Below are 56,748 nucleotides of genomic sequence, written 5' to 3'. Positions count from 1 at the left end.
GTGGGCGAGGATGACGATCGGAAAGTCCAGGTAAGGGCGCGTGAAGGATAAATAAGATTGGCGTTCCGGGGTCGACATGATGCCCGGCAGCAGATCCAGCTTGCCTTGCCTGACCTGCTCCAGGACCACCGTCCAGCTGACGGGCTCGACCGGTTTGAGGTCGACCGACAGGCGTTGCCGAATCACGTCGATATAGTCTGCGGCAAGACCCTGGTAGCGGCCCTGGTCGTCCCGAAACTCGAAAGGTGGCCAGGACGCATCGACACCCAGGCGCAGGTGCGGATGGGCGTCCAGCCAGCTACGTTCTTCGTCGGTTAGAGTCAGAGCGCCAGCCGTTGTGGTCCAGGTGATCAGCGACAGTAAAAAAAGCACGGTCGGCAGTCTGGGCATAACGCTCTCGTTATGGCTCGGGGGAATGTTTCGAGTGTAGACGGGCAATTCGGCGGGAGGGAAGTGCGGGGGATTTAATCTGCATAAAGCAAAACCCCCGGCCTGGGCCGGGGGTTTTGTGATCACTCGTCGAGGAAGGAGCGCAGATGCTCGCTTCTCGTCGGGTGGCGCAGCTTGCGCAGCGCCTTGGCTTCGATCTGACGAATCCGTTCACGGGTTACGTCGAACTGCTTACCAACCTCCTCGAGGGTGTGGTCGGTATTCATGTCGATACCGAAGCGCATGCGCAGTACCTTGGCTTCACGGGCAGTGAGGCCGGATAGTACTTCGCGAGTCGCTTCTTTAAGGCTCTCAACAGTAGCTACATCGATTGGCGACTGCATGGTCGAGTCTTCGATGAAGTCACCCAGGTGGGAGTCTTCGTCATCACCGATCGGGGTTTCCATGGAGATCGGCTCTTTAGCGATCTTCAATACCTTGCGGATCTTGTCCTCAGGCATTTCCATGCGTTCGCCCAGCTCTTCCGGGGTCGGTTCGCGACCCATTTCCTGCAACATCTGCCGGGAAATACGGTTGAGCTTGTTGATCGTCTCGATCATGTGCACCGGAATACGGATGGTGCGGGCCTGGTCGGCGATCGAGCGAGTGATCGCCTGACGGATCCACCAGGTGGCATAAGTCGAGAATTTGTAGCCGCGACGGTATTCGAACTTGTCCACCGCCTTCATCAAGCCGATGTTGCCTTCCTGGATCAGATCAAGGAATTGCAGGCCACGGTTGGTGTACTTCTTGGCGATGGAGATCACCAGACGCAAGTTCGCTTCAACCATCTCTTTCTTCGCGCGGCGGGCCTTGGCCTCACCGATCGACATGCGACGGTTGATGTCCTTGATTTCGGCAATCGTCAAACCGGTTTCGGTTTGCAGCGCGATCAGCTTCTGCTGGCAACGAATGATGTCCGGCTGCAGGCGACCAATGGCTTCAGCGTATTTGCTTTTGCCTTTGGCCAGTGCATCGGTCCAGCTTTCGTCAACTTCATTGCCTGGGAACTGGCGCAGGAAGTCGGCACGCGGCATGCGGGCATCACGAACGCACAGTTGCATGATCGCCCGCTCTTGCTGACGCAGACGATCCAGGGCACTGCGAACACGCTCGACCAGGCCTTCGAATTGCTTCGGCACCAGTTTGATCGGCATGAACAGCTCAGCCAGAAGCACCAGCTCGGCAATCGCCAGCTTGTTGCCACGACCGTGCTTTTTCAGGGCCTTGCGGGTGACTTCCATCTGGTCGGAGACAGCGCCAAAACGCTGTGCTGCGATGACCGGATCCGGACCGCTTTCGGCTTCTTCTTCGTCGTCAGTTGCTTCGGCGTCGTCGTCATCGGTGTCGTCATCCGCTTTCACGGCTTTCGGATCGACTGGCGGCGGCACTTCTGCAGCAGGCGGCGCAATACCGTCGTCCGGGTCGATATAACCGCTCAGGACGTCGGACAGGCGGCCACCTTCGGTGGTGACGCGAGTGTACTCGGAGAGAATATGGTCAACCGTGCCAGGGAAGTGCGCGATTGCGCCCATCACTTCGCGGATGCCCTCTTCAATACGCTTGGCGATTTCAATTTCGCCTTCACGAGTGAGGAGCTCTACCGTACCCATTTCACGCATGTACATGCGCACTGGGTCGGTGGTGCGACCAATGTCGGTCTCGACCGCTGCCAACGCTGCTGCTGCCTCTTCGGCCGCAGCTTCGTCGGTATCGGCGTCGGCCAGCATAAGGGAATCCTTATCTGGCGCAACCTCGAATACGTTGATCCCCATGTCGTTGATCATGCGGATGATGTCTTCCACCTGTTCCGGATCTGAAATATCCTCCGGCAGGTGGTCGTTGACCTCCGCGTAAGTCAGGTAGCCCTGCTCACGACCAAGTGTGATCAACTCTTTGATACGAGACTGCTGTTGCGCTTTTCCGGACATAACACCCTATCCACTGAAGGTCTTGGCGGGCAAAAAACAAGCCGAGGATTATACCTGAGCTATGACCTCACGCGCCAGTTGAGGTCGGGTTTGATACAGCCACATTACGTTTTAATAGGTCGCGCATCTGATTTGCGATCTGATTTGCTTCCTCGGCAGTCAATCCTGGCTGCCTTGCTTTCCTGATCAGAACTTCCAGGCTGTCTGTGTGTTGACCTGCTGATAACCTAGTAATGGTGTCTAAAAACTGTTGTTCAAGGTTGTCGCCGTCAATCAGCCACTCCTTTTCCGCCAAAGCCTTGAGCAGGCGACCCTGTTCGGTGCCGTGCCAGCGGGCCATCAACTGGATAGAGTTTAGCTTAGGATTTTTCTGCACCGCCTCGATAAGGGCGACCAGCAGTTGTGCGTAGGTATTGCTTTCATTGGCGAAATGGTCGGCGGTTTCCACCTTGCCGGCCAGCTGCGGATGATGAATCAGCGTGCGCAGTGCAATCAGTGTAGGGGCTTCGACAGCGATCGGCGTGCGTGGTGCGCTCTGCTGATCGCGATCACCGCCACGCTTGCCGTTCTTGTCCCAGGGCTTCTTGTCCCACTTCTTGCCGCCGGCGCCGGGTTTCTTCGGCGTCCACTCCTGCTGCGGCGTGTACATGTCGGGTGATTGCGGCTGATGGTAGTCGCTGTAGTCGGGCATGGCGTCATAGTCGATGCCTGGATCGTAGGCCGGCGGCGCATCTTGTGGAGCGCTTTGCACCAGCTGGCTGACGGCTTCGCCAGTCAGTCCGGTGATTTCACTCAGGCGCTGGCGCATCAGGATGCGCAGGTTGGCGCCGGGCACCTTGTCGATCAGCGGTGCGGCCAGCGTGGCCATGTGGGCCTTGCCTTCGAGCGAGCGCGGGTCCGATTCTTCAGTCAACTGCTGGAAAAAATAGTCGGCCAGCGGTTGTGCGTGCTGGTTGATCCTTGCGCGGAAGGCATCGGTGCCCTCCGAGCGGACCAAGGTATCCGGGTCCTCGCCTTCGGGCAGGAACAGGAACCGCGCACGCCGCCCGTCCTGCAGGCACGGCAGCGTCGCTTCGAGCGCGCGCCAGGCGGCATTGCGGCCGGCCTGATCGCCGTCAAAGCAGAACAGCACGTTGGGCACGACGCGAAACAGTCGCTTCAAGTGTTCTTCGCTGGTGGCTGTGCCCAGCGTTGCCACGGCGTTGCGCAGGCCTTGCTGCGCCAGGGCGATGACGTCCATGTAGCCTTCAACCACGATGATTTCATCGAGATTGCGGTTGTTCTTGCGTGCTTCGTAGAGGCCGTAGAGTTCCTGGCCTTTGTGAAACACCGGGGTTTCCGGCGAGTTCAGGTATTTGGGCTTGTCGTCGCCCAGCACCCTGCCGCCAAAGGCAATAATGCGGCCACGGCTGTCGCGGATCGGGAACATTACGCGATCGCGGAAGCGGTCATAGCGTTTGCCGGTTTCGGCGTTCTCGATCAGCAGGCCGGCATCGACCATGGCTTTCTGCTGCAAGGTGTCGCTGCTCAAATGCTTGAACAGGTTGTCCCAGCCAGGCGGAGCGAAACCAAGGCCAAAGTCCCGGGCTATTTCGCCGGTCAGGCCGCGCCCCTTCAGGTAATCCACGGCGGCCTTGCGCGACGGATGGCTCTTGAGCGCCTGACGATAAAATTCGGCGGCGGCAGTCAGCAGGGGATATAGCGGGGAGTCGGTGGGCTGTCGCGGTTTGTGCGGCCGGCCACTTTCTTCCCTGGGGATTTCCATGCCTGCGGCTTTGGCGAGCTCTTCGACGGCCTGGACGAAATCCAGGTTGTCGTGGTCCATCATGAAGCCGAGGGCGTTACCGCCAGCACCGCAGCCGAAGCAATAGTAGAATTGCTTGTCGGGGCTGACACTGAAAGACGGGGTTTTTTCTTTGTGGAACGGGCAGCAGGCAGTGTAGTTCTTGCCGGCTTTTTTCATTTGCAGGCGCGAGCTCACCACATCGACGATGTCGGTGCGGTTCAGAAGGTCGTCAATGAAGCTCTGGGGAATTAGCCCGGCCATGGCGTTCTCGTCGTCTGCGCTGAATGGATCCAAAACCTGCGGCGAGCGAGCGCGGACCGTTGCTTGAGGCGCGTGTTAAGGCGGCTCGAACCTGTCGTTTGCGTAATCGCCGTAGGGAAGTGTATCTGTCGAAAATCAACTGACGTTAGTACCCATCAGTATTCGATCATTTGAAAATATTGCGCTGAAATCCGCTACCGCCAGTCGGTGGCCTCGGATAGCTCATAAGCTGGCACGCAAGAGGGTGCCTTGGGCTGATCGTCGTGAGAGGAATCAGTGGGTGTGCTCGTCAGTAGCCTTGGAAGGCTCGTCAGAAAAGACGTGCACCGCTGGCAAAAGAGCCAGGTCTGACGCTGTGAAGCGGATTTTGTCTAGGTCGCGTCTGCGGCTTTGACGGTGAAGCATCAAGCGTTTTCCGCAAATGCCATAAGCCCGGCTGAGGGCCGGGCTTGGCAGAAGCTTGCTACGAACGTCTGTGTATTAGTACAGACGAACGGCGCGGCGCTGTTCGCGCTGTACTTTCTTGGCGTGACGCTTAACAGCGGCTGCTGCTTTACGTTTACGCTCAGAAGTAGGCTTCTCGTAGAATTCGCGGCTACGAACTTCAGCCAGTACACCGGCTTTTTCGCAGGAGCGCTTGAAACGACGCAGAGCTACGTCGAAGGGTTCGTTCTCTTTTACTTTGACGGCTGGCATCCAGAGCTACCTTCATTCATTACCGGGGTCAACATCCTCGTGGCAAAAGAGCACTTGAAGACGTCGGTTTTTAAGGGTTGCGGATGTTAACCCCTCATCGCTCGGAATGCAAAGCCTCTGATCGAAAACCGCTGGTCGGGGCATCGCGTGGCGACTATTATGCGCGCCTTCGAATTCAGCCTAAACAAGGCGCAAACCCATGCTAGTACTGGGATTAGAGACTTCTTGCGACGAAACAGGTGTCGCATTATACGACAGTGAGCGCGGTCTGCTCGCCGACGCGCTGTTCAGCCAGATAGACCTGCATCGCGCCTATGGCGGTGTGGTCCCGGAGCTGGCCTCGCGTGACCACGTCAAGCGCATGCTGCCCTTGATTCGCCAGGTGCTGGCCGAGGCCGACTGCGTGCCTACCGAGATCGATGCGATCGCCTACACCGCAGGTCCCGGGCTTGTCGGCGCGTTGCTGGTGGGGGCGTCTTGTGCCCAGGCGCTGGCCTTTGCCTGGGGTATTCCGGCGCTCGGCGTACATCACATGGAAGGTCACTTGCTGGCGCCCATGCTGGAGTCGCAACCGCCGCAATTCCCGTTCGTCGCTTTGTTGGTGTCGGGCGGTCATACGCAGCTGGTCCAGGTCGACGGGATCGGCCAATACACCCTCTTGGGCGAGACCCTCGACGATGCTGCCGGTGAAGCTTTCGACAAGACCGCGAAGATGATGGGGCTCAATTATCCGGGTGGCCCTGAAATTTCGCGTCTGGCCGAGCAGGGCGTCGCCGGACGTTTCACCTTTCCGCGGCCAATGTGCGACCGCCCGGGCCTGGCCTTCAGCTTCAGCGGCTTGAAAACCTTCGCGTTGAACACCTGGCAGCAGTGCGTGAGCGCCGGGGACGACGGTGATCAAGCCCGTTGCGACATCTCGCTGGCGTTCCAGCAAGCCGTGGTGGAGACTTTGACCATCAAGTGCAAGCGGGCCCTGAAACAGGCCGGCATGAAGCGCCTGGTGATCGCTGGGGGTGTCAGCGCCAACAAGGCACTGCGCACCTCGCTGGAAAAAATGCTCGGCGAAATGCAAGGCGATGTGTTTTATGCGCGTCCGGAATTCTGCACTGACAACGGTGCGATGATCGCGTTTGCCGGTTGTCAGCGTTTGCAGGCTGGCCAGCATGAAAGCCTGGCGATCAGTGTGCAGGCCCGCTGGCCGATGGAACAGTTGTCGGCGCTTTGAGCCGCCTGCGATGCACGGCGCTCAACGGCTGGATTAGAAATGCCGTTCGCGCCCGGCAAACAGGTCGCGTAGATTGCCACGGTGACGCCAGACGATCAGGCCGGTAAGCGCGCTCATCGGTAGCAGGGCAGCGGGCTCTTGCCACGCCAGCAGTGGCAGGGTCAGAGGGGTGGCAATCAACGCGGCCAGCGAGCTGGTGCGGGTCAGGTAGAACGTCAGCAGCCAGGCGCAAACGGCCAGTAATGCCGCTGGGGGGTAAAGCCCCAGCAGCATCCCGGCAGCGGTGGCGACACCCTTGCCGCCGCGAAACCGGAAGTACAACGGGAACAGATGGCCGATCACGGCGCAGACGCCGATCCAGGCTTGCTCCTGCAGTGAAAGGCCGGCGACGCCCGCGATGAGCACGGGCACCAGGCCTTTGCAGAGGTCTCCGATCAAGGTCAGGACCGCCAGTTTCTTGCCGGCCAGACGCAACATGTTGGTGGCGCCGGCATTGCCCGAGCCACTCATTCGCGGATCGGGGTTGCCGGTCAGGCGGCTGAGCAAGATGGCAAAGGACAGCGAGCCGAGCAGGTAGGCGAGAGTCGCCAGTAACCAAAACATGCTAACTATTCCGGGCGAGGACGCCCTGATTCTAACGGCGCATTGCGCCCTTGTCGTGCAGCGGAGAAAAGTGCTTGGACAGAGTGTTTATCGAGGGCCTGGAAGTCGACACCGTCATTGGTGCCTACGACTGGGAGCGAGGCATCCGGCAGTGCTTGCGCCTGGATCTGAGTTTTGCCTGGGATAACCGCCCGGCTGCTGCGGGAGACGACCTGACCCTGGCACTCGATTACGCCAGCGTTTCAGCGCGCATCCAGGCTTTTGCCGAGCAGGCGCAGTACCAACTGGTCGAGACTTTTGCCGAGCGTCTTGTGGAAGTCCTGATGAGCGAATTCGAGATCACCTGGGTGCGGCTCAAACTGACCAAGCCAGGTGCTGTCCCGGCGGCGACCGGGGGTGTGGGTGTGGAGATCGAGCGCGGATGTCGCTGACCCAGGTTTATCTCGGGCTCGGTAGCAATATCGAGCGCGAAGCCCATCTGCAGGCGGGCCTGGAAGCCCTTGCGGGTTTTCTGGTGGATATACGCTGCTCGGCGGTATTCGAAAGCCAGCCGGTGGGCATCAAGAGCGGGCCGTTTTTCAATTTCGTGGTATCGGCCTGGACTGATCTGCCGTTAATCGAGCTGGACCGTCGGCTCAAGTTCATCGAGGCGGATAATGGTCGTTATGCTCCAGATCGACGAGGTTTGCCCCTGGATATCGACGTGTTGCTGTTCGGTGAGCTGGTGGGCAACTTCGATGGCCTGGTGCTGCCGAGGGCAGAAATCCTTAAAAATGCCTTTGTATTGTGGCCGTTGTCGCTGATTGCCCCGGACCGGGTACATCCGGGTGTAGGCAAAAGCTTTGCGACCTTGTGGAGTGAAGCTCAGATTGATCAGGTATTGGCCCCGGTGGCGTTTGAGTGGCGCGGAGAGCAACTGACGCCTTCAGATTTGTTGTGACAGTTATGGCGCCATCGCGGGCAAGCCCGCTCCCACAGGTACGCTGCAATTCCTGTGGGAGCGGGCTTGCCCGCGATGACGTCAATCAGATCGACGCAGTCTCTTTGTAAGCCTTCAAAGCCTTGAGCCGCTCACGCTTGATCGCTTCTCCCAGCTCAGGCCCTTTGAATCCCTGCTCCAGCAGCGGCTGAACCGCCACACCGCGGGCTGCCGCTGCCGCCCCGCGCAGGTAGTCCGCCTGCGGATAACTTCGCTGCTCCAGCCCCTTGCGCCCGCGCGCATCCATCTCGCACGCCGCAATAAACTCCTCGAACCGCTGTGGCCGGCGGTACACATCGAAACTCTGCAACAGCTCCAGCAAGGTCGAGGGCTTCAGCTCCAGCGCGCGGTGGCCATGGGTATGGTATTGGCCCACCAGCAACGCCAGTTCCTGACAGTCCTTCGGTGCCTTGAAGCGTTCGTTGACCGCCTTGATCAGCTTCAGCCCCGTGTGCTCGTGGGCGATATGACGCGGCCATTCTTCCGTGGGGGTCAGCCCTTTGCCCAGATCGTGCAGCAGGCAGGCCCAGCGCACGGCCAGGGGGAGCTTGTGCAGGGCACACTGCTGCAACACGCTCAAGGTATGCACCCCGGTGTCGATTTCCGGGTGATGGGCTTCCGGTTGCGGTACCCCGAACAGGGCGTCGACTTCAGGCATCAACACCTTGAGCGCGCCACATTCGCGCAACACCTCGATAAATATTTGCGGCTGGTCTTCCATCAGTGCCCTGGAGATTTCCTTCCAGCTGCGCTCAGCCGTCAACGCCTGCAACTCACCGGAATCCGCGAGCTGGCGCATCAATTCCAGCGTTTGCGGAGCCACCGTAAACCCGAGCCCGGCGTAGCGAGCTGCAAAGCGGGCAACGCGCAGTACCCTGAGCGGATCTTCGGCGAACGCAGGTGAAACATGGCGCAGAAGGCGGTCTTCCAGGTCCTGCTGGCCGTGGTAGGGGTCGGTCAGATTCTGCTGATCGTCCTCGGCCATGGCGTTGATCGTCAGGTCGCGGCGGATCAGGTCTTCTTCGAGGGTGACTTCAGGGCTGGCATGGAAGGTGAAGCCACCGTAGCCGCGCCCGCTTTTGCGCTCGGTGCGGGCGAGGGCATATTCTTCGCCGCTTTTGGGATGCAGGAACACCGGAAAGTCTGCGCCCACGGGCCGGAAACCCTTGGCGAGCATTTCTTCGGTGGTGGCGCCTACCACTACCCAATCGATATCGGTGACCGGAATACCCAGCAGGCGATCGCGCACTGCACCGCCGACTTTATAAATCTGCATAAAAAACCTCCGTTAGCTCGACAGAATAACCTTTGCGTCGAACCACCGGAGGCACAAACGGATTCAAAGATGAATGACAGCCAGGTCCAGCCGGCCGTAATCACCTTCAGCGTGTTCGCCTTTGGGAGGCACATGTTGGGTTTTCATCACCTGGTCCCCTTGCAGGGTTTCCAGATGAATATCGAAGCCCCACAGCCTGTGAAGATGTTTGAGAACCTCGTCGGTCGACTCGCCCAGCGGTTTGCGATCGTGCTGCTGATGGCGCAGGGTCAGGGAGCGGTCACCGCGCCGATCGATGCTGTAGATCTGCACGTTGGGTTCACGATTGCCGAGGTTGTACTGCGCCGCCAGGGTCTCCCGGATGGTGCGGTAACCGCCTTCGTCGTGAATGGCCGGGACCAGCAGATCGTCCTTCTGATCATCGTCGAGAATGCTGAACAACTTCAGGTCACGTATCACTTTGGGTGACAGGTACTGCAGGATGAAACTCTCGTCCTTGAAGCTGCTCATGGCGAATTTGATGCTCGAAAGCCAGTCCGTACCGGCAATGTCTGGAAACCAGCGGTAGTCCTCCTCGGTGGGGCTTTCGCACATGCGGCGGATGTCGCGGTACATCGCAAAGCCCAGGGCGTAAGGATTGATGCCACTGTAGTACGGGCTGTCGAATCCCGGTTGCATGACCACGCTGGTGTGAGAAGTCAGGAACTCCATCATGAAACCATCAGTGACGAGGCCTTCATCGTAAAGATCGTTCATCAGCGTGTAATGCCAGAACGTAGCCCAGCCTTCGTTCATGACCTGGGTCTGGCGTTGCGGGTAAAAATACTGGGCGATCTTGCGCACGATGCGCACGATCTCGCGCTGCCAGGGCTCCAGCAACGGTGCATGTTTTTCGATGAAGTACAGGATGTTTTCCTGAGGTTCGGCGGGGAAGCGCGCATTATCCTTCTCGCTGTACTTGTCCGCGCCTTTGGGAATGGTGCGCCACAGGTCGTTGATCTGCTTCTGCAGATGCTCTTCGCGATCCTTCTGACGGCGGCGTTCTTCCTCGGCTGAAATAGGGTAGGGGCGCTTGTAGCGGTCGACCCCGTAGTTCATCAGCGCATGGCAGGAATCCAGCAGGTCCTCGACCGCGTCAATGCCATGCCGCTCTTCGCACTGCATGATGTACTGCTTGGCAAACACCAGGTAATCGATGATCGAACTGGCGTCGGTCCAGGTGCGGAACAGGTAGTTGCCCTTGAAGAAGCTGTTGTGGCCATAGCAGGCATGCGCTACCACGAGTGCCTGCATGCAGATGGTGTTTTCTTCCATCAGGTACGCGATGCACGGGTCGGAGTTGATCACGATCTCGTAGGCCAGCCCCATCTGGCCGCGGCTGTAGGATTTCTCGGTGCTGAGGAAGTGCTTGCCGTAGGACCAATGGTGATAGCCCAGCGGCATGCCCACTGATGCATACGCATCCATCATCTGTTCGGCGGTGATCACTTCTATCTGGTTGGGATAGGTATCGAGTGCGTAGCGAGCGGCGATACGACTGATTTCGCGGTCATAGGCCTGGATCAGCTCGAACGTCCACTCGGAGCCGGTGGAAATGGGTTGGCGCTTCTGCTCTTTGGCGGTCATGTCACTAACCTGCGCTGGAAGAGTTCACGGAAAACCGGATAGATATCTCCGGCCGAGACCAGTTGCTGCTGGGCAAAAGTGTCAGAGAAGGCCTCGGCAATGCGTTCGTATTCGAACCACAGGGCCTGGTGCTCCCGAGGGGTAATCTCGACATAAGTGTAGTACTGCACGAACGGCATGATCTGATTGATCAGGATGTCGCGGCAGATCGGTGAATCGTCGTTCCAGTTGTCCCCGTCGGAGGCCTGTGCCGCATAGATGTTCCACTCATTGCTCGGATACCGTTCCTGCATGATCTCCTGCATGAGCTTCAGGGCGCTGGAAACGATGGTGCCGCCGGTTTCGCGAGAATAGAAAAACTCTTCTTCGTCCACTTCCCGTGCGCTGGTGTGGTGGCGAATGAACACTACGTCGATCTTGTCGTAGTTACGTTTCAGGAACAGATACAACAAGATGAAAAAGCGTTTGGCGATGTCCTTGGTCGCCTGGGTCATGGAGCCTGAAACGTCCATCAGGCAGAACATGACCGCCTTCGAACTGGGGTTGGGCTGCTTGATCAGCAAGTTGTACTTGAGGTCGAAAGTGTCCAGGAAGGGCACGCGATGGATGCGCGCACTGAGTTTTTCGATTTCTGCCTCTATTTCCTGAATATCGCCGAAGTTGTCCGGTTCATCCCGCTTCAGCCGCAGTAACTCTTCCTTGGCTTCGCGCAATTTGGCCCGGCTGCTGCCAGACAGGGCAATACGCCGTGCATGGGCCGAGCGCAGGGTGCGGATGATGTTGATCCGCGACGGATTGCCTTCGTTGCTGATGCCCGCGCGGACGGTCTTGAAGGTGTCGGTACCGGTCAGGTTGCGCTTGACCAGGTTGGGCAGCTCCAGGTCCTCGAACATGAATTCGAGGAATTCTTCCTGAGTGATCTGGAAGACGAATTCGTCCATGCCCTCACCGGAGTTGCCGGCCTTGCCGGGCCCTCTACCGCCGCCACCACCCGGTGGACGGGCAATGTGCTCGCCGCTGGTGAACTCCTTGTTGCCCGGGTGCACGACGGTCTGCTTGCCACCACGGCCGTGGTGAAGCACTGGCTCATCGATATCGCGACCAGGGATGCTGATCTGCTCGCCGTGTTCCATATCGGTAATGGAACGCCGGCTCACCGCCTCTTCGACGGCTTTCTTGATGTGGTCACGGTAGCGCCGTAAAAACCGCTGGCGGTTCACCGTGCTCTTGTTCTTGCCATTGAGACGTCGGTCGATCACATAGCTCATAGGCCCTCCGGGGAGCTTCGAGTCATAAGCTTCAAGCTGCAAGACAGAAGCTTCAGAAACAAGCGGCGCGCGACATATGGCCACAAATACGCAAACACCGCGTATCTGTGGAGGGTTCGTCGTTTGCCGCCTGCAGCTCCCTTACTGGGACTTTCTCACCCGCAGATACCACTCGGATAGCAGCCGTACCTGTTTGTCGGTGTATCCACGCTCGACCATTCGTGTAACGAAGTCGTTGTGTTTCTGCTGGTCCTCTTTGCTGGCCTTGGCATTAAAACTGATGACTGGCAGCAGGTCTTCGGTGTTGGAGAACATTTTCTTCTCGATGACCACCCGCAGTTTTTCGTAGCTGAGCCAGGTCGGATTCTTGCCGTTGTTATTGGCACGGGCACGCAGGACAAAGTTGACGATTTCGTTGCGGAAATCCTTCGGATTGCTGATGCCTGCCGGTTTTTCGATTTTCTCCAACTCTTCGTTCAGCGCTACACGGTTGAGGATCTCGCCGGTTTCCGGGTCGCGATACTCCTGATCCTGGATCCAGAAATCCGCATACAGCACATAACGATCGAAGATGTTCTGCCCATACTCGCTGTAGGACTCGAGGTAGGCGGTCTGGATCTCCTTGCCGATGAATTCGATGTAACGCGGGGCCAGGTATTCCTTGAGGAACCGCAGATAACGTTCGCGTGTTTCGGCCTGGAACTGTTCCTGCTCGATCTGTTGTTCCAGCACATAGAGCAGATGCACCGGGTTGGCGGCGATCTCGTGCGGGTCGAAGTTGAAGACCTTGGACAGGATCTTGAACGCGAAGCGGGTCGAGAGGCCGTTCATCCCTTCATCGACGCCTGCATTGTCACGATATTCCTGGATCGACTTGGCCTTCGGATCGGTGTCCTTGAGGTTTTCGCCGTCGTACACCCGCATCTTCGAGTAGATGTTCGAGTTTTCCGGCTCTTTGAGGCGCGAGAGCACCGTGAACTGGGCGAGCATTTTCAGGGTGTCAGGTGCGCAGTGGGCTTTGGCCAGCGAGCTATTGAACAGCAGCTTGTCGTAGATTTTCACTTCGTCGCTGACGCGCAGGCAGTAAGGCACCTTGACGATGTAGATCCGGTCGATGAAGGCTTCGTTGTTCTTGTTGTTGCGGAAGGTGTGCCATTCCGATTCGTTGGAGTGGGCGAGCAGGATCCCGGTAAACGGAATCGCGCCCAGGCCTTCGGTACTGTTGTAGTTACCTTCCTGGGTGGCGGTCAGCAATGGGTGCAGCACCTTGATCGGCGCCTTGAACATTTCGACGAATTCCATCAGGCCCTGGTTGGCCCGGCACAGGGCCCCCGAGTAGCTGTAGGCGTCGGCGTCGTTCTGCGGGAATTCTTCCAGTTTACGGATATCGACCTTGCCCACCAGTGCCGAGATGTCCTGGTTGTTCTCGTCCCCAGGTTCGGTCTTGGCCACGGCGATCTGGTTGAGGATCGACGGGTAGAGTTTCACTACACGGAACTGGCTGATGTCGCCACCAAATTCAGCCAGGCGCTTGGTGGCCCATGGCGACATGATGGTATTGAGGTAGCGCCGTGGAATACCAAAGTCTTCCTCGAGGATCGCGCCATCTTCTGTAGCGTTGAACAGACCCAGGGGTGACTCGAAGACCGGCGAGCCCTTGATCGCGTAGAAGGGCACTTTTTCGATCAGCTGTTTGAGCTTCTCGGCCAGGGACGATTTACCGCCACCGACGGGGCCGAGCAAGTAAAGAATCTGTTTCTTCTCTTCCAGGCCCTGAGCGGCATGGCGGAAATACGACACGATCTGGTCGATGCATTCTTCCATCCCGTGGAAGTCTTCAAAGGCCGGGTAGCGACGGATCACCTTGTTGGAAAAGATTCGCGACAGCCTCGAGTTGGTCGAGGTGTCCAGCAGTTCCGGTTCTCCGATGGCCAGCAAAAGACGCTCGGCGGCGGAAACGTAGGCACTGCGGTCCTGTTTGCACAGCTCAAGATACTCTTGCAGCGAGAGTTCTTCCTGGCGTGTGGACTCGAAGCGTTGTTGGAAGTGGCTAAAGATACTCATGACGTCACCTCGCTCGATACGTGGAGCCGACGCCGGATCACTCAGTCGATGCTGGCAGCAACCGAACAGGCGGTCGCTGTTTACCCCCCAGAACTCTTTCAGAGCTGACGACTCCGAAAGCTACTCCCGATGACCCGCGCGCCGGTGTACCGGCTCTCCCCTGTTTTGGATGGCCTGGGCTTAAGGATAGTTGGGAATTCGGGAGGTAAAGGCGAGATACGTAATTAGTTGTGGCAGACCGTTCGTCTGCCACGGCGCTAGCCCACAGTGGCTGGGGCTTACACGTTACAAAAAAATTATTCCGAGGTGCCTTGCGCGGTTTCCGCAGGATAAGTCGTACGCCACAGCTCAAAACCGCCATCCATGCTGTAGACATCTGAGAAGCCCTGGCTGATCAGATAAGCGGCCGCGCCTTGGCTGGAATTGCCGTGGTAACACACAACGACCGTCGGTGCATCGAGGTCGGCGCCCTGGATGAAAGCGTGCAGGGAGTGATTATCCAGGTGCCTGGAACCTGCGATGTGCAGCGCGGCAAAAGTAGCGGGGTCGCGGACGTCGACCACTACAGCGCCTTGTTCGCGCAGGGCTTGTGCCTGCTCTGGGGGGATACGTTTGAATTCGCTCATGGCGGGCTCCTGTGGCTCGGCTGAAAGCGCAGCCTAGCGCTGAATGCTGACTGACGATGATGCGGTGAGTGTGGGAGTGATGGGCGCAGCGGCGACATGGCCGTGCGCGTCGCATTTGCAGGACAGGCGCTCGCCGGTGTCGACGTTCATCAGAGTCAGGGCGCCGCCCCAGACGCAGCCTGTGTCGAGGGCCGAGATGCCCGGCTCCAGAACTTTGCCCTCCAGCGCTGCCCAATGGCCGAAGATGATCTTCAAACCTTTGGTCTTGCGTTCTTTGTGCTGGAACCAGGGCTTGTAGCCCGGTGGTGCCGAGTCCAGGCCTTCCTTGCTCTTGAGGTCAAGCTTGCCTTCGGCCGTGCAGAAACGCATGCGGGTGAAATAGTTGGTGATCACTCGCAGGCGCGTGACGCCTTTGAGTTCGCTATCCCATTTCGCTGGTTCATTGCCGTACATGCCGTCGAGAAAGGGTGGCAACAGGTTGTCGTCGCGCAAGGCGGTCTCGACTTCGGCGGCACATTTCAAGGCTTTGCGCAGCGACCATTGTGGCGGGATACCCGCATGCACCAGCGCCATGTTGCGCTGTTCGTCGTAATGCATGAGCTTTTGCTGGCGTAACCAGTCCAGCAGGTCTGCGCAATCGGGCGCATCGATGATTTCACGCAGGGTGTCGCCTTTTTTCAGGCGCTCGATGTTCCTCCCGGCTGCCAGCAAATGCAGGTCGTGGTTGCCCAGTACGCACACCAGTGACTCGCGCATGCCGTAGAGGAAGCGCAGGGTTTGCAGCGACTGCGGGCCACGGTTGACCAGATCGCCGACCAGCCATAGACGGTCATGAATCGGGTCGAAGGCAACTTTTTTGAGCAGGCATTGCAGTGCGTCAAGGCAGCCTTGGAGGTCTCCGACGGCGTACGTTGCCATCAGTGCAGGGCTCCGGGCACCGCCAGGCGGAACGGCGCTATGACGGCGTCGAAGTGCTTGCCGTCGTCGGCAATCATTTCGTAGGTGCCCTGCATGGTACCGACCTTGGAGGTCATGACCGTACCGCTGCTGTAGGTGTGGCTCTTGCCAGGATCGATTAGCGGCTGCTGGCCGACGACGCCCGCACCGCGAACCTCCTCGACATGCCCGTCGCCATCGGTGATCACCCAGTGCCGCGACAACAGCTTGGCCGGTAGCTGGCCATTGTTCTGCACGGTGATGGTGTAGGCGAAGGCAAAGCGTTCGTGCTCGGGTTGCGATTGTTCTGCCAGATAGCGGGTGACGACGCTGACGTCGACCTGATAGCGAGGATCGGACATGCAAGAGGCCTTAAAAACGAAGCGGGACGCGGGGCGTAGCTGAGGGAGTCAGTCTAGGCCAAGTACCGGGTAGTAAACCAGACTGGCGTCCTACCCGATAGCGCTCATCGCTGGTCAGTCGGCAGCAGGCGCCTGGGGTACCTGCTCGCTGAGCTTGTCGGCCAGGCGCACGAAGGCGGCCAGGTCGAGTTGCTCCGGACGCAGGCTGCCATCCACGCCGGCGGCTTCGATTTCGTCATTGCTCAGCAGCAGCTTGAGGGTGTTGCGCAGGGTCTTGCGGCGCTGGTTGAAGGCTTCGCGAACCACGCGCTCCAGCAGCTTGTGGTCTTTTGCCGGATGCGGGAGCACCGCGTGAGGCACCAGACGCACGATCGCCGAATCAACCTTGGGCGGCGGATTGAACGCGCCAGGGCCGACATTGAACAGGTGCTCGACCCGGCAGTGATACTGAACCATGATCGACAAACGGCCCCAGTCTCCGCCCCCCGGGCCTGCCGCCATGCGCTCGACCACTTCTTTTTGCAGCATGAAGTGCATGTCGCGGATCAGGTGGGCGTTGTGCAGCAGGTGGAAGATCAGCGGGGTAGAGATGTTGTACGGCAGGTTGCCGACCACCCGAAGACTGGCCGGCGCTGCGTTCAGGCTGTTGAAGTCGAACTTCAGTGCATCGCCCTGGTGCAGGTTGAAATTGCTCTTGCCGGCAAACTGCTGGTTGAGGATCGGGATCAGGTCCTTGTCCAGTTCCACCACGTCGAGCTGGCCGCCGCTGCTGAGCAGGCCTTGGGTCAGCGCGCCCTGGCCGGGGCCGATTTCCAGCAGGCGATCTTCAGCCTTGGCATGGATGGAGCGCAGGATGCGGTCGATGACGCCGGCATCGTGCAGGAAGTTCTGGCCAAAGCGTTTGCGCGCCTTGTGTTGGTAATGCTCGGTCATAAACGGGTCTCTGCCATCTGGTAGGCGGTTTCCAGGGCGACTTGCAGGCTGCCGGTGTCGATTTTGCCGCTGCCGGCCAGGTCCAGGGCGGTGCCGTGGTCGACCGACGTGCGGATGATCGGCAAGCCGAGGGTCACATTGACTGCCGCGCCGAAGCCTTTGTACTTGAGCACCGGCAGGCCCTGGTCGTGGTACATCGCCAGCACTGCGTCGCAGTGCTCCAGATATTTGGGGGTAAACAGAGTGTCGGCGGGAAGGGGGCCGCGAAGGTCCATGCCCTCACCGCGCAAGCGCTCTAATGTAGGTTCGATGATGTCGATTTCTTCATGGCCCAGGTGACCGCCTTCACCGGCGTGCGGGTTGAGACCGCAAACCAGGATGCGTGGCTGGGCGATGCCGAATTTCTCTTTCAGGTCGGTGTGCAGGATACGTGTCACGCGCTCCAGGCGCTCAGGCGTGATGGCGTCGGCGATCTCGCGCAGCGGCAGGTGAGTGGTGACCAGCGCCACGCGCAGGCCACGGGTCGCGAGCATCATTACCACTTGTGCCGTGTGGGTCAGGTCAGCGAGAAATTCGGTGTGCCCGGAAAAGGCGATGCCCGACTCGTTGATGATGCCCTTGTGTACCGGGGCGGTGATCATGCCGGCGAAATCCCCGTCCAGGCAGCCTTGGCCAGCGCGGGTCAGGGTTTCCAGGACGAAGGCGGCATTGGCCTTGTCCAGTTGCCCGGCAGTGACCTTGGCATTGAGCGGGGTGTCCCACACATACAGGCTGTTGGCTGGCGCCGGGGCGTCTGGCCAACTGTCCGGTGTCACTGCCAGCAGATTAACGGCCACTCCCAGTTGCGCGGCCCGCTCAATGAGCAGGTCGCGGCTGGTGATGGCAATCAGGGGGTGTGGCTGGGCTTGCGAGGCGAGTAGCAGGCACAGGTCAGGACCTATGCCGGCCGGCTCGCCGGGTGTCAGCGCGAAACGTTTGGGGTTCACTGCGCTGCCTGGTCTGCACCAGGGAGTTTGATCTCGACGTACGCTTCGTCACGGATCTGACGCAGCCAGGTTTGCAGCTCTTCGTCGTATTTGCGGTTACGCAGTACGGTCATGGCTTGCTGTTCGCGGGCCTGGTTGGTGCTGTCGGTAGCGCGGCGACCCAGGACTTCCAGGACGTGCCAGCCATATTGGGTCTGGAACGGCTTGGACAGCTTGCCTTGCGGGGTATTGGCCATCACTTCGCGGAACTCTGGCACCAGGGCGTTCGGGTCGATCCAGTTGAGGTCGCCGCCGTTGAGGGCGGAACCCGGATCTTCCGAATAGCTTTTTGCCAGCTCGGCGAAATCTTCGCCCGACTCGATACGGGTGTAGAGCGACTCGACCAGTGCCTTGGTCTTCGCTTCGTCACGGATCGGACTTGGCTTGACCAGGATGTGGCGTACATGCACTTCGTCACGTACCTGGGCTTCACCGCCACGCTTGTCGAGGATCTTCAGGATGATGAAGCCCCCTGGGGTGCGCATTGGCTGGGTCACGTCGCCCACGGCCATGGTGCTGAGCATGCGGTCGAACGGTGGTGGCAATTGAGCAGCTTTACGCCAGCCCATGTCGCCGCCTTCCAGTGCTGTTTCGCTGGCGGATTTGGCGATGGCCAATTGACCAAAGTCAGCGCCTTGCTTGAGCTGCTGGTAGACCGAGTCTGCCTGCTTGGCAGCATTCTGAATCGCTTCAGAGTTGGCGCTTTCCGGTGTAGGAATCAGGATGTTGGCCAGGCGGAACTCTTCGGACAGCTGCATCTTGCCCAGGTCGGAAGCGAGGAAGTTCTTCACTTCCTGCTCGGACACCTGGATGCGCTCTGCCACACGGCGCTGACGCACGCGGCTGATGATCATTTCGCGACGAATCTGCTCACGTGCGTCATCGTAGGACAGGCCGTCACGTGTCAGGGCGGCGCGGAACTGATCCACCGACATGTTGTTGCGCTGTGCGATGGTGCCGACAGCCTGGTTCAGTTCTTCATCGGTAATGCGGATGCCGGAGCGTTCGCCGATCTGCAACTGCAGGTTTTCGACGATCAGGCGCTCAAGAACCTGCTGGTCCAGCACGCCAGGCGGCGGCGCGGCAGCGCCGCGCTTGGCGATGGTTTGCTGAACTTCATGAACCCGTTGATCCAGCTGGCTCTGCATGACCACGTCGTTATCGACGATGGCCACCACTCTATCGATGGACTGCACCGCGGCGTTGGCCGCGGTACCCAGGAACAGCGCGCCCAGCATGAGCGGGCGCAGACAATCAGAAAGCTTGGTCTTCACGTTCACGATAACCTTGGATGCCTTTGTCGAGGAAGCTCTCTACTTTGGCGCCGGTGAGGCCGCCGAGTCCCTTCAGAACAATTTGGAGGAAGACGCCATGGTCGCCTTTTTCGTTTTGCGGAGCGTCTTGACTGGTTTCGTCGTAGTCAACCCAGTAACGATTGATCACGCGCAGTTTCCAGCAGCAGTTGTCGTACTCAAAGCCACCAAAGGCTTCCAGGGTACGGTTGCGGTTGTAGTCATACTGCCAGCGACTGATAGCGTTCCATTGCGGCACGATCGGCCAGATAACCGAGAAGTCGTGCTGCTGGATCTTGTAGTAGTCCTTCACGTAGCCCGGCGTGCCTGGGGTGCCGTAGTCACCGCCACCAACCTGCCATTTACCGGAGGTTTGGTCGTAACGAACCTGGTCATTGCGATAACGATAACCGGCGTTGATGACCTTGTTCGGGTTGTCTTCAGGCTGGTAATGGAACATCGCGCTACCCGAGCGAGGGCTGCGGCTGTCCGGGTCCCAGTTGTAATCGGCGGTCGTGCGCCAATCGCGGTTCCACCTGTATTCGTATTCCAGCGCATACGGGGAGACGTCTGACTTGGCATCTTCGCGATCGTTGAAGTTGATCCCTGGGAGCTGGACCTTACGATCTTTGAAGTAGAGGGCCTGACCTACGCTTATGCGTTGGCGTTCGAAACCGTTTTCTTCGATCCAGCGGCTAGTCACGCCCAAGGACAGTTTGTTCTCGTCGCCAACACGGTCGGAGCCAGAGAACCGGTTGTCGCGGAACAGCGATGCGTAGTTGAATGTGTATTCACTTGTATCGAATACCGGAATGTCTTCCTGATCCTTCTCTGGTACGTAGAGGTAGAACAGGCGTGGCTCAAGGGTCTGGTTATAGTCTTTGCCAAACCAGTTGGTCTTGCGATCGAAATACAACCCGCTGTCGATGCTAGCGATTGGCACGCCACGATTCTGGTTGCTGTTGAAGTGGCCATTGAGATTCTCAGTACCGTCCCTAGCTGCGGCTTGATCTTGAGCCACAATTTGAGATTTACCGATGCTGTCCAGATCCAGTTGGTATTGCGTGTACTGATACTTGAGTTTTGGTGTCAAGAAGCCATAGCTCGCTTCCATTGGAAAGCTGACTGCTGGCGCAAGGTTAAGGCGATCGCCATTGGCGCGGGCCAGACCCTGAACGTTGTTGTCGAGGCGCGGCTCTACATTGCCATCTTGATCGGTATAGCTGCCGTTCTTCAAATCACGGTCGAAACGCACGAGTTCAGTGTCATAGGTGAAATTCAGGCCGCCTGGACTATACGGCAGCGCACCGTTGAAGGTGATCTGCGGCAAACGGTCGTACGGAGTGATGTCCGACACAGTAGCTAGTTGATAAGCCTGAGCATTCACGCGAGCGGTATAGCTATCACCGCGGTACGTAACCGACCCCTGCTGATTCACATAATCCGCGCTTTTCACGCCAATCTGGTCAGTCTGCAGATCCTGGAAGTAATAAGGATCGCTGATCTTGGTGTAATCAACCTGCGTGAATACCCGCGAATCGAGACCACCCTTGTGCTGCCAGTTGTACATGTAGCGGGTTTTTTCGTAGTCGGTCTGTTTGCTGCGCTCGGTGTCGTCGTCGTTCAGGTACGCGGCGCCGAACTGGCCTTCGCTGGACGGCGTCAGGTAGCGGAACTCGCCTTCCATCAACAGGCCGCGCTTGCTCATGTAGCGTGGGTACAACGTGGCGTCGTAGTTCGGTGCCAGGTTGAAGTAGTACGGCGTCACCAGCATGAAGCCGGTATCGGTGCCCGTGCCGATGGTCGGCGGCAGGAAGCCGGACTGGCGACGGTCGTCGATCGGGAAATAGATGTAAGGCGTGTACAGGACCGGAATGTCCTTGACCCGCAAGGTCACGTTGGTCGCGGTACCGAAGCCGGTGGCCGGGTTCAGGGTGATGTTATTACCCTTGAGCTGCCAGGCATTGCTGTTCGGTTCGCACGTGGTGTACGTACCGTCCTTGAGGCGGATGATCGCGTTTTCGGCACGCTTGGCGTACAGGGCGCTACCGCGGATACGGGATTTGTGCAGAACGTATTCGGCGTTGTCGACTTTGGCTTCACCGGTGTCCAGTTGTACATCGGCGTGATCGCCAACGATCAGGGCACCATTGTCGCGGATGCGCACGTTGCCGCTCAGCTCGCCGCGGCTCTCGGCCTGGTACAGGTTGGCTTCGTCGGCTTCGACCTGCATGCTGCCCTGGCGCATGACGACGTCACCGGCCAGCGCTGCAACCTGTTCTTCCTGCTTATAGCGAGAGGCCTTGGCACCGATAAAGGTCGGGGCGTCACTTTTATTCGTCTTGTCATTCATGCCAGGACGAGTGGGCTCGACATAGGAACCCGAGCAGTAAGGGCCGGTTTCAGCCAATTGCGCTGCGGTGAGGTTCTCGCGCGGAACCCAGTCGAGGTGACTGTAGTCTGCACTGCGAGACTTCAGGCCGCGGCCCTTGGCCTCGGTCACCAGTGCCGGTTTGGCGCCGGTGTCGTCGCTCGTACCGCTGTCGGCAGGCGTCTCGCCGCTTGCACTCACCGCGCTGCCGTCATGGACGGGGCGAGGTGGCAAAGCAGCGGCTGGGGATTTTGGCGCACAGTCCCAGGCACCCGAAGCAGAGACTGAGCAGTCATACTGTTCCGCGGCGACCACGAACGAAGTGGCTAGAGGTTGAAGGGCCAGCAGACTGCCGGTAACCAACAACGGAAATTTTTTACGAAACGCGGGGGATTTCAATGCCATCTTATTAGTCCGGGCTTCCTGCGTGCCATCTGCCCGCGGTGTGGGCCGCACGCCTCTCGATGGTCTGAAAAAGATGCTGGATAATAAAGCATGACCCGCTTGACGGCTAGCGCCGTCGGAGACCCTTGCAATGCCTGACCAAGATGTACGTTTGCAACACCTGAAAGTTTGGCTCGAAGAACAGTTGGCCACCCTCTTTGCAGAGCAGGGCTGGGGAGCCGTACCCCCAGCCACGTTGACTGCGGCCAGTAGCGATGCGAGTTTTCGGCGCTATTTCCGCTGGGAGGGTGCGGGCCGCAGCTTTATCGTGATGGATGCGCCGCCGCCCCAGGAAAACTGCAAACCCTTCGTCGACATCGCTTTTTTGCTGGCAAAATCCGGCATCAATGTGCCGAAAATTTACGCCGAAGACCTGGAACGCGGTTTTCTTTTGCTCAATGACCTGGGCAACAAGACCTACCTGGACGTGATCGACAGCGAAAATGCCGACGATTTGTTCAAGGATGCCTTGCAAGCCTTGCTGGCCTTTCAGCAACTGCCAATGGTGGCGCCGCTGCCAAGTTATGACGTGGCCTTGCTGCGCCGTGAGCTGGAATTGTTCCCGGACTGGTATGTGAAGCACGAACTGGGCGTCGAATTCGACTCCACCCAGCAGGCACTGTGGCAGCAGGCCAGCGACCTGTTGATCGACAGTGCGCTGGCGCAGCCAAAAGTCCTGGTGCATCGCGACTATATGCCGCGCAACCTGATGCTCAGCGAACCGAATCCCGGCGTGCTGGATTTCCAGGATGCGGTCTACGGCCCCGTTACTTATGACGTCACTTGCCTGTTCAAAGACGCTTTTCTCAGCTGGCCCGAAGAACGCGTACGCGGCTGGCTCGAAGATTACTGGCAGCAGGCCGGTGCCCTGGGCATTGCGGTGCAATCGGACTTCGAAAGCTTCCTGCGCGCCAGCGACCTGATGGGCGTGCAGCGTCATCTGAAGGTCATCGGCATCTTCGCCCGCATCTGTCACCGTGATGGCAAACCCCGCTACCTGGCCGACGTGCCGCGCTTCTTTGCTTATATAGATGCTGTGGTCGCTCGCCGGCCGGAACTGGCGGATCTGGGTGCATTGCTTGATAGCTTGCGTGCCGGAGTTCAAGCATGAAGGCGATGATTCTCGCGGCAGGCAAGGGCGAACGGATGCGCCCGCTGACGCTGACCACTCCCAAACCGCTGGTGCGTGCCGGCGGCATACCGTTGATCGAATATCATCTCAAGGCGCTGGCGATTGCCGGTTTTACCGAGATTGTGATCAACCATGCCTGGCTCGGCCAGCAGATCGAGAATTACCTGGGTGACGGATCGCAATACGGCGTGCGGATTCACTACTCGCCTGAAGGCGAACCGCTGGAGACCGGCGGCGGCATCTTCCGGGCGCTGCCATTGCTGGGTGACGATGCTTTCCTGGTGGTCAACGGCGATATCTGGACCGACTATGACTTCAGCGTGTTGAATCGCCCCATCGACGGCCTGGCGCACCTGGTACTGGCGGACAACCCCGCGCATCACCCGGCCGGGGATTTCAGCCTGCGTGACGGGCTGGTGCGCGATGGGCAAGCAGATGATGCGACTCTGACCTACAGCGGGATTGCGGTGCTGCACCCGCAGTTGTTCAAAAATTGCTCAGCGGGTGCGTTCAAGCTGGCGCCGTTGCTGCGCGCGGCCATGACGCAGGGGCAGGTGACTGGTGAACGCCTCAATGGACTCTGGGTGGATGTCGGCACCCACGAGCGCCTGGCAGAAGTGGAAACCCTGATAGAAGCGAGTCGCTGAGATGCTGTGGCCAGGGACTCTGATTGGAGCCGGGGCGGGCTTTGCCATCGCCAGCATTCCGGGGGCCATGCTCGGCGCGCTATTGGGGCAGGCGCTGGACCGGCGTCTACAGCTGCAGAGCTGGGGACACTTGCGGGAAAAGCTCGGCGGCCGGCCAGTCCTGCGCAACGATGAACTGCTGTTCATCCTGCTCGGGCGGTTGGCCAAATGCGATGGACAGGTGGTGGCAGGTCACATTCAGCAGGCCCGAGAGGAGATGCGATCGCTGGAAATGACCGAGTCCGCGCAACGCCGGGCGATTGTCGCATTCAATCGCGGCAAATCAGGACATGACCGGCTGCGCGGATACCTGCAACGCCTGAGCGCCCAACCTTTCGCTGCCGAAGGCGTGTTGCGCGCCTGTTGGCGCATGATCTGGGCGGATGGGCGTGCCGGTCGCAGTGAGCTGGAGCTGATTGCCCAGTGGGGTCGTTGGCTGGGCTGGACACCACAGCAGGTGCAGGCCCTGGCGAGCGAATATGAACCGCAGAAACGACCTGCGATCAGCAGCGCGCTGACCTATCAGGACGCGATGCGGCTGCTGGGGGTGTCGGCTACCAGTGAGCCGGCGCAGATCAAGCGCGCCTACCGTCGCCTGCTGAGTCGGCATCATCCGGACAAGATCGCCGGCAGTGGGGCCACCACCTCGCAGGTGCGCGAGGCGACGGACAAAACCCGCGAGTTGCATAACGCCTATACGGTGATCCGGCAGCGTCGGGATTTTCGCTAGCGATCTCAATCCGCCGGCTGAGGGCTCAACCAACCCCGCACCCGGCGGACCAGCTGCTCTTGTTGATCCTTGGCATTTCCTGGCAAGGCTTTCAACGAAACCTGGCTGAACGCTGCCGTCTTCAGCCGCTTGCTCGCGTGCAATCGCTTGAGCGCTTCATCGCGGTCGAGCGGCTTGTCCATGTAGAAAATGTCTGCGGTGGGCAGTTTGAGCGTCGAGGTCAGCTCGACCAGCTCGGGCTTGGTGGATGCCGGCGTCTTGACCGCGACCATGACCAGCTTCTCGACCTGCGGCGGCTGCTTCTCGCTCAGGTATCGGGCTGCCCAGTAGCCGCCGGTACCATGTCCCAGCACGACGATGCTGCGAGCGCTTTGCCCTTCGGCGTAGGCCACTGCCGCGTCTATTCGCGCAAAAATCCGTTCGGCATCGACCCTTCGCTGTTCGTCGACGCTTTCGACCACAGCCTTGTCTGCCACATCGGCCTCGCCGCCGGCGGCCTGTTCGATGGGCGTGGAAGTGGTCGAATCCTTGGTCCCTGTGTCAGGGGCCTTGATCGCCGGGGGCACTTCGAGGACGCGAGGGGCAATGGCGTCGCTTTGCAGGTCCGGCAAGGTGATACTCAGGCTGCTCCAGCCGGCATCCGGTAATTTACGACGCAATGGGCCGATCGCTTGCGGTGAGTCAGCTGTCTCGCCGACGCCCGGGACGATAATCACCGCACCTTTGGGCTCTGCAGTATTCGCCGGCTTCCACAGCGCCAGGAAGGTCTCGCTGCCCGCTTGCAGCTGTTGCTGTTCCTGAGCGGGCAAGGTGCGTTCGAGTGCGGCCGCGTCTTCCTGACTACGCTCAAGCAGCGGTTGGCGTTGTGTTGGCGCAGATGCAGCAGGGGAATCAGCAGCAGGGGCCGGGTCGGCCGCCTTGACGGAAAACGCGCAAGGCAGGATCAGCGACAGGCACAATGCTGGCAGTGCCAGGCGGTAGACAATGGGCATCGGATATTCCAGGCCAGAAGTGATTCCGGCAGCCTAATGGGTTAGTCAGTATTTGTCAGTGTGTGGGGCTTTAATGATGGTTGTGCGCTGCCTGTTAATGATTGCCTGTCTGTGCTTTTCCCTGGCGGTTTGGGCGGCCTCCGCGCCCCCCGAGCATCTTGCGCAACTGTCGCCGGCGCAGCGCCAGTGGTTGGCCAGTCATGGCGAATTGCGCGTCGGGGTGGTGCTGCAAACGCCTTATGCCCAATACGATCGGCGCTTGCAGCGGCTGTCCGGGGTCAATGTCGAGCTGATGAAGTGGGTGGCCAAATCCCTCAAGGTCGAATTGAGCTGGCGCAATTTCCCCGACCTGGCGCAACTGGAGGCAGCGGCCCGAGAAGACGAAATCGACATTGCCCCTGGGCTGACGCAAACGCCGGGAGGTCTGCGGCTATGGCAGTTTTCCGACCCTTATATGCGGGTGCCCCAGCTGGTGGTCAGTGATCAGAAGAGCGCTGGCGTGGTAGAGCTGGAAAAACTCGATAGCCAGACCCGGGTGGCGGTGCGCATGCCTGGTGCGACCGCTGACTACCTGCGCGGCAATTACCCGCATCTGAATTTGCAGGGCGTGCCGATCGAGCGCCAGGCCTTGCAACTGCTGCTCAGCCAGCAGGCCAGCTACGCAGTAGTCGATGAGGCGCAGCTCGGTCGATTGTCCGCCGAACCGGAGTTTGCCGGATTGGTGGTGGTGGGTGACATTGGCTTGCCGCAGTTGCTGCGGGTTGCGACTCGCCGTGACTGGCCTGAGCTGGCAGGCATCGTCGAGGCGGCGTTGCGGGCGATTCCGGCCAAGGACCTCGAACAGTTGCACAACCAGTGGCTGCAGCCCAAATACCCTCGGCTGGCCGAGTCGCCAGGCTTCTGGCAAAACCTGTGTCTGTTGTTTGCGGTGCTGATGTTCAGCAGCATGGCCATCGTCTTCTGGCAACGGCGCCAACAGCACAGCCTGGAGCAGCGGCTGGTCGCGGCACGTGAAGACATTGCCTTGCGTGCAGCCAGCGAAGAAGCGCTGCGGCTCACGCAGTTTTCCATCGATCAAAGTACGGTCGGCATCCTGTGGGTGAATTGGGACAGCCATGTGCGCTATGCCAACCGCGCAGCCGAGACCATGCTGGGTTATGCCGCCGGCGGAATCATTGACCGGCCATTGATCGATTTCGAACCCGGCCTGCACATGGATCGCTGGCTGAACCTGTGGAAGCGAGCCCGTGCCAGCGAGGAGGGGCCGCAAAGTTTCGAAACCAACTGCGTGCGGGCGGACGGCAGTATCTTGCCAACGGACGTGTCGTTGAGCTTCCTGCGATTTCGCGAAGGCGAGTACCTGGTGGTTTACCTCAACGACGTCACTGAACGTCGCCGTGCCCTGGCCGCACTGCAGGAAAGTGAAGCGCGGCTGCAGGGGATTGCCGCCAATGTCCCGGGATTGGTCTTTCGTCTGGAGCGGGCACCGGTGACAGGGCAGATCGACTTTGCCTACATCAGTGAAGGCAGCGAAACCCTGGTCGGTTATTCCCCGGCGACTCTCGCCCATCGCGACAAGGGTCTGCGCAGCCTGGTGCATCCGGATGACAAGGCCAGCTACCACCGGACCCAGGACCTGGCGCTGGACACCGACAGCGACTGGTCATGGCAAGGACGAATTCTTACCCGCCAGGGCGAACAGCGCTGGGCCGAGATCAAGGCGATTACCCGTCAACTGGAAGACGGCGCCTACGTCTGGGATGGCATCGTCTGGGACATCAGTGAGAGCAAGCGCATCGAACTGGAGCTGGCCAGCTCGCGCGAGCAGCTACGGGAGTTGTCCGCGCACCTGGAAAGCGTGCGGGAAGAGGAGAAGGCGCGGATCGCCCGGGAGGTCCACGATGAGCTGGGGCAAATGCTCACCGTGCTGAAGCTGGAGACCTCGATGTGCGAACTGTCCTACGCGCAGCTTGATCCTGGCCTGCAGGATCGCTTGAACAGTATGAAGCGCCTGATTGCACAGCTGTTCCAGCTGGTTCGGGACGTGGCGACAGCGTTGCGCCCGCCAATTCTCGACGCCGGGATCGCCTCGGCGATTGAATGGCAGGCCCGGCGCTTCGAGGCGCGCACCCATATTCCCTGCCTGGTGCAGGTGCCGGACAACCTGCCAGTGCTCAGTGACGCCATGGCCATTGGCCTGTTCCGGATCCTTCAGGAAGCGTTGACCAATGTCATGCGTCATGCTCAGGCGCATACTGTCGAACTGACGCTGGTGCGCGAGGGCAACGCGTTGCTCATGACAGTCAGCGATGATGGCGCAGGATTTGTCGCCTCAACCGGTCGGCCTACTTCCTTTGGCGTGGTGGGCATGCGCGAACGGGTGTTGATCATGGGCGGCGAGTTGTCGCTTGAGAGTGAGCCGGGTGAGGGTACGACGCTGATGGTGCGAGTGCCGCTGGATGGGGCCTGAAGGTTTGGGTTGTCAGCGATGAGGCCTTCGCGAGCAAGCCCGCTACCACGGTAGTCGCAGTGTAATGGGGGTCTGTGTCCCGACCGGTCTCCCTGTGGGAGCGGGCTTGCCCGCGAATGATCCTGGATCTGAAACAAGAAGAATGGAGAACACTGTGATCCGTGTACTGGTAGCCGAAGACCACACCATTGTCCGCGAAGGCATCAAGCAGTTGATCGGCCTGGCCAAAGACTTGCTGGTGGTAGGGGAGGCGAGCAATGGCGAGCAGTTGCTCGAGACCCTGCGTCATGTTCCCTGCGAAGTGGTGCTGCTTGATATCTCCATGCCCGGGGTCAATGGGCTGGAAGCCATTCCGCGGATTCGGGCGCTGAACAACCCCCCGGCCATCCTGGTGCTATCGATGCATGACGAGGCGCAAATGGCTGCCCGCGCTTTAAAAGTAGGCGCGGCAGGCTACGCGACCAAGGACAGTGACCCGGCGCTGCTGCTGACGGCCATCCGCAAGGTCGCAGCGGGCGGGCGCTACATTGACCCCGACCTGGCTGACCGAATGGTCTTCGAGGTGGGGCTGACCGATTCGCGGCCGCTGCATTCGCTGCTGTCGGAGCGTGAATTCTCGGTGTTCGAGCGCCTGGCCCAGGGCGCCAACGTCAACGACATTGCCCAGCAACTGGCGCTGAGCAGCAAAACCATCAGCACCCACAAGGCGCGGCTGATGCAGAAGCTCAACATCACCTCCCTGGCGGAGCTGGTGAAGTACGCGATGGAACACAAACTGCTCTAGTTGCGCTGAGACCCGTACGGGGATATGTGGCGACATATCTATCTGCGACATTCCTTCAAGCCGCTTTTACCTGTGCTTCAAGCCTGTAGCTGGCAAGGTGCCGGTGCATTTGCCCAAACGCGCCATCCTTGTAGGGCAATCCCTACCCCCAACCTTCCAGCCGGCTGAGGCGATTCTCTCCTGCCCCCCGATTTGCGTGGTCCCCAGCGTCCACTAGGCTTAGTCCACAGCAGTCATCAACAACAAAGGTGTGGGTATGAGCCAGGTCGATTCAAGCGCAGGGGCCAGCGACATTCTGGTCAGCTTTCGTGGAGTGCAAAAGAGCTACGACGGCGAGAACCTGATCGTCAAAGACCTCAACCTGGATATTCGCAAAGGCGAATTCCTCACGTTGCTCGGGCCGTCCGGCTCCGGCAAGACCACCAGCCTGATGATGCTCGCCGGTTTTGAGACCCCGACCGCTGGCGAAATCCTGCTGGCCGGGCGCTCCATCAACAACGTGCCGCCGCACAAGCGTGACATCGGCATGGTGTTCCAGAACTACGCGTTGTTTCCGCACATGACGGTCGCCGAGAACCTTGCGTTCCCGCTGAGCGTGCGCGGCCTGAACAAAAGTGATGTCAGCGACAAGGTGAAAAAAGTCCTGAGCATGGTTCAGCTCGACGCCTTCGCCCAACGCTATCCGGCGCAACTGTCTGGTGGCCAGCAGCAGCGCGTGGCCCTGGCCCGGGCGCTGGTGTTCGAGCCGCAACTGGTGCTGATGGACGAACCGCTGGGCGCACTGGACAAACAACTGCGCGAACACATGCAGATGGAGATCAAGCATCTGCACCAGCGCCTGGGCGTGACCGTGGTCTACGTGACCCACGACCAGGGAGAAGCGTTGACCATGTCGGACCGCGTGGCCGTGTTCCACCAAGGCGAAATCCAGCAGATCGCCCCGCCGCGCAGCCTCTACGAAGAGCCGAAGAACACCTTCGTCGCCAACTTTATCGGTGAGAACAATCGCCTCAATGGCCGCCTGCACAGCCACACCGGTGACCGCTGCGTGGTCGAGTTGGGCCGTGGCGAGAAGGTTGAAGCCCTGGCAGTGAACGTCGGCAAGACCGGCGAGCCAGTCACGCTGTCAATTCGCCCGGAGCGCATAAGCCTCAACGGTTCGAGCGAATCCTGCGTCAACCGCTTCTCAGGACGGGTGGCGGAATTCATCTACCTGGGCGACCACGTCCGGGTACGCCTGGAGGTCTGCGGCAAGACCGATTTCTTTGTTAAACAGCCGATTGCCGAGCTCGATCCCGCGCTGGCTGTTGGTGACGTAGTACCGCTTGGCTGGCAAGTCGAACACGTTCGCGCGCTCGACCCACTTCTAGAGGCGAATTAATCGCCCCCTGCAACACCAACCCTGCACGTGGAGAACAATATAAATGTTGAAATCCCTGAAATTCACCGCCCTGGTCATGGGCATGATCGGTGCGGCACACGCAATGGCGGCAGGTCCCGACCTGACTGTCGTGTCCTTTGGCGGGGCGAACAAGGCGGCGCAGGTCAAAGCCTTCTACGCACCTTGGGAAGCGGCGGGCAACGGCAAGATCGTGGCGGGCGAATACAATGGCGAGATGGCCAAGGTCAAGGCCATGGTCGACACCAAGAGCGTGTCCTGGGACCTGGTGGAAGTTGAATCGCCAGAACTGTCCCGCGGCTGCGACGAAGACATGTTCGAGCAACTCGACCCGGCACTGTTCGGCAAGACCGAAGACTACGTCAAGGGCGCCATCCAGCCGTGCGGCGTAGGCTTCTTTGTGTGGTCGACCGTGCTGGCCTACAACGCCGACAAGCTCAAAACCGCGCCGACCAGTTGGGTGGATTTCTGGGACACCAAGCAGTTCCCGGGCAAGCGTGGCCTGCGTAAAGGCGCCAAGTACACCCTGGAATTCGCCTTGATGGCCGACGGCGTAGCGCCCAAGGACGTCTACAAAGTGCTGGCGGGTAAAGACGGTCAGGACCGCGCGTTCAAGAAGCTCGACGAGCTCAAGCCAAGCATCCAGTGGTGGGAAGCGGGCGCACAACCGCCGCAGTACCTCGCCTCGGGTGATGTGGTCATGAGTTCGGCGTACAACGGCCGCATCGCTGCCGTGCAGAAGGAAAGCAACCTGAAGGTCGTGTGGAACGGTGGCATCTACGACTTCGATGCCTGGGCCATTCCTAAAGGTCTGGACAAGGCGCGTGCTGAAGCGGCGAAGAAATTCATCGCGTTCTCGGTGCAGCCACAGCAGCAGAAGACCTACTCGGAAAACATCGCCTACGGCCCGGCCAACACCCAGGCCGTACCGTTGCTGGCCAAGGATGTCCTGAAGGACATGCCGACCACCCCGGAAAACATCGCCAACCAGGTGCAGATCGACGTCAGCTTCTGGGCTGACAACGGTGAGCAACTGGAGCAGCGTTTCAATTCCTGGGCGGCCAAGTAGGAGCTGCCGAAGGCTGCGATCTTTGATCTTGATCTCCAGCGATCTCAAGGCCGCCAAAAGATCGCAGGCTGCGCCAGCTCCTACAGGGGGCGGCGTGTTTCATGAATGTTGATGTAATGCGGCATTACTTCGGTGATGCCGCCCATCCAAAGATTTCCGGAGTACGCCATGGCCACCGCCATTCCCCTGAACGCGGGCACTGACCCCACCTTGAAGCAGCGGCTCAAGCACGCCGAGCGGATCAACCGCTGGAAAGCGCAAGCCTTGATCGCGCCGCTGGTGCTGTTCCTGCTGCTGGTGTTCCTGGTGCCGATTGTGGCGCTGCTCTATAAAAGTGTTGGCAACCCGGAGGTGGTCGGCGGTATGCCGCGCACCGTGGCTGCCATCGCCAGTTGGGATGGTCGAGGCCTGCCCGCTGAACCGGTCTATAAAGCCGCCAGCGAAGACCTTGCAGAAGCGCGCAAGAATCAGACCCTGGGTGACCTGTCCAAGCGCCTGAACATGGAATTGGCCGGCTACCGCAGCCTGTTGACCAAGACTGCGCGTGCCTTGCCGTTCGCCACGGAACCAGCCTCTTATAAAGAAGCGCTGGAAAGCCTCGACGAGCGTTGGGGCGACCCAGCCTATTGGCAAGCCGTGCGCCGCAATACCAGCAACATCACGCCTTATTACCTGCTGGCGGCCGTCGATCACCGCATCGACGACCTCGGCGAAGTCGCCCCGGCCACTCCCGACCAGGCGATCTACCTCGACATCTTCGCCCGTACTTTCTGGATGGGTCTGGTCATCACGGCGATCTGCCTGGTGCTGGCGTATCCACTGGCTTACCTGCTGGCCAACCTGCCTTCACGGCAAAGCAACCTGTTGATGATTCTGGTGCTGTTGCCTTTCTGGACCTCGATTCTGGTGCGAGTCGCAGCATGGATCGTGTTGCTGCAATCGGGCGGCCTGATCAATAGCGGGCTGATGGCCATGGGCATCATCGACAAGCCGCTGGAACTGGTGTTCAACCGTACCGGGGTCTACATCTCGATGGTGCACATCCTGCTGCCGTTCATGATCCTGCCGATCTACAGCGTGATGAAAGGCATCTCGCCTACCTATATGCGTGCGGCGATTTCCCTGGGCTGCCATCCGTTCGCCAGTTTCTGGCGGGTGTACTTCCCGCAGACCTATGCCGGTGTAGGTGCCGGTTGCCTGTTGGTGTTCATCCTCGCCATCGGTTACTACATCACGCCCGCGTTGTTGGGTAGCCCGAACGACCAGATGGTCAGCTACTTCGTCGCCTTCTACACCAATACCAGTATCAACTGGGGCATGGCGACCGCACTGGGTGGGCTGCTGCTGTTGGCGACCGTCGTGCTTTATCTGATTTACAGCTGGCTGGTGGGCGCCAGTCGCCTGCGCCTGAGCTAAGGGGAGAACGAAATGCTGAGTCCTTACATGTCGCCCATCGAACGGGTGTGGTTCTACAGCTTGCGGATTCTCTGCGGTCTGATCCTGCTGTTCCTGATTCTGCCGGTGCTGGTGATCATCCCGCTGTCATTCAACTCGGGGAGTTTCCTGGTGTATCCGCTGCAAGGCTTCTCGCTGCAGTGGTACCACGACTTCTTCGCTTCGGCGGAGTGGATGAGGGCACTGAAGAACAGCATCATCGTGGCCCCGGCGGCCACGGTGCTGGCAATGATCTTCGGCACACTGGCAGCGATCGGCCTGACCCGGGGCGATTTCCCGGGCAAGGCGCTGGTGATGGCCCTGGTGATTTCACCGATGGTAGTGCCGGTGGTGATCATTGGCGTGGCGAGTTATCTGTTCTTCGCACCACTGGGGCTGGGCAACAGTTTCTTTTCGCTGATCGTGGTGCACGCGGTGTTGGGTGTGCCCTTTGTGATTATCACCGTGTCGGCGACGTTGCAGGGGTTCAACCAGAACCTGGTGCGCGCCGCAGCAAGTCTGGGGGCTTCGCCGCTGACTGCGTTCCGTCGTGTGACCTTGCCGTTGATTGCCCCGGGGGTAATTTCCGGGGCGCTGTTTGCTTTTGCGACTTCGTTCGATGAAGTGGTCGTGACGCTGTTCCTGGCCGGTCCTGAACAAGCGACCTTGCCACGGCAGATGTTCAGCGGGATTCGCGAAAACCTCAGCCCGACGATTGCCGCAGCTGCGACGCTGTTGATCGCCTTCTCGGTGATCCTGCTGCTGACCCTGGAATGGCTGCGCGGGCGCAGCGAAAAACTGCGGACCGCACAGGTCTGACACGATCCGTCCTGTAGGAGCTGCCGAAGGCTGCGATCTTTTGATCTTAGGAATCAAGGTCAAGAGATCGCAGCCTTCGGCAGCTCCTACAGAGGGTTTGTGCGGGATTGAGTGTCCCAGGTCATTCACACTCTGAATACCAGACAACCTCCAATCCCCAGCTACTATTGTTGCCCAGCTCCTACCTATAAGAGGCTGCGCACATGAGTCTTTCCTCTTTCAAAATCGCCCACAAACTGATCACCGGTGCAGGTGCCATCGAGCAGCTGGCCGCTGAGCTCACCCGGTTGGACATCGACCACCCCCTGATCGTCACCGACGCTGCGCTGGTTAAATCCGGCACAGTCGAGCTCGCGCTGGCGCAATTGGGCGGTCGCACTTATGAGATCTTTGACCGGGTGTTGCCGGATCCGGAAATCGCCATCGTTGAAGATTGCATGCAGGTCTATCGCGAAGGCGGGCACGACGGGCTCATCGGCCTGGGTGGTGGCAGTGCGATCGACATCGCCAAGAGTGTCGCAGCCTATGCCGGTTATCACGGTGCGCTTGAGGATTTGTTCGGTGTCGACCAGGTGCCCCGCAAAGGCCCGCCGTTGATCGCCATCCCCACGACTGCCGGTACCGGCTCGGAAGTGACCAATGTGGCGATCCTGTCCGACAAGGTCGCACAGCTCAAAAAAGGAATTGTCAGCGACTATCTGTTGCCGGACGTGGCGCTGGTCAGCCCGCAGATGACCCTGACCTGTCCGCGCGGCGTCACGGCAGCGAGCGGCGTCGATGCGCTGGTGCATGCCATCGAGTCCTACCTTTCGGTTAATGCTTCGCCCATTACCGATGCCTTGGCTATCGGCGCGATCAAGCTGATTTCCGGGGCGCTGCCCAAGGCCTACGCCAACCCGTCCAATCTGCAGGCCCGCGAAGACATGGCCACTGCCAGCCTGATGGCCGGCATGGCGTTCGGGAATGCCGGGGTCGGTGCAGTGCATGCACTGGCGTATCCGTTGGGCGGGCGCTTCAATATCGCCCATGGCGTCAGCAATGCGTTGTTGCTGCCCCATGTCATGACGTGGAACAAGATGGCCTGCGTTGAGCGAATGCAGGATATTGCCGAGGCCATGGGGGTCCGGACCGCTCATCTGAGTGCCAATGAGGCCGCGCACAAAGCCGTCGAGGCAATGGCGGCATTGTGCGCTGCGGTTGAAATTCCCCAGGGCCTGCGCAGTTTCGGCGTTCCCGAGGATGCGATCCCGGCCATGGCCGTGGAAGCCGCGGGGATCGAACGCCTGATGCGCAACAATCCTCGTCAATTGAGCGCCGTCGATATCGAGAAGATCTACCGGGCGGCTTACTGATCATCGCAGTCACGTCGCACGCGTCAAAGCATGAGGTATACAATGCGCGCCATCGTGATTCTGCTCAGAAAAGGTGCGTCATGCAGCCCTTCGTAATTGCTCCGTCGATTCTCTCCGCCGACTTCGCCCGCCTGGGCGAGGAAGTGGACAACGTCCTGGCCGCTGGCGCCGACTTCGTCCACTTCGACGTCATGGACAACCATTACGTGCCGAACCTGACCATTGGTCCGATGGTCTGCGCGGCGCTGCGTAAATACGGCGTGACCGCGCCGATCGACGCGCATCTGATGGTCAGCCCGGTAGACCGCATAGTCGGCGACTTCATCGAAGCCGGCGCGACCTACATCACCTTCCACCCGGAAGCGACGCAGCATGTCGACCGCTCCCTGCAACTGATCCGCGAAGGCGGCTGCAAGTCTGGCCTGGTGTTCAACCCGGCGACTCCGCTCGACGTACTCAAGTACGTGATGGACAAGGTCGACATGATTCTGCTGATGAGCGTCAACCCCGGCTTCGGCGGGCAGAAGTTCATTCCTGGCACCCTCGACAAGCTGCGCGAAGCGCGGGCACTGATCGATGCCAGCGGTCGCGACATCCGCCTGGAAATCGACGGCGGCGTGAACGTGAACAACATTCGTGAAATTGCGGCGGCGGGAGCTGACACCTTTGTCGCCGGCTCGGCCATCTTCAACGCGCCGAACTACCAGGAAGTGATCGAGAAGATGCGCTCCGAACTGGCGTTGACCCGTCCATGAGTGGCTTTGAGCAGCTGTTCCCAGGGGCGTTGCCGCGCCTGGTGATGTTCGATCTGGATGGCACGCTGATCGATTCGGTCCCCGACCTGGCTGTCGCCGTGGACAACATGCTGCTCAAGCTCGGCCGCCAGCCTGCGGGCCTCGAGTCGGTACGCAGGTGGGTCGGCAACGGCGCGCCGGTGCTGGTACGACGTGCGCTGGCCGGTGACATCGATCACTCAACGGTTGATGACGGTGAAGCCGAAGGCGCGCTGGATATCTTCATGCAAGCCTACAGCGAGAGTCATGAGCTCACGGAGGTCTACCCTGGAGTTCGCGACACGCTCAAATGGTTGCACAAGCAGGGCGTGGAAATGGCGCTGATCACCAACAAGCCGGAGCGTTTCGTCGCGCCGCTGCTGGACCAGATGAAGATCGGTCGCTATTTCAAATGGATCATCGGCGGCGATACCCTGCCGCAAAAAAAACCCGACCCGGCCGCGCTGTTCTTTGTGATGAAAATGGCCAACATTCCGGCTTCGCAGTCGTTGTTCGTCGGTGATTCGCGCAGCGACGTGCTGGCGGCGAAAGCGGCAGGGGTCAAGTGCGTCGCGCTGAGCTACGGCTATAACCACGGCCGGCCTATTGCCGAAGAATCGCCGGCACTGGTGATTGACGACCTGCGCAAGCTAATTCCCGGTTGCCTGGATACGGCCTCTGGGATAACGTTGCCCGACGCTGTTCAATCCCCAAATGGAAACGCCATCGTGGTGGTCACCCGCAAACTCTGGATGAAAGTCATCAAGGCCCTGGCCCGCTGGCGTTGGCGCGCCTGACTCGATTCTGGCCGGCTTTCCGGCGCGTTTGCATACTTGACTGTTAGCACCTCAAGCCACGAGGCTACCCCATGATCCGCGAAGAATTCCTGCGTTTGGCCGCTGCCGGCTATAACCGCATTCCCCTGGCCTGCGAAACCCTGGCCGACTTCGATACGCCGCTGTCGATCTATCTGAAACTGGCCGACCAGCCGAACTCCTACTTGCTCGAATCGGTGCAGGGCGGGGAAAAGTGGGGCCGTTATTCGATCATCGGCCTGCCGTGCCGCACTGTGTTGCGGGTGCATGATCACCACGTCAGCGTGACCCACGACGGAGTCGAAATCGAAACCCACGAGACGCAAGACCCGCTGGCCTTCGTCGAAGAATTCAAGGCGCGCTACAACGTGCCTACCATTGCTGGTTTGCCACGCTTCAATGGCGGCCTGGTGGGTTACTTCGGTTATGACTGCGTGCGTTATGTCGAGAAACGCCTGGGCAAGTGTCCGAACCCGGACCCGCTGGGCGTGCCGGATATCCTGCTGATGGTCTCGGATGCGGTGGTGGTTTTCGACAACCTGGCCGGCAAGATGCACGCCATTGTCCTGGCTGATCCAGCGCAGGAAGGTGCATTCGAGCAGGGACAGGCACGCCTGCAGGAGTTGCTGGAGCAACTGCGCCAGCCAATCACTCCGCGCCGTGGCCTGGACTTCAGCAAGCAGCAAGCGGCGGACCCGGTGTTCCGCTCCAGCTTCACCCAGGACGATTACGAAAAAGCCGTCGACACCATCAAGGAATACATCCTCGCTGGTGATTGCATGCAGGTCGTACCTTCCCAGCGCATGTCGATCGACTTCAAGGCGGCACCGATTGATCTGTACCGGGCGCTGCGCTGCTTCAACCCGACGCCCTACATGTACTTCTTCAACTTCGGTGATTTCCACGTCGTTGGCAGTTCACCGGAAGTGTTGGTGCGGGTCGAAGACAACCTGATCACCGTGCGCCCGATCGCCGGCACCCGTCCACGGGGCGCCAACGAAGAAGCGGACCTGGCGCTGGAGCAGGACCTGCTGTCCGACGACAAGGAAATCGCCGAGCACTTGATGCTCATCGACCTGGGACGTAATGACACCGGTCGCGTATCGGAAATCGGCTCGGTGAAACTCACCGAGAAGATGGTCATCGAGCGTTATTCGAACGTGATGCATATCGTTTCCAACGTCACCGGGCAATTGAAAGCCGGGCTGACCGCGATGGACGCGCTGCGGGCAATTCTGCCGGCTGGCACTTTATCGGGCGCACCGAAGATTCGTGCGATGGAGATCATCGACGAACTGGAGCCGGTCAAACGCGGAGTCTACGGTGGAGCGGTGGGTTATTTTGCCTGGAACGGTAATATGGACACCGCCATCGCGATCCGCACGGCGGTGATCAAGGATGGCGAGCTGCACGTGCAGGCCGGTGGCGGGATCGTTGCCGACTCGGTGCCGGCACTGGAATGGGAAGAAACGTTGAACAAGCGACGCGCCATGTTCCGCGCGGTGGCGCTGGCCGAGCAAACCCCGGACGCATGAGTTGACACAAAGGGGGGCACCCCCAAAAAAAGCGGCGCCTGAAAGGGCGCCGCTTTTTTTTGCCTGTCGACCGGCGGATCAGAAATCCAGCGCCACACCCAGGTTTACGCCTTGTTGGGTAAAGTCGTCATCCTTGCGAATGATGTAGCTCGCGCGCAGTGCGAGGTCTCTGGTGAGGTTGTGACTTACCCCCAGATTCACCCGGTTCAAATGACTCTGCGGGGTATAGCCTTGCAGGGTGAAATCATTGGCCGGCAAGCTGTTGAGGGCGATGTTGATTTTCTGCACATCGTCCTCGTACTCGCGCTCGTAGGCATACTCACCAAACACCCGAGTTTGCGAGGTGATCTGGTACTTGCCCTGCAGGCCAACGCCCAGGCGTTTCGAGTTACGGGTCTGGTCATCAAAACTCAACGCGGTTGCGCGATTGCTATTCTCCGAGTAACCGTCGACTTCCACCTTGGCGTAATCGGCACTGACAAACGGTGACAGGTGCCACTCGCTGCCTGGTTGGGCAATGTCGTAGCCAATGCGCGTGCTGAATGCCCACAAATGCCCGTCAGTATCGCCTTTCTCGGCACCTTCGCTGGCGCCCAGGTCGAACTTGCGCTTGAGGTTGTCGTAGTCCAGCTTTGCGCCTGTCAGCGCAGCATCCGCCCACCAGCGGTTCTGCTGGAACTGGGCAAATGCCGTAGCCAGGTAGCTATTGAGCTTGTAGTCCGAGTCGTTATTGCCGGCTTCCAGGTTCTGCCGGTAGAAACCTGCGGCCACACCTACGCGCCAGGCGTCATTGAGCCGGTAGCTGCCGCCCACATTCAGGTTGTAACCGCTGCCGTCGGCGCTGGCGCTGCTGCTCTGGCTGTCGAGGTCAAGATGCTGGCCGCCGCCGGCAACAATCGCTCGCCATTGCCCGACCGCTTGCCAGTCTTCCCAGTCCGATTGCCATTGGCTGCGCAGTTCGTCCTGATGCGCGCGCAAGGTGGCGTGGGCCATTTCCGGCAGCAGCGTCAGCTCCCATGGCGCGGCGAGCAGGGAATAGGCGTAATCGGAGATCAGCTTTTGCCCGGCTTCGGTCGGATGGACCCCATCGTTGTAGATCAGCTTGGTCGGGTCTGGCGTTGCACTGTTGATGCCATAGGTAGCGTTTTCCGTACAGCCATTGCCACTGAAGCAGGTTGCCGTCAGGTTCTGGTCAGTCGCCAGGCCGAAACGTCCCGGATCCGCAAAGCTCTCCTGCAGCAGCAGGGGGATGTTCAGCGGGATGATTTCGGCGTTGATGCCCTGCAGGCGCTGCACCAGCTGCAGGTTGAACTGATTGCTGAGCTGGGTGGCGGCCGTTTGCAGGCCGGTGCCATTGATGGCTGGCGTCAGGCCGATGTCCGGCAGCAACCAGACCATCACGTATTTCGCGCCGGCGGTCTGCAGCACTTGCACACTGTCGGCCAGGCGGTCTGCGGCGGCGTTCGCCTGGGCGGGGTTGAGGATGCGCCCCTGAAGGAAGTCGTTACCACCTCCCGAGAGGTAGTACAGCGCATTTGGGTCAGCCTGGAAATTGTTCGACGGCAGATAACCGACCCGGGTGCGCTCCCCTGTAGCGGACTGGGTGGTGATCGAGTCAAGGATCTGGTCGGTGCGGTAGCCGCCGACCGCCCAGTTATTACCATCCGCCAAACCCTGGTTGGCCCGCACGGCCGACGTCGACGCTGCGGTTTCGTCGGCAGAGAACCCGAGTCGGCCACCCAGCAATTGGGTAGAGTTGAGCGAGCGCGACTCGCCGCTGCCATCCTGATAAACCGGCCCCGTCCGGTTGGTGTAGCGCTGGGTCGCACCTGCCGGCCCGCCTGAATCGGTAAAGGTCCCGGCATCGTTGAGGCTGTCGCCGAACACGACAAAATTGGAGTATGGGTTGGGAGCGGCGATCGCTTGGGTGCAGGCCATTGCGAGCAAGCATCCGGCGAGCGGTACAAACAGCGTCTGTTTGATCATGAGCAAGTCCGTTTATTTATTGTTGTAGTGAACGAAACGACAGTACCAAAAAAAACCGGCCTTTCGCCATCCGTCGCGATCCCTTCTAATGATTCGCCTGCGGGCGTCACCGCGATATTGCACGCTCCGCCCAGCTAAGTTACTGTGCCAAGACGTATGAATGAGACCTTCCCCGTGTTGATCATCAGCAAACTCCTGGATCAAGTCATCAAGGCACACGCCCGCTGGCGTTGGCGCGCCTGAATTCTTTGCCGGCCTCGCCGGACCTGTACCGATTGACCTTCGTTGCCCGTTTTACCTGCCGCTTCGCTGGCGCCACTCCAGCACCCGACAAAGCGCAGCGCCCTGCGGGTAATCATCTGAAGGTCATGTTCAAAAATCAGTGAATTCAAGAGGTTCCCAGCGCCATGTTGCTGATGATCGATAACTACGACTCCTTTACCTACAACGTTGTGCAGTACCTTGGTGAGCTCGGCTCCCAGGTCAAAGTCGTGCGCAACGATGAGCTCACCATTGCCGAAATCGAAGCCCTCAACCCTGAGCGCATCGTGGTGTCCCCCGGTCCTTGCACACCCACCGAAGCCGGCATTTCCATCGAAGCCATCAAGCATTTCGCCGGCAAGCTGCCGATCCTGGGCGTGTGCCTCGGGCATCAATCCATCGGCCAGGCCTTTGGTGGTGACGTGGTTCGCGCGCGCCAGGTCATGCACGGTAAGACTAGCCCGGTATTCCACGAGGACAAGGGCGTATTCGCCGGCCTGAACCGACCGCTGACGGTCACTCGTTATCACTCGCTGATCGTCAAGCGCGAGACCCTGCCCGACTGTCTGGAGCTGACGGCCTGGACTCAGCTGGAAGACGGCTCGGTCGACGAAATCATGGGCTTGCGCCACAAGACGCTGAACATCGAGGGGGTGCAGTTTCACCCTGAGTCGATCCTCACCGAGCAGGGCCACGAACTGTTCGCCAACTTCCTCAAACAAACCGGCGGCACGCGCTAAGGACTTTCCATGGATATCAAGACAGCCCTGAGCCGTATCGTCGGCCAACTCGACCTCAGCACGGACGAGATGCGCGATGTGATGCGCGAAATCATGACCGGACAATGCACGGATTCGCAGATCGGCGCATTCATGATGGCCATGCGCATGAAAAGTGAGAGCATCGACGAGATCGTCGGCGCGGTGTCGGCCATGCGCGAGCTGGCAGACAAGGTCGAACTCAAGACCCTTGACGGTGTGGTCGACGTGGTGGGTACCGGCGGTGACGGTGCCAACATCTTTAACGTGTCGACCGCGTCTTCGTTTGTGGTCGCGGCCGCCGGCTGCACCGTGGCCAAGCACGGTAACCGCGCAGTGTCGGGTAAAAGCGGCAGCGCGGACCTGCTGGAAGCAGCCGGTATCTACCTGAACCTGACGCCGGTCCAGGTGGCGCGCTGCATCGACAACGTCGGCATCGGCTTCATGTTTGCCCAGACCCACCACAGTGCCATGAAGCATGCCGCCGGCCCGCGCCGCGAGCTGGGCTTGCGCACGATGTTCAACATGCTCGGCCCGCTTACGAATCCGGCCGGTGTCAAACATCAGGTAGTGGGTGTGTTCAGCCAGGCGTTGTGCCGTCCCTTGGCCGAAGTCTTGCAGCGGCTTGGCAGCAAGCACGTGCTGGTGGTGCATTCCAAGGATGGCCTTGATGAATTCAGTCTTGCCGCGCCGACTTTCGTTGCGGAATTGAAGAACGACCAGATCACGGAGTATTGGGTAGAGCCTGAAGACCTGGGCATGAAGAGCCAGAGCCTGCACGGCCTGGCTGTCGAGAGTCCGGCGGCATCGCTGGAGCTGATTCGCGATGCCCTGGGCAAGCGCAAGACCGAGAACGGTCAGAAAGCGGCCGAGATGATTGTGCTTAACGCCGGTGCGGCGTTGTACGCCGCCGACCATGCCACCAGTTTGAAAGAGGGCGTTGCCCTGGCGCACGATGCGCTGCACACAGGTCTTGCTCGGGAAAAGCTTGAGGAGCTGGGTGCATTTACCGCGGTATTCAGAGTGGAGAATGAAGGATGAGTGTACCGACGGTTCTGGAAAACATTCTGGCGCGTAAAGTCCAGGAAGTCGCCGAGCGCAGTGCTCGTGTGAGTCTGGCCGAGCTGGAAAGCCTGGCCAAGGCGGCCGATGCCCCCCGTGGTTTTGCCAACGCATTGATCGCCCAGGCCAAGTCGAAGCAGCCTGCCGTCATCGCTGAAATCAAGAAGGCCTCACCCAGCAAAGGTGTGATCCGCGAGAACTTCGTACCTGCCGATATCGCCAGAAGCTACGAAAAGGGCGGCGCCACCTGCCTGTCGGTACTCACTGATATCGATTACTTCCAGGGTGCCGATGCTTACCTGCAGCAGGCGCGAGCGGCGTGCAAACTGCCGGTAATCCGCAAGGACTTCATGATCGACCCTTACCAGATCGTCGAAGCCCGGGCATTGGGCGCCGACTGTGTGCTGTTGATCGTTTCCGCCCTGGACGACGTGAAAATGGCCGAGCTGGCGGCTGTCGCCAAAGGTGTCGGCCTGGACGTACTGGTGGAAGTTCACGATGGAGACGAGCTGGAGCGGGCCTTGAAAACCCTCGACACACCGCTGGTGGGCATCAACAACCGCAACCTGCATACCTTCGACGTGAGCCTGGAGATTACCCTGGATCTGTTGCCGCGAATTCCGCGAGATCGTTTGGTGATTACCGAAAGCGGCATTCTCAACCGTGCCGATGTGGAGCTGATGGAAATCAGCGACGTCTACGCGTTCCTCGTGGGTGAAGCGTTCATGCGCGCGGAAAGCCCAGGTACTGAACTGCAGCGTCTGTTTTTCCCCGAGCGTGGTACTGCAGTCAGCGGTTCTACCCTCGACTGAGTGCATTTTCGTAGGCAACCCAATCCCTGTGGGAGCGGGGTTGCCCGCGAAGAGGCCATCAAGAACCCCACAGACGTCATGTCTTGCTGAGTCATCCATGCCCCAGCCAATCTCTCATTCTGTAGAAGCCGGCTTGCTCGCCGAACAGGACCTGCTTGCGCAGATCTGCACCGGTGAATCGGAATTCGGCCTGCTGTTCTGGCAGCCCAATGATCAGGCGCTGGTCATGCCGCGTCGTCTCAATCGCCTGCCTCAGTTCGAATCCGCCTGCGAAGTTTCCGCTGCCGCCGGTTGGCCAGTCTTGTTGCGTGAAACCGGAGGCGAGCCCGTGCCGCAGTCCGCTGCCACGATCAACATTGCGTTGGTTTATGCTCCACCGCGCAGCGAGGGTGACCAGAATCGTATCGAAACAGCCTATCGCCGCCTCTGCGATCCTATCTGTCAGTTGCTGGATGAGTTGGGCGGGGCGTCGTCCATCGGTGAAGTGGAAGGTGCATTCTGTGATGGTCGCTTCAACGTCAACCTGGACGGTCGGAAAATGGTTGGCACCGCTCAACGCTGGCGGCAAAGCAAGGGCGGTACGCGGCCGGTCGGCCTGGTGCATGGGGCGTTGCTGCTCGATAACCAGCGCGAATCCATGGTGGCTGCGGTCAATCGTTTTAATCAAGCCTGTGGCCTGGAGCAGCGAGTACGCGCCGAAAGCCACATTGCATTGCATGAGAAATTCGCCGCACCGCAAGCATTGATGCGACTGGACCAACTCTATCGGCAAATGCTCAAGCAGATGTTCGGCGGTTAACGCGTGCCGAAGATCACCATGGTCTTGCCTTTGACGTTTACCAGGTTGCGCTCTTCCAGATCCTTGAGCACGCGACCGACCATCTCCCGGGAGCACCCGACAATCCGCCCGATTTCCTGACGGGTTACCTTGATCTGCATCCCGTCGGGATGAGTCATGGCGTCCGGTTGCTTGCACAGTTCCAGCAGGCAGCGCGCGACGCGGCCCGTCACGTCGAAGAAGGCCAGGTCACCGACTTTGCGGGTGGTATTGCGTAGGCGCTGGGCGATCTGTCCGCTGAGCACGTAAAGAATGTCTGGGTCCTGCAGGGATAATTCGCGAAATTTCGCATAGCTGATTTCCGCGACTTCGCATTCAATCTTCGCCCGCACCCAGGCGCTGCGTTGCTGCTCCTGGCCGGCCTGTTCGAACAGGCCCAGCTCACCGAAAAAGTCCCCGGAGTTCAGGTACGCGATGATCATCTCGCGGCCATCGTCGTCTTCGATCAGGATCGTGACCGAGCCCTTGATGATGAAGAACAGGGTATCGGAGCGGTCGCCGGCACAAATGATGTTGCTCTTGGCCTGATACCGACGGCGCTGGCAGTGCATGAGCAGCTTGTCGAGGTTCTTGATCTTGGGGGTGGGGGCAATAGCAACCATGGTTGTATCCCGAAAAGACTGCGCGGTAAGTTGGATTTATGTGCAGGAGCTGACGACAGTTCTGGCCGCGATCGGACGATCTTGTTGTTCGCTTCAGGTCTGGCAAGGCGCCAGCGATTTGGCGCCAGCATAACAGACACTTTCTGCAGTTTTCGAGATTTTGCCTGGGGCCTGTGGTTATGTCCTGCACAGGTGAACGCTGTCAACCGCGGGCCCTGTGCTAAGCTGGCGACCCTTTTTTATGTAGTGGAGTCTGGGCGATGAAGGCACGCATCCAATGGGCTGGCGAAGCCATGTTCCTCGGCGAATCCGGCAGCGGTCATGTCGTGGTCATGGACGGTCCTCCCGATGCCGGCGGCCGTAATCTGGGCGTGCGGCCGATGGAAATGCTCCTTCTGGGCGTCGGCGGTTGCAGCAATTTCGACGTAGTCAGCATTCTCAAGAAGTCGCGCCAGGCGGTCGAAAGCTGCGAAGCCTTCCTCGAGGCCGAGCGCGCCAATGAGGATCCAAAGGTATTCACCAAGATCCACATGCATTTCGTGGTCAAGGGCCGCGGGCTCAAAGAGGCTCAGGTCAAGCGTGCCATCGAGCTGTCAGCAGAGAAATATTGCTCGGCTTCGATCATGCTCGGGGCGGCGGGCGTGGCCATCACCCACGACTACGAAATCATCGAACTCGGTTGAATCGACATTCAACTATCATAAATGCAGTGCAGACTCTGGCGATCCCAAGCTGACGTCTGCATAATGCGCCACTTTTTTCAGGGTCGTGGACCGTCTGCCGACAGGCCACTCACCCGAACAGACAACCAAAATCGCCATCGCGAAGAGGTGTTAACCGTCCTACGCAGCTGCGTTGTTCGCATCTGACGGGCATGCTTGATCACGCGGCCCGGGCCGCAATACATAGAGAGTTTTTAACGGTGAAAAGCAAACTCAAGCTCCACGGGTTCAATAACCTGACAAAGACCTTGAGCTTCAACATCTATGACATCTGCTACGCGGAAACCCCGCAAGACCAACAGGCTTACGTCGAGTACATCAATAAAGAGTACAACGCCAAGCGCCTGACGCAGATCCTCACTGAAGTTGTCGATATCATTGGTGCCAACATCCTGAACATTGCCAGTCAGGACTATGAACCCCAGGGTGCCAGCGTCACGATTCTGATCTCGGAAGAGCCGGTCACCCCGACCGACAGCCAGATCGAAGAGTCTCCGGGGCCGTTGCCTGAAATTATCCTGGCCCACCTCGACAAGAGCCACATCACGGTGCACACCTACCCGGAAATCCATCCGGATGACGGTATTGCAACGTTCCGTGTAGACATTGACGTGTCGACCTGTGGCGTCATTTCACCGCTTAAAGCGCTCAATTTCCTGATTCACCAGTTCGATTCGGACATCGTGACCGTGGATTATCGTGTGCGCGGCTTCACCCGTGACGTTGAGGGCAAGAAGCACTTCATCGACCACGAGATCAACTCGATCCAGAACTACCTCTCCGAAGACACCCGCGCCAGTTACCAGATGACCGACGTGAACGTGTACCAGGAAAACCTGTTCCACACCAAAATGCTGTTGAAGAACTTCGAACTGGATAACTACCTGTTCGGCGATGCCACCAACAGCCTGTCCTCTGAGCAACGCGCCCAGGTGACCGACCGTGTGAAGCACGAAATGCTGGAAATCTTCTACGCGCGCAACATGCCGACCTAAGATTTACGGGTACAAAAAAGGCGACTTCCTCACGGTAGTCGCCTTTTTTATGGTTTCCGCACACCTCTGGCTGATGCAGCGCTCTTGTGGGAGCAGATCAGATCCGGTAGGTGCTCTTGGTCATCACCTTGGCCAACAAGCTCATCCCGAACTTCACCGGCGCCGGAAAACGAAACCCGCCCGCATCCAGCGCGCTTTCCGCGTGGTGTTCTTCATCAGTGCGCATCTGCTGCAATATCGCCCGGGACTTTTCGTCCTCGGCCGGCAACTGCTCAAGGTGTTCGTTCAGGTGTTTGCACACCTGGTGTTCGGTGGCGGCAACGAAGCCCAGGCTCACCTTGTCGCTGATCAAACCGGCCACTGCGCCAATACCGAACGACATGCCGTAGAACAGCGGGTTGAGGATGCTGGTGTGGCTCCCCAACTGGTGGATGCGTTGTTCGCACCAGACCAGGTGATCGATCTCTTCTTCTGCAGCATGTTCCATGGCAGCGCGCACGTGCGGCAGCTTGGCGGTCAGGGCCTGGCCTTGGTACAGCGCCTGGGCGCAGACTTCGCCGGTATGGTTGATGCGCATCAGGCCGGCGACATGCCGGGTGTCTTCGTCGCTCATCTGCACATCCGGTTGCACGATAGCGGGCGATGGGCGGTACGGCTGGCCACTGAAGGGCAGCAGGGTACGCATGGCAGCATCGGCTTGTAGCAGTAGACGGTCAATGGGCGAGTAGTGACGTTGGGTAGTCATGCTGACCTCCGGGAAGAATCTCGGCGGCCAGTTTAACCGAATCGGCCGGGGAAGGTTTGCGTTGGGTCATTTGAGGGAGGGGCAGAACCTATACCTTTGATGCCGGTGATTCTGTAGATCCAAGGCTTGCCCGCGATGGCAGTCTCGAGGATGCCGTCGCGGGCAAGCCTTGCTCCCACCGATCAGCCCGGCGGCCAGGTCATCTGCCGTTGACCCAGTACGTGCATATGGATGTGATAGACGGTCTGCCCGCCATCTTCATTGCAGTTCATCACGACGCGAAAACCCTTCTCGCAACCCAGTTCCAGTGCCAGGCGCTGGGCGGTGAAGAGGATGTGCCCGGCCAGCGTTTTGTCTTCCTCGGTGAGGTCGTTGAGGGTGCGCACCGGCTTCTTCGGGATCACCAGGAAATGCACCGGTGCCTGTGGCGCGATGTCGTGGAAGGCCAGAACCTGGTCGTCTTCGTAAATGATCCTGGCCGGGATCTCCCGGTTGATGATCTTGGTGAACAGAGTATCCACAGCTGTTTTCTCCGTTGTTTGGTCTGGCCTGAGTGTACCCACGGAGCTAGCCCGGGCCCAGGATTTTACCTTGCAGGGTATCAGCGCGGGCAATAGGCCTTGTTGACCATGCCCGCGATTGTCCGGTTGAGCCAGCGTGAACCCAGGCGCGGCAGGAAGGCCCGCCAGCGGTTGCGTCGCCCCGGGATGATGATCGCGCGATTTTTTTCCAGGGCGCGAACGGTATAGAGCGCGACTTCTTCGGGGCTCATTGTCAGGCGGGTGTTGTTCAGCTTGTCGGTGTTCAGTTGGGCCGTGCGGAAAAATCCGGTACGGGTAGGGCCAGGGCAAAGCACCGAAACCTTGATCGCACACTTCTTCAGTTCTACGCGCAACCCTTCGGAGAAATTCAGTACGTAGGCTTTGCTGGCGTAATAGGTGCTCATCCAGGGGCCTGGGTGGAAGGCTGCGACCGATGCCACATTGAGGATTTGCCCGCCACCGTGCAGCGCCATGCTATTGCCGATGGCATGACACAGGCGAGTCATCGCCAGGATGTTCACTTCGATCAGGTCCTGCTCGGTCATCCAGTCCTGTGCGAGGAACGGGCCGCAGGTGCCAATACCGGCGCAGTTCACCAGCAGGTCGATCTGCCGGTCGCCTTCTTCAAGCTCCAGCAGGAAACCGGACAGCCGCAATGGCTCGCCCAGGTCGCAGGCGCGAAAAAGCACCTCCACGCCAAAACGTTGAGTCAGTTCAATGGCAATGCTTTCCAGCTGATCACGCTGTCGGGCCACCAGGAGCAGGCTACGGCCGCGCCGGGCCAGCGCTTCGGCCATCGCCAGGCCGATACCGCTGGAGGCACCAGTGATCAGAGCGTAACGGGTCATGCAGTTCTCCATCGCAACAGCTCCGCACCCGCGACGCAGGTGTCACCGGCGGGGAGTGCTGTTCATTCTTTCGCAGAGTCTACAGGTGGCTGGGCTTCTTCGGCTGCATCGTCAGCTGAATTCGGCACCGGCTCTGTTTCCACTTCGGTTTGATCTTCGATTTCGGAAGGGCTGACGGAGTCACTTTCATAAGCGCTTTGGGTCGCGTTCTGGTACTCATCCTGAATGGCCGAGAGGCCACCGGCCAGGCCGCCAATGAAAACCAAGGCAATAAAGACCACCCACAAGCAAGACAGGACTTTGACAGCGTTGCTGTTGGGCGGAGGCGGAGCACCATAGCGGTTGGCGACACTGTTGCCCGGCATGATCATCATGACAAAAGGAAAGAAGCTGCCAACAAAAGGCACCAGGTTCAGTAGCCACAGCCAGCCCGACCAACCAATGTCATGCAGGCGCTGGACGCTGAACTGAATGCTCACGAACCCGAGCGCGGCGATCAGGACGAAAGCCAGCAGACCGGCGAGAATCAGGCCGCCGCTCGAGTCTGCACTGAAGACGGCCAGGCCTATGAGCGCCAATAGGGTGCCCAGGCCAAGTGTCACCAACGTCAGTACCATCGTCCAGGCGAGAAAGCGCAAGCGACCGATACGACCCTGGAAGCTGAACGGTTTGAGTGGGGCGAACCCCGTCACCGTTTCACCGACTGCTGCGTGCGGGGGCGCGTAAGGTGATTGCGGATCTTGGACGAAGGCTGGCGCAGGGGCGCGTTCCTGGACGTCAGACAGGTTCAGCTCGATCGAAGGTTCGCTTTCGATCCGTGCATCAATGCCGGTTTTTGCCAGTGCCTGCAGATAGGTCTGGGCATCGGAGTGCGACAGGTCGCGTTTGAGCGCAACCGGTCGGCCGCTGAACAGCCGTTCGATGGCAGCTACATCACTCTTGAACAGCTGGGCAAGGTTGAGCTTGGCGGTGGTGATGTCAACGCCTGGCAGCAGAGCGCCGTCGAACATGATCTTGAAACGGTTTTCGCTCATTGCGAGGCATCCTTGTCGCGAGTGGTCATTGAGGAGGCGGGTGGGGGCTCATCGTGGCCAGCGTTTGGGCAGCGTCGAGGCCAGTTCCAGCGCCTTGCGGTATTCGGCATCAAGGCGTGCCACCAGTTCATCCACGCTTGGCAGGTCGTCGATTTCACCAACGCCCTGGCCCGCGGACCACACCGTCTTCCACGCCTTGGCTTCGTCGCTGATCGGCTTCAGTTTGGCACCGAAGTTCACTTCGCCCTTGCCTTGCAAAGCCGCGGTATCGAATCCGGCCGCTTCCAGGCTCTGGCGCATGAAACTGGCCGGCACGCCCGACACGGCTGGAGTATGGACGATATCCGCCGCCCGGGAGTTCAGCAGCATTTGTTTATAGGCTTCAGGCGCATGACTTTCGGTCGTACCGATAAACCGTGTACCGAAATAGGCGAGATCAGCCCCCAGCAGTTGCGCGGCGAGGACCTCGTGGCCGTGGTTCAGGCAGCCAGCCAGTAGCAGCGTCTTGTCGAAGAACTGGCGGATCTCCGCAATCAGCGAGAACGGGCTCCATGTTCCGGCATGGCCCCCGGCGCCGGCCGCTACCGCGATCAGGCCGTCCACTCCTGCCTCGGCAGCTTTCTCGGCATGACGACGGGTCGTCACGTCGTGAAACACCAGGCCGCCATAGCTGTGAACCGCGTCTACCAACTCCTTGACCGCGCCCAGGCTGGTAATCACGATCGGCACTTTATGCTCGACGCAAATGTGCAGATCCGCCTGCAGCCTGGGGTTGCTGTTGTGGACGATGAGATTTACTGCGTAAGGCGCCGGGTTGTCCAGAACCGCCAGGCCCGCTTCGATCTCTTCCAGCCACGCCTTGAAGCCGCTGCTTTCGCGCTGGTTCAGAGTTGGAAAACTGCCAACCACGCCATTTCTGCAGCAGGCCAGCACCAGTTGCGGATTGGAGATCAGGAACATCGGCGCCGCCACAACAGGCAGGCGCAGACGTTGTTCGAGCAAAGCGGGCAGCGACATTGGAAGTACCCCGGTGAGTTGTGTCTGTTGAGTTTAGAACGGCCGAACCACTACCAGAATTACGATAGCCAGCAATAACAGAACCGGCACTTCATTGAACCAGCGAAAGAAGACATGGCTGCGGGTGTTTTCGCCACGGGCAAAACGTTTCACCTGGGCGCCGCACATGTGGTGGTAGCCAATCAGCAACACGACCAGCGTGAGCTTGGCGTGAATCCAGGCGCCCTGGGCGAAGATGCTGGGGTTGAGGTAGGTCAGAGCGACACCGAAGACCAGCGTGGCGATCATCGCCGGGCCCATGATGCCGCGGTACAGCTTGCGTTCCATCAGGCTGAAGCGTTCCTTGCTGACGGTGTCCTCGCTTTGCGCGTGATACACGAACAGGCGCGGCAAGTAGAAAAGGCCGGCAAACCAGCAGACCATGCTGACGATATGAAGCGCTTTGAGCCACAGATAAAGCATTTTTAGTTATTCCCAGGTTCACGGTAGCCCGAATAGTAGAGGCTTGAGCGCCCGCACGTCACCTTGCCGGTTGTCGCAGAACGATACGGGCCCTATTATCGTCGGCTTTCCAGTGGGTTCGTTGAGGGCAGGTTTATGGTCAAGGTCGGTATCGTCGGCGGCACGGGTTACACCGGTGTCGAACTGCTGCGTCTGTTGGCACAGCATCCGCAAGCTGAAGTGGCAGTGATCACTTCCCGATCCGAGGCCGGTCTGGCCGTGGCTGATATGTATCCCAACCTGCGCGGTCATTACGACGGCCTGGCCTTCAGCGTTCCGGATATCAAGACCCTGGGCGCCTGCGACGTGGTGTTTTTTGCCACGCCCCACGGTGTCGCGCACGCCCTTGCTGGCGAGTTGCTGGCGGCGGGCACCAAGGTCATCGACCTGTCGGCAGACTTCCGCTTGCAGGACGCAGATGAGTGGGCCAAGTGGTACGGCCAGCCTCACGGTGCCCCGCAGTTGCTTGAGGAAGCGGTATACGGTCTGCCGGAAGTTAACCGCGAGCAAATCAGCCAGGCGCGCCTGATCGCGGTGCCGGGTTGCTATCCGACCGCTACCCAGTTGGGTTTCCTGCCGCTGCTCGAAGCCGGTCTGGCCGACACCTCTCGCCTGATCGCCGACTGCAAGTCCGGTGTCAGCGGAGCCGGTCGTGGGGCTGCAGTCGGTTCGCTGTACTCCGAGACGTCGGAAAGCATGAAGGCTTACGCCGTCAAAGGGCACCGTCATTTGCCGGAAATTCGCCAGGGCCTGCGTCGTGCCTCGGGCAAGGAAGTCGGTCTGACCTTCGTTCCGCACCTGACGCCAATGATTCGCGGTATTCACTCGACGCTGTATGCAACGGTTGTCGATCGCTCCGTCGACCTGCAGGCGCTGTTCGAAAAGCGCTATGCCAACGAACCGTTCGTCGATGTAATGCCCGCTGGCAGCCACCCGGAAACCCGCAGTGTGCGCGGCGCGAATGTCTGCCGTATCGCGGTGCATCGTCCGCAGGATGGTGATCTGGTCGTGGTGTTGTCGGTCATCGACAATCTGGTGAAGGGGGCCTCCGGTCAGGCGGTGCAGAACCTCAATATCCTGTTCGGCCTCGATGAGCGCCTGGGCCTGTCCCACGCGGGCATGCTGCCGTAACGCCTTCCCTTGATCGGCAAAAAGGCCCGTAAAGCGGGCCTTTTTGCATTCTGGTCTGACAATAGGTGTGATTGATATACCGTAACAATAGTTGACCAATTTTCTAGGAGAAGCGGATAATGCCCGTCATCACGCATTATGGCGGCGTAACGCCGGGAGATAGTTAGCATGAGCGTCGAATCCTTCACCCCCACGGCTTTGCAATTTACCCACGGTGCTGCGCACAAGGTGAAGAGCCTGGTCGATGAAGAGGGGAATGATCGCTTGAAGCTGCGCGTATTTGTTACGGGCGGCGGTTGTTCAGGTTTTCAGTACGGCTTCACCTTCGATGAAGAAGTGGCCGATGACGACACCATCGTCGAGCGCGAAGGTGTCAGCCTGGTTGTGGATCCTATGAGTTTTCAGTACCTGGCGGGTGCCGAGGTCGACTATCAGGAAGGGCTGGAAGGGTCGCGCTTCGTGATCAAGAATCCGAACGCCTCGACCACCTGTGGTTGCGGTTCTTCGTTCTCGATCTGATCGCACGTCGATTCCAAATCAAGCGCCGCACACTCCCATTGGGTTGTGCGGCGTTTTGCTGTGCGGGATTCGGTGGATGGTCAGGCGGGATAGATGGCGCCAAGCACGCGCAAGCCGCGAGCGCCGGTGACGCTAGGGCGATTGGCTGCGATGCCTTCAAGGCAGCAGTGAGCCAGCCAGGCGAAAGCCATGGCCTCGACCCAGTCAGGATCTACGCCATAGGCGCCGGTGCTACTGACTGTTGCGTCCGGCAGCAGGCTGGCCAGGCGTGCCATCAATGCGAGGTTATGCGCGCCACCTCCGCAGACCAGCAGTTCCCGAGTCGCCGATTGCGCCTGTTGCAGCGACTCGACGATGGTCAGTGCTGTGAGCTCCAGCAGCGTTGCCTGCACGTCTTGTGCAGCGAATGCCGTCAGCCGGGACAGATGCTGTGTCAGCCATGGCAGGTTGAACACCTCGCGCCCGGTACTTTTCGGGCCTTGGGTCACGAAGAATGGATCGCTCAGCAAGGCCCGCAATAACGCTGGTTCAACCTTGCCGCTGGCCGCCCACTGGCCATCACGATCGTAATTATCGCCGCGTTGCTGGTGAATCCAGGCATCCAGCAGCACATTTCCCGGGCCACAATCGAAACCCGATACCGCTTTGCCGGGTTCGATCAGGCTCAGATTACTAAAGCCGCCGACATTCAAGACTGCGCGGTTGCCAGGCTGTTCTTCAAATAGCGCTTCGTGGAAAGCGGGAACCAGCGGCGCACCTTGACCTCCAGCCGCTACGTCACGGCTACGAAAATCACTGACTACGGTAATGTTGGTCAGCTCGGTGAGCAGGGCAGGGTTGCCGATTTGTACCGTGAAACCCCGCGCCGGTTCGTGCCGAATGGTCTGGCCGTGACTGCCGATCGCGCGGATATCTGAGGGCTGCAGGTTCTGTTCAGCGAGGAGGGTGGCAATGCCCTGCGCCGCAAGCTTGACCCAGTTTTGCTGGGCAATTGCCGAGCGGGCTATTTCGTCGGGGCCACTGGCGCACAACGCCAGCAGCTCACAGCGCAAGGGGTCGGGCATGGGGATGTAGTGGGTGGCGATCAGATTGATCGCCGGGTCCAGCTCCACCAGCGCGATGTCCAGGCCATCCAGGCTGGTTCCAGACATCACGCCTATGTAGAGCGTCATGGCTTAGCGCTTCGAAGCCAGCATGGTGGATTTTTCCTGGTCCATGCGGGCCATCAGCGGCTGGCTCTGGGCCAGGAAGCGTGCGCGTTCGGCCTTGGAAATCGGGTCGGCCATCGCGACTTTCTGGCCCAGGGGATCGACGTGCACGCCATTGACCTGGAATTCGTAGTGCAAATGCGGGCCAGTGGAGAGGCCGGTGGTGCCGATGTAGCCGATGACTTGGCCCTGTTTGACGGAGCCGCCGGTCTTCACGCCCTTGGCGAAGCCTTGCATGTGGCCGTACAGCGTACGGTAAGTGTTGCCGTGCTGGATGATCACCGTGTTGCCGTAGCCGCCGCGACGACCGGCCAGCAATACCTTGCCGTCACCGGCGGCCTTGATCGGCGTGCCGCGAGGGGCGGCGTAGTCGACACCCTTGTGCGCACGGATCTTGTTCAGGATCGGGTGCTTGCGGCCCATGGAAAACTTGGAGCTGATGCGCGCAAAATCTACCGGAGTACGGATGAACGCCTTGCGCATGCTGTTGCCGTCAGCCGTGTAATAGCTGCTGTTGCCTTGCTTGTTGGTGTAGCGAACAGCGGTATAGGTCTTGCCACGGTTGGTGAAGCGCGCAGAGAGGATAGGGCCATTGCCCACGGCCTTGCCGTTGACGACTTTCTGTTCGTAGATCACATCGAACTCGTCGCCCTGGCGAATATCCTGGGCGAAGTCGACGTCGTAGCCAAATACGCTGGCCATGTCCATGGTCAGGCTGTGGGACAGGCCGGCGCGAGCGGCAGACTGCGACAGCGAGCTGTTGATCACGCCGTGGACGTAGGCAGAGCGCACGCTCGGCTTGGCGGTAACACGGTTGAAGGCATAACCCTTGTCGTTCTTGGTCAGGGTGATGGTTTCGAGATCGCTGACCTTGCTGTGCAGAGTGGTCAGCTGGCCGTCCGGGGTCAGTTCGAATTCGAGTTTCTGGCCGCGCTTGAGCTGGCTGAACTGCTTGGCTTGCTTGTCGCTGGCCAGAACATCGTGCACGGAAGTGGCGGGCAGGCCAACTTTCTCGAACAGGGTGGACAGCGTGTCCCCCTTGGCAACTATCACTTCCCGATGGGTTGGGGCTTTCTTTTCTTCAACCACTGGCGCAGGCGCGGGCTCGGCTTGAGCGGTTTCCTGGGGCTGTTCAGCGCTGTTGTCGATCTGTGCGAAAGGCGAAGCGGCGGTTTCATTTGTGGCTTGAACGGCTTCTGCGGCGTCTTGATCTTGTGTCAGTTGTTCAGCAGGGCTTTCCAGTTCAAGGCTCAGGGTTGTCTTTTTGGCTTCTACATCACTGGAAGGGAATACCAGAAGTGCCAGGCTCAGCAGGGCGGCGATACCGCTTGCAGCGAGCAGATGGGTCTTCGGGTAAAGCGGTGGCGCTTTAGACGATTCTTTGGTCATAGGTAATTTTTGACTTTGAAAAAGATGAATTGGAAAAGATGAATGACATGATGAAGATGAAATAACTGTATAAAATATAACCAAATCATCCTTGAAGCAAGTCCGCGGTCACTCTGCCGGCGGATTGGCGTCATTGCGCCGGCCAAACTTTGTATTTGACCCGTGATCTTGTATGGTTGGTTCCCTTTGAATTCGAGCCTTGCGGGTCTGTTATGAAGTCGGTTGAAGAGCAGCTAGCGCTGATCAAACGTGGTGCGGAAGAACTGTTGGTCGAGTCCGAGCTGATCGAAAAGCTCAAGCGTGGCCAGCCGCTACGTATTAAGGCCGGCTTCGATCCGACGGCGCCGGATTTGCACCTGGGTCACACGGTGCTTATCAACAAGCTGCGCCAGTTCCAGGAGCTGGGGCATCAGGTGATCTTCCTTATAGGTGACTTCACCGGGATGATCGGCGATCCGAGCGGCAAGAGCGCCACGCGTCCGCCGCTGACGCGCGAGCAGGTTCTCGACAACGCCGAGACCTACAAGACCCAGGTGTTCAAGATCCTCGATCCGGCCAGGACCGAAGTGGCGTTCAACTCTACCTGGATGGATCAGATGGGGCCGGCGGATTTCATTCGCCTGACGTCGCAATACACTGTGGCTCGCATGCTCGAGCGCGATGACTTCGACAAGCGCTATACCACCAACCAGCCAATCGCTATCCATGAGTTCCTGTACCCGCTGGTTCAGGGCTATGACTCCGTTGCCTTGCGCGCGGATGTGGAGTTGGGCGGTACTGATCAGAAGTTTAACCTGCTGATGGGGCGTGAGTTGCAGCGGGGTTACGGGCAGGAGCCTCAGTGCATCCTGACCATGCCGCTGCTGGAAGGTCTGGATGGCGTGAAGAAGATGTCCAAGTCGTTGGGCAACTACGTGGGTATCCAGGAAGCACCGGGCGTGATGTACAGCAAGCTGGTTTCGATTCCTGATGCGCTGATGTGGCGCTACTTCGAATTGCTCAGCTTCCGCTCGATGGATGAGATCAATGCCTTGCGTGCCGACGTCGAAGCGGGCGCTAATCCGCGTGACATCAAGATCAAGCTGGCCGAGGAGATCGTTGCGCGTTTCCACGGCGAAGAAGCGGCGGCCAATGCCCATCGTGCTGCAGGCAACCGGATGAAAGAGGGCGAGTTGCCGGATGACCTGCCTGAAATCGAATTGACCGCAGCTGAAGACATGCCGATCGCAGCCGTCCTTAATAAGGCAGGCCTGGTGAAGAATTCGGCAGTGGCGCGTGACCTGCTCAATTCCGGTGGTGTGCGTATAGATGGTGAAGTGGTTGATCGCACCTTTATATACGTACTGGGCGCAACCCACGTTTGCCAGGCTGGCAAGAAGGCATTTGCGCGCATTACGCTCAAATCCGAGTAAAGCTGAAATAAGCGCTTGACGGCGAATTGTAACGGTCTATAATTCGCCCCACTTCCGGCGCAGTCGAAACGGAAAACTCCTTGGTAAATAATGAGTTACGCAGTTTTGACGGTCAGCTGCTTCAGGTCATCGAAGCGCAAAAGAAGTTGAAAAAGAGGTGTTGACAGCAGCGTGTAACGCTGTAGAATTCGCCTCCCGCTAACGAGAGATCGAAAGCGCAAGTGGTTGAAGTTACTAAGGAAA

At 59.4% G+C, this 56,748-nt stretch carries 52 protein-coding genes (1 of these 52 only partly in view); 25 read left to right on the top strand and 27 right to left on the bottom strand.

The genetic code is table 11. The features are described 5' to 3' along the window. From EQV97_RS09520 to rpsU, 4 genes are all read right to left on the bottom strand, one after another. Window positions 1-390, bottom strand: the start of a protein-coding gene (locus EQV97_RS09520; RefSeq protein ID WP_122841249.1) for a bifunctional diguanylate cyclase/phosphodiesterase. It extends 3,357 nt beyond the left edge of the window; 390 of the gene's 3,747 nt are visible here — the first part of the coding sequence; it begins with the start codon at window positions 388-390; the stop codon falls past the left edge of the window. Window positions 391-512: 122 nt separating this feature from the next. Then, complete coding sequence (gene rpoD / locus EQV97_RS09515; protein ID WP_045059956.1) at window positions 513-2,360, bottom strand: RNA polymerase sigma factor RpoD; 1,848 nt, start codon at window positions 2,358-2,360, stop codon at window positions 513-515. A gap of 67 nt (window positions 2,361-2,427) precedes the next feature. Continuing rightward, the gene (gene dnaG / locus EQV97_RS09510; protein WP_122841250.1) at window positions 2,428-4,407 is read right to left on the bottom strand and encodes a DNA primase; all 1,980 of its coding nucleotides are present in this window, start codon (window positions 4,405-4,407) and stop codon (window positions 2,428-2,430) included. A gap of 480 nt (window positions 4,408-4,887) precedes the next feature. After that, entirely contained in the window at window positions 4,888-5,103 is a 216-nt protein-coding gene (gene rpsU, locus EQV97_RS09505; RefSeq protein WP_002551877.1) for a 30S ribosomal protein S21, read from the bottom strand. Between the two features lie 199 nt (window positions 5,104-5,302). Here rpsU and tsaD point away from each other — a divergent pair, with 199 nt between their 5' ends. Continuing rightward, a complete protein-coding gene (gene tsaD / locus EQV97_RS09500) occupies window positions 5,303-6,328 on the top strand; it encodes a tRNA (adenosine(37)-N6)-threonylcarbamoyltransferase complex transferase subunit TsaD (RefSeq protein WP_045059958.1) in 1,026 nt (341 codons plus the stop codon). Window positions 6,329-6,361: 33 nt separating this feature from the next. Here the strand turns inward: tsaD and plsY are convergent, their stop codons facing one another. Next, complete coding sequence (gene plsY, locus EQV97_RS09495) at window positions 6,362-6,931, bottom strand: glycerol-3-phosphate 1-O-acyltransferase PlsY (protein WP_045059959.1); 570 nt, start codon at window positions 6,929-6,931, stop codon at window positions 6,362-6,364. Window positions 6,932-7,005: 74 nt separating this feature from the next. Between plsY and folB the strand changes: the two genes are divergently transcribed. Continuing rightward, the gene (gene folB, locus EQV97_RS09490) at window positions 7,006-7,362 is read left to right on the top strand and encodes a dihydroneopterin aldolase (protein WP_045059960.1); all 357 of its coding nucleotides are present in this window, start codon (window positions 7,006-7,008) and stop codon (window positions 7,360-7,362) included. Further along, window positions 7,353-7,871 (top strand): 2-amino-4-hydroxy-6-hydroxymethyldihydropteridine diphosphokinase, encoded by a 519-nt coding sequence (folK, locus tag EQV97_RS09485; protein WP_122841251.1) that lies wholly within the window; start codon window positions 7,353-7,355, stop codon window positions 7,869-7,871. The genes folB and folK overlap by 10 nt, the downstream gene beginning before the upstream one ends. Before the next feature lie 85 nt (window positions 7,872-7,956). Here folK and EQV97_RS09480 read toward each other — a convergent pair whose 3' ends face one another. The 11 genes from EQV97_RS09480 to EQV97_RS09430 form a co-directional block, all read right to left on the bottom strand. Then, entirely contained in the window at window positions 7,957-9,186 is a 1,230-nt protein-coding gene (locus EQV97_RS09480; RefSeq protein ID WP_240888866.1) for a multifunctional CCA addition/repair protein, read from the bottom strand. A 63-nt stretch (window positions 9,187-9,249) separates the two neighbouring features. Further along, entirely contained in the window at window positions 9,250-10,812 is a 1,563-nt protein-coding gene (locus EQV97_RS09475; RefSeq protein WP_225570214.1) for a SpoVR family protein, read from the bottom strand. After that, window positions 10,809-12,080 (bottom strand): YeaH/YhbH family protein, encoded by a 1,272-nt coding sequence (locus EQV97_RS09470; RefSeq protein ID WP_045059964.1) that lies wholly within the window; start codon window positions 12,078-12,080, stop codon window positions 10,809-10,811. Before EQV97_RS09470 ends, EQV97_RS09475 begins: the two co-directional genes overlap by 4 nt. Window positions 12,081-12,221: 141 nt before the next feature. Next, a complete protein-coding gene (locus tag EQV97_RS09465; RefSeq protein WP_045059965.1) occupies window positions 12,222-14,144 on the bottom strand; it encodes a PrkA family serine protein kinase in 1,923 nt (640 codons plus the stop codon). Window positions 14,145-14,440: 296 nt separating this feature from the next. Continuing rightward, a complete protein-coding gene (glpE, locus tag EQV97_RS09460; protein WP_060541633.1) occupies window positions 14,441-14,770 on the bottom strand; it encodes a thiosulfate sulfurtransferase GlpE in 330 nt (109 codons plus the stop codon). A gap of 33 nt (window positions 14,771-14,803) precedes the next feature. Continuing rightward, the gene (locus EQV97_RS09455; RefSeq protein ID WP_225570212.1) at window positions 14,804-15,688 is read right to left on the bottom strand and encodes a symmetrical bis(5'-nucleosyl)-tetraphosphatase; all 885 of its coding nucleotides are present in this window, start codon (window positions 15,686-15,688) and stop codon (window positions 14,804-14,806) included. After that, entirely contained in the window at window positions 15,688-16,068 is a 381-nt protein-coding gene (gene apaG / locus EQV97_RS09450) for a Co2+/Mg2+ efflux protein ApaG (protein ID WP_045059968.1), read from the bottom strand. Before apaG ends, EQV97_RS09455 begins: the two co-directional genes overlap by 1 nt. A 114-nt stretch (window positions 16,069-16,182) precedes the next feature. Further along, on the bottom strand, window positions 16,183-17,001 hold the full coding sequence (rsmA, locus tag EQV97_RS09445; protein WP_122841255.1) for a 16S rRNA (adenine(1518)-N(6)/adenine(1519)-N(6))-dimethyltransferase RsmA: 819 nt from the start codon (window positions 16,999-17,001) through the stop codon (window positions 16,183-16,185). Next, window positions 16,998-17,987, bottom strand: a complete 990-nt coding sequence (gene pdxA / locus EQV97_RS09440; RefSeq protein WP_122841256.1) for a 4-hydroxythreonine-4-phosphate dehydrogenase PdxA — start codon at window positions 17,985-17,987, stop codon at window positions 16,998-17,000. Before pdxA ends, rsmA begins: the two co-directional genes overlap by 4 nt. Continuing rightward, window positions 17,984-19,300 carry a peptidylprolyl isomerase SurA gene (surA, locus tag EQV97_RS09435; RefSeq protein WP_045059971.1) on the bottom strand — a complete coding sequence of 439 codons (1,317 nt, stop codon included), beginning with the start codon at window positions 19,298-19,300 and terminating at the stop codon, window positions 17,984-17,986. Before surA ends, pdxA begins: the two co-directional genes overlap by 4 nt. Further along, complete coding sequence (locus EQV97_RS09430; protein WP_240888865.1) at window positions 19,281-22,094, bottom strand: LPS-assembly protein LptD; 2,814 nt, start codon at window positions 22,092-22,094, stop codon at window positions 19,281-19,283. The genes surA and EQV97_RS09430 overlap by 20 nt, the downstream gene beginning before the upstream one ends. 130 nt (window positions 22,095-22,224) lie before the next feature. Here EQV97_RS09430 and EQV97_RS09425 point away from each other — a divergent pair, with 130 nt between their 5' ends. From EQV97_RS09425 to EQV97_RS09415, 3 genes are read left to right on the top strand one after another with little or no spacing between them, the layout of a single operon-like run. Next, on the top strand, window positions 22,225-23,244 hold the full coding sequence (locus tag EQV97_RS09425) for a phosphotransferase (RefSeq protein ID WP_045059973.1): 1,020 nt from the start codon (window positions 22,225-22,227) through the stop codon (window positions 23,242-23,244). Continuing rightward, on the top strand, window positions 23,241-23,912 hold the full coding sequence (murU, locus tag EQV97_RS09420; protein WP_240888864.1) for an N-acetylmuramate alpha-1-phosphate uridylyltransferase MurU: 672 nt from the start codon (window positions 23,241-23,243) through the stop codon (window positions 23,910-23,912). Before EQV97_RS09425 ends, murU begins: the two co-directional genes overlap by 4 nt. Before the next feature lies 1 nt (window position 23,913). After that, window positions 23,914-24,681 carry a DnaJ domain-containing protein gene (locus EQV97_RS09415; RefSeq protein WP_122841260.1) on the top strand — a complete coding sequence of 256 codons (768 nt, stop codon included), beginning with the start codon at window positions 23,914-23,916 and terminating at the stop codon, window positions 24,679-24,681. Window positions 24,682-24,686: 5 nt separating this feature from the next. Here EQV97_RS09415 and EQV97_RS09410 read toward each other — a convergent pair whose 3' ends face one another. Beyond that, window positions 24,687-25,673 (bottom strand): alpha/beta hydrolase family protein, encoded by a 987-nt coding sequence (locus EQV97_RS09410; protein ID WP_201148896.1) that lies wholly within the window; start codon window positions 25,671-25,673, stop codon window positions 24,687-24,689. 73 nt (window positions 25,674-25,746) lie between these two features. Here EQV97_RS09410 and EQV97_RS09405 point away from each other — a divergent pair, with 73 nt between their 5' ends. The 10 genes from EQV97_RS09405 to trpE all read left to right on the top strand — a co-directional run bounded on the left by EQV97_RS09405 (window position 25,747) and on the right by trpE (window position 38,123). Beyond that, window positions 25,747-28,143 carry a transporter substrate-binding domain-containing protein gene (locus tag EQV97_RS09405; protein ID WP_240888863.1) on the top strand — a complete coding sequence of 799 codons (2,397 nt, stop codon included), beginning with the start codon at window positions 25,747-25,749 and terminating at the stop codon, window positions 28,141-28,143. Between the two features lie 142 nt (window positions 28,144-28,285). Then, the gene (locus tag EQV97_RS09400) at window positions 28,286-28,927 is read left to right on the top strand and encodes a response regulator transcription factor (protein ID WP_205940127.1); all 642 of its coding nucleotides are present in this window, start codon (window positions 28,286-28,288) and stop codon (window positions 28,925-28,927) included. Window positions 28,928-29,183: 256 nt separating this feature from the next. Continuing rightward, window positions 29,184-30,308 carry an ABC transporter ATP-binding protein gene (locus EQV97_RS09395; protein WP_045059978.1) on the top strand — a complete coding sequence of 375 codons (1,125 nt, stop codon included), beginning with the start codon at window positions 29,184-29,186 and terminating at the stop codon, window positions 30,306-30,308. A 43-nt stretch (window positions 30,309-30,351) separates the two neighbouring features. After that, complete coding sequence (locus EQV97_RS09390; protein ID WP_045059979.1) at window positions 30,352-31,395, top strand: ABC transporter substrate-binding protein; 1,044 nt, start codon at window positions 30,352-30,354, stop codon at window positions 31,393-31,395. 168 nt (window positions 31,396-31,563) lie between these two features. Beyond that, window positions 31,564-32,811 carry an ABC transporter permease gene (locus EQV97_RS09385; RefSeq protein ID WP_045059980.1) on the top strand — a complete coding sequence of 416 codons (1,248 nt, stop codon included), beginning with the start codon at window positions 31,564-31,566 and terminating at the stop codon, window positions 32,809-32,811. A 12-nt stretch (window positions 32,812-32,823) separates the two neighbouring features. After that, complete coding sequence (locus EQV97_RS09380) at window positions 32,824-33,648, top strand: ABC transporter permease (RefSeq protein WP_122841263.1); 825 nt, start codon at window positions 32,824-32,826, stop codon at window positions 33,646-33,648. 203 nt (window positions 33,649-33,851) lie between these two features. Next, window positions 33,852-35,000: an iron-containing alcohol dehydrogenase gene (locus tag EQV97_RS09375; RefSeq protein WP_122841264.1), complete on the top strand. Its 1,149-nt coding sequence runs from the start codon at window positions 33,852-33,854 to the stop codon at window positions 34,998-35,000. An 80-nt stretch (window positions 35,001-35,080) separates the two neighbouring features. Beyond that, complete coding sequence (gene rpe, locus EQV97_RS09370; protein ID WP_028621492.1) at window positions 35,081-35,755, top strand: ribulose-phosphate 3-epimerase; 675 nt, start codon at window positions 35,081-35,083, stop codon at window positions 35,753-35,755. After that, complete coding sequence (locus EQV97_RS09365; protein WP_240888862.1) at window positions 35,752-36,570, top strand: phosphoglycolate phosphatase; 819 nt, start codon at window positions 35,752-35,754, stop codon at window positions 36,568-36,570. Before rpe ends, EQV97_RS09365 begins: the two co-directional genes overlap by 4 nt. A gap of 71 nt (window positions 36,571-36,641) precedes the next feature. Next, on the top strand, window positions 36,642-38,123 hold the full coding sequence (gene trpE / locus EQV97_RS09360; RefSeq protein WP_122841266.1) for an anthranilate synthase component I: 1,482 nt from the start codon (window positions 36,642-36,644) through the stop codon (window positions 38,121-38,123). Between the two features lie 78 nt (window positions 38,124-38,201). On the opposite strand, the gene estP is transcribed toward trpE, so the two are convergent. Continuing rightward, window positions 38,202-40,109, bottom strand: coding sequence for an esterase EstP (gene estP / locus EQV97_RS09355; RefSeq protein WP_240888861.1), 1,908 nt, complete (start codon window positions 40,107-40,109; stop codon window positions 38,202-38,204). A gap of 407 nt (window positions 40,110-40,516) precedes the next feature. Between estP and EQV97_RS09350 the strand changes: the two genes are divergently transcribed. The 4 genes from EQV97_RS09350 (at window position 40,517) to EQV97_RS09335 (ending at window position 43,801) form a co-directional block, all read left to right on the top strand. Continuing rightward, the gene (locus EQV97_RS09350) at window positions 40,517-41,110 is read left to right on the top strand and encodes an aminodeoxychorismate/anthranilate synthase component II (protein WP_007980194.1); all 594 of its coding nucleotides are present in this window, start codon (window positions 40,517-40,519) and stop codon (window positions 41,108-41,110) included. 9 nt (window positions 41,111-41,119) lie between these two features. Continuing rightward, entirely contained in the window at window positions 41,120-42,169 is a 1,050-nt protein-coding gene (gene trpD / locus EQV97_RS09345; protein WP_122841268.1) for an anthranilate phosphoribosyltransferase, read from the top strand. Continuing rightward, window positions 42,166-43,002, top strand: coding sequence for an indole-3-glycerol phosphate synthase TrpC (gene trpC / locus EQV97_RS09340; protein WP_122841269.1), 837 nt, complete (start codon window positions 42,166-42,168; stop codon window positions 43,000-43,002). The genes trpD and trpC overlap by 4 nt, the downstream gene beginning before the upstream one ends. A gap of 97 nt (window positions 43,003-43,099) precedes the next feature. Then, a complete protein-coding gene (locus EQV97_RS09335) occupies window positions 43,100-43,801 on the top strand; it encodes a lipoate--protein ligase family protein (RefSeq protein WP_122841270.1) in 702 nt (233 codons plus the stop codon). Here EQV97_RS09335 and crp read toward each other — a convergent pair. After that, window positions 43,798-44,442: a cAMP-activated global transcriptional regulator CRP gene (gene crp / locus EQV97_RS09330; protein WP_045059990.1), complete on the bottom strand. Its 645-nt coding sequence runs from the start codon at window positions 44,440-44,442 to the stop codon at window positions 43,798-43,800. The two genes, EQV97_RS09335 and crp, sit on opposite strands and share 4 nt — an antisense overlap. 260 nt (window positions 44,443-44,702) lie before the next feature. Between crp and EQV97_RS09325 the strand changes: the two genes are divergently transcribed. Next, window positions 44,703-45,125 (top strand): OsmC family protein, encoded by a 423-nt coding sequence (locus EQV97_RS09325; protein WP_045059991.1) that lies wholly within the window; start codon window positions 44,703-44,705, stop codon window positions 45,123-45,125. Between the two features lie 239 nt (window positions 45,126-45,364). Further along, window positions 45,365-46,159: an adenosylmethionine decarboxylase gene (gene speD / locus EQV97_RS09320; RefSeq protein ID WP_122841271.1), complete on the top strand. Its 795-nt coding sequence runs from the start codon at window positions 45,365-45,367 to the stop codon at window positions 46,157-46,159. A 97-nt stretch (window positions 46,160-46,256) separates the two neighbouring features. Here speD and coq7 read toward each other — a convergent pair whose 3' ends face one another. From coq7 to hemJ, 6 genes are all read right to left on the bottom strand, one after another. Then, a complete protein-coding gene (coq7, locus tag EQV97_RS09315; RefSeq protein WP_045059993.1) occupies window positions 46,257-46,904 on the bottom strand; it encodes a 2-polyprenyl-3-methyl-6-methoxy-1,4-benzoquinone monooxygenase in 648 nt (215 codons plus the stop codon). 182 nt (window positions 46,905-47,086) lie between these two features. Further along, window positions 47,087-47,425, bottom strand: coding sequence for a histidine triad nucleotide-binding protein (locus EQV97_RS09310; protein ID WP_045059994.1), 339 nt, complete (start codon window positions 47,423-47,425; stop codon window positions 47,087-47,089). Window positions 47,426-47,505: 80 nt separating this feature from the next. Then, window positions 47,506-48,294 carry an SDR family oxidoreductase gene (locus EQV97_RS09305; protein WP_045059995.1) on the bottom strand — a complete coding sequence of 263 codons (789 nt, stop codon included), beginning with the start codon at window positions 48,292-48,294 and terminating at the stop codon, window positions 47,506-47,508. A 62-nt stretch (window positions 48,295-48,356) separates the two neighbouring features. Continuing rightward, a complete protein-coding gene (locus EQV97_RS09300) occupies window positions 48,357-49,328 on the bottom strand; it encodes a DUF805 domain-containing protein (RefSeq protein WP_240888860.1) in 972 nt (323 codons plus the stop codon). A 48-nt stretch (window positions 49,329-49,376) separates the two neighbouring features. Next, window positions 49,377-50,345 (bottom strand): nitronate monooxygenase family protein, encoded by a 969-nt coding sequence (locus tag EQV97_RS09295; protein WP_240888859.1) that lies wholly within the window; start codon window positions 50,343-50,345, stop codon window positions 49,377-49,379. A gap of 33 nt (window positions 50,346-50,378) precedes the next feature. Further along, complete coding sequence (hemJ, locus tag EQV97_RS09290; protein ID WP_240888858.1) at window positions 50,379-50,807, bottom strand: protoporphyrinogen oxidase HemJ; 429 nt, start codon at window positions 50,805-50,807, stop codon at window positions 50,379-50,381. Window positions 50,808-50,942: 135 nt separating this feature from the next. Between hemJ and argC the strand changes: the two genes are divergently transcribed. Both argC and erpA read left to right on the top strand, forming a co-directional pair. Then, window positions 50,943-51,977: an N-acetyl-gamma-glutamyl-phosphate reductase gene (gene argC, locus EQV97_RS09285; protein ID WP_045059999.1), complete on the top strand. Its 1,035-nt coding sequence runs from the start codon at window positions 50,943-50,945 to the stop codon at window positions 51,975-51,977. A gap of 168 nt (window positions 51,978-52,145) precedes the next feature. Continuing rightward, window positions 52,146-52,496, top strand: coding sequence for an iron-sulfur cluster insertion protein ErpA (gene erpA / locus EQV97_RS09280; protein WP_007947969.1), 351 nt, complete (start codon window positions 52,146-52,148; stop codon window positions 52,494-52,496). Between the two features lie 80 nt (window positions 52,497-52,576). On the opposite strand, the gene EQV97_RS09275 is transcribed toward erpA, so the two are convergent. Next, complete coding sequence (locus tag EQV97_RS09275; protein WP_122841273.1) at window positions 52,577-53,668, bottom strand: anhydro-N-acetylmuramic acid kinase; 1,092 nt, start codon at window positions 53,666-53,668, stop codon at window positions 52,577-52,579. A gap of 3 nt (window positions 53,669-53,671) precedes the next feature. Beyond that, a complete protein-coding gene (locus EQV97_RS09270; RefSeq protein ID WP_122841274.1) occupies window positions 53,672-55,093 on the bottom strand; it encodes a peptidoglycan DD-metalloendopeptidase family protein in 1,422 nt (473 codons plus the stop codon). Window positions 55,094-55,305: 212 nt separating this feature from the next. Here EQV97_RS09270 and tyrS point away from each other — a divergent pair, with 212 nt between their 5' ends. Next, the gene (tyrS, locus tag EQV97_RS09265) at window positions 55,306-56,505 is read left to right on the top strand and encodes a tyrosine--tRNA ligase (RefSeq protein ID WP_240888857.1); all 1,200 of its coding nucleotides are present in this window, start codon (window positions 55,306-55,308) and stop codon (window positions 56,503-56,505) included. The last annotated feature ends 243 nt before the right edge of the window (window positions 56,506-56,748 follow it).

The sequence above is a fragment of the Pseudomonas sp. TMW22090 genome (assembly GCF_022496665.1).
Lineage (GTDB): Bacteria > Pseudomonadota > Gammaproteobacteria > Pseudomonadales > Pseudomonadaceae > Aquipseudomonas > Aquipseudomonas gregormendelii.
This window is presented reverse-complemented; position numbering and strand designations above follow the sequence as displayed.

Excerpts from the sequence above, each read along its gene's own strand:
- rpoD (WP_045059956.1), bottom strand. The coding sequence starts at position 2,360 with ATGTCCGGAAAAGCGCAACAGCAGTCTCGTATCAAAGAGTTGATCACA.
- dnaG (WP_122841250.1), bottom strand. The coding sequence starts at position 4,407 with ATGGCCGGGCTAATTCCCCAGAGCTTCATTGACGACCTTCTGAACCGC.
- rpsU (WP_002551877.1), bottom strand. The coding sequence starts at position 5,103 with ATGCCAGCCGTCAAAGTAAAAGAGAACGAACCCTTCGACGTAGCTCTG.
- tsaD (WP_045059958.1), top strand. The coding sequence starts at position 5,303 with ATGCTAGTACTGGGATTAGAGACTTCTTGCGACGAAACAGGTGTCGCA.
- plsY (WP_045059959.1), bottom strand. The coding sequence starts at position 6,931 with ATGTTTTGGTTACTGGCGACTCTCGCCTACCTGCTCGGCTCGCTGTCC.
- folK (WP_122841251.1), top strand. The coding sequence starts at position 7,353 with ATGTCGCTGACCCAGGTTTATCTCGGGCTCGGTAGCAATATCGAGCGC.
- EQV97_RS09480 (WP_240888866.1), bottom strand. The coding sequence starts at position 9,186 with ATGCAGATTTATAAAGTCGGCGGTGCAGTGCGCGATCGCCTGCTGGGT.
- EQV97_RS09475 (WP_225570214.1), bottom strand. The coding sequence starts at position 10,812 with ATGACCGCCAAAGAGCAGAAGCGCCAACCCATTTCCACCGGCTCCGAG.
- EQV97_RS09470 (WP_045059964.1), bottom strand. The coding sequence starts at position 12,080 with ATGAGCTATGTGATCGACCGACGTCTCAATGGCAAGAACAAGAGCACG.
- EQV97_RS09465 (WP_045059965.1), bottom strand. The coding sequence starts at position 14,144 with ATGAGTATCTTTAGCCACTTCCAACAACGCTTCGAGTCCACACGCCAG.
- glpE (WP_060541633.1), bottom strand. The coding sequence starts at position 14,770 with ATGAGCGAATTCAAACGTATCCCCCCAGAGCAGGCACAAGCCCTGCGC.
- EQV97_RS09455 (WP_225570212.1), bottom strand. The coding sequence starts at position 15,688 with ATGGCAACGTACGCCGTCGGAGACCTCCAAGGCTGCCTTGACGCACTG.
- apaG (WP_045059968.1), bottom strand. The coding sequence starts at position 16,068 with ATGTCCGATCCTCGCTATCAGGTCGACGTCAGCGTCGTCACCCGCTAT.
- rsmA (WP_122841255.1), bottom strand. The coding sequence starts at position 17,001 with ATGACCGAGCATTACCAACACAAGGCGCGCAAACGCTTTGGCCAGAAC.
- EQV97_RS09430 (WP_240888865.1), bottom strand. The coding sequence starts at position 22,094 with ATGGCATTGAAATCCCCCGCGTTTCGTAAAAAATTTCCGTTGTTGGTT.
- EQV97_RS09425 (WP_045059973.1), top strand. The coding sequence starts at position 22,225 with ATGCCTGACCAAGATGTACGTTTGCAACACCTGAAAGTTTGGCTCGAA.
- murU (WP_240888864.1), top strand. The coding sequence starts at position 23,241 with ATGAAGGCGATGATTCTCGCGGCAGGCAAGGGCGAACGGATGCGCCCG.
- EQV97_RS09415 (WP_122841260.1), top strand. The coding sequence starts at position 23,914 with ATGCTGTGGCCAGGGACTCTGATTGGAGCCGGGGCGGGCTTTGCCATC.
- EQV97_RS09410 (WP_201148896.1), bottom strand. The coding sequence starts at position 25,673 with ATGCCCATTGTCTACCGCCTGGCACTGCCAGCATTGTGCCTGTCGCTG.
- EQV97_RS09405 (WP_240888863.1), top strand. The coding sequence starts at position 25,747 with ATGATGGTTGTGCGCTGCCTGTTAATGATTGCCTGTCTGTGCTTTTCC.
- EQV97_RS09400 (WP_205940127.1), top strand. The coding sequence starts at position 28,286 with ATGGAGAACACTGTGATCCGTGTACTGGTAGCCGAAGACCACACCATT.
- EQV97_RS09395 (WP_045059978.1), top strand. The coding sequence starts at position 29,184 with ATGAGCCAGGTCGATTCAAGCGCAGGGGCCAGCGACATTCTGGTCAGC.
- EQV97_RS09390 (WP_045059979.1), top strand. The coding sequence starts at position 30,352 with ATGTTGAAATCCCTGAAATTCACCGCCCTGGTCATGGGCATGATCGGT.
- EQV97_RS09385 (WP_045059980.1), top strand. The coding sequence starts at position 31,564 with ATGGCCACCGCCATTCCCCTGAACGCGGGCACTGACCCCACCTTGAAG.
- EQV97_RS09380 (WP_122841263.1), top strand. The coding sequence starts at position 32,824 with ATGCTGAGTCCTTACATGTCGCCCATCGAACGGGTGTGGTTCTACAGC.
- EQV97_RS09375 (WP_122841264.1), top strand. The coding sequence starts at position 33,852 with ATGAGTCTTTCCTCTTTCAAAATCGCCCACAAACTGATCACCGGTGCA.
- rpe (WP_028621492.1), top strand. The coding sequence starts at position 35,081 with ATGCAGCCCTTCGTAATTGCTCCGTCGATTCTCTCCGCCGACTTCGCC.
- EQV97_RS09365 (WP_240888862.1), top strand. The coding sequence starts at position 35,752 with ATGAGTGGCTTTGAGCAGCTGTTCCCAGGGGCGTTGCCGCGCCTGGTG.
- trpE (WP_122841266.1), top strand. The coding sequence starts at position 36,642 with ATGATCCGCGAAGAATTCCTGCGTTTGGCCGCTGCCGGCTATAACCGC.
- estP (WP_240888861.1), bottom strand. The coding sequence starts at position 40,109 with ATGATCAAACAGACGCTGTTTGTACCGCTCGCCGGATGCTTGCTCGCA.
- EQV97_RS09350 (WP_007980194.1), top strand. The coding sequence starts at position 40,517 with ATGTTGCTGATGATCGATAACTACGACTCCTTTACCTACAACGTTGTG.
- trpD (WP_122841268.1), top strand. The coding sequence starts at position 41,120 with ATGGATATCAAGACAGCCCTGAGCCGTATCGTCGGCCAACTCGACCTC.
- trpC (WP_122841269.1), top strand. The coding sequence starts at position 42,166 with ATGAGTGTACCGACGGTTCTGGAAAACATTCTGGCGCGTAAAGTCCAG.
- EQV97_RS09335 (WP_122841270.1), top strand. The coding sequence starts at position 43,100 with ATGCCCCAGCCAATCTCTCATTCTGTAGAAGCCGGCTTGCTCGCCGAA.
- crp (WP_045059990.1), bottom strand. The coding sequence starts at position 44,442 with ATGGTTGCTATTGCCCCCACCCCCAAGATCAAGAACCTCGACAAGCTG.
- EQV97_RS09325 (WP_045059991.1), top strand. The coding sequence starts at position 44,703 with ATGAAGGCACGCATCCAATGGGCTGGCGAAGCCATGTTCCTCGGCGAA.
- coq7 (WP_045059993.1), bottom strand. The coding sequence starts at position 46,904 with ATGACTACCCAACGTCACTACTCGCCCATTGACCGTCTACTGCTACAA.
- EQV97_RS09305 (WP_045059995.1), bottom strand. The coding sequence starts at position 48,294 with ATGACCCGTTACGCTCTGATCACTGGTGCCTCCAGCGGTATCGGCCTG.
- EQV97_RS09300 (WP_240888860.1), bottom strand. The coding sequence starts at position 49,328 with ATGAGCGAAAACCGTTTCAAGATCATGTTCGACGGCGCTCTGCTGCCA.
- EQV97_RS09295 (WP_240888859.1), bottom strand. The coding sequence starts at position 50,345 with ATGTCGCTGCCCGCTTTGCTCGAACAACGTCTGCGCCTGCCTGTTGTG.
- hemJ (WP_240888858.1), bottom strand. The coding sequence starts at position 50,807 with ATGCTTTATCTGTGGCTCAAAGCGCTTCATATCGTCAGCATGGTCTGC.
- argC (WP_045059999.1), top strand. The coding sequence starts at position 50,943 with ATGGTCAAGGTCGGTATCGTCGGCGGCACGGGTTACACCGGTGTCGAA.
- erpA (WP_007947969.1), top strand. The coding sequence starts at position 52,146 with ATGAGCGTCGAATCCTTCACCCCCACGGCTTTGCAATTTACCCACGGT.
- EQV97_RS09275 (WP_122841273.1), bottom strand. The coding sequence starts at position 53,668 with ATGACGCTCTACATAGGCGTGATGTCTGGAACCAGCCTGGATGGCCTG.
- EQV97_RS09270 (WP_122841274.1), bottom strand. The coding sequence starts at position 55,093 with ATGACCAAAGAATCGTCTAAAGCGCCACCGCTTTACCCGAAGACCCAT.
- tyrS (WP_240888857.1), top strand. The coding sequence starts at position 55,306 with ATGAAGTCGGTTGAAGAGCAGCTAGCGCTGATCAAACGTGGTGCGGAA.